Origin of the sequence: Sedimenticola selenatireducens, from assembly GCF_007625115.1 — a bacterium.
GTDB classification, from domain to species: domain Bacteria; phylum Pseudomonadota; class Gammaproteobacteria; order Chromatiales; family Chromatiaceae; genus Sedimenticola; species Sedimenticola selenatireducens_A.
In genome coordinates this window covers 115343-173013 of the sequence record NZ_VMNH01000016.1, presented here as the reverse complement: position 1 = coordinate 173013, position 57671 = coordinate 115343, and the positions used below count along the sequence as shown (strand labels likewise).

The window sequence follows — 57671 nt, the reverse complement described above, 5'->3', positions numbered from 1 at the left end:
AAGAAATGCGGTCACATGGGTGGCAAGGTACTGGTCCCGACGGCTGAAGCCGTTCAGAAACTGATTGCAGCCCGACTGGCCGCCGACGTTTGCGGTGTTCCTACTCTCTTGTTGGCGCGTACCGATGCTGAAGCCGCCAACCTGCTGACCTCAGATTTCGATGAGAACGACAAGCCATTCGTAACCGGCAACCGTACCCCTGAAGGTTTCTACAACGTAAAGAATGGTCTGGAGCAGGCCATCTCCCGCGGTGTGGCGTATGCCCCTTATGCTGATCTGGTCTGGTGTGAAACCGGTACGCCGGACCTGGGCTTTGCCCGTGAATTCGCCCAGGCTGTTCTGGCTGCTAACCCCAACAAACTGTTAGCTTACAACTGCTCACCTTCCTTCAACTGGAAGAAGAACCTCGACGATGCCACCATCGCCAAGTTCCAGGATGAGCTCTCTGACATGGGTTACAAGTACCAGTTCATCACTTTGGCCGGTATCCACAACATGTGGTACAACATGTTCGATCTCGCCTATGACTACGCACGCGGCGAAGGCATGAAGCACTATGTCGAAAAGGTCCAGGAGCCCGAGTTTGCTGCACGCGGCAAGGGTTACACCTTCGTTTCTCATCAGCAGGAAGTGGGCGTGGGTTACTTCGATGATGTCACCACCACCATCCAGGGCGGCGCCTCTTCAGTGACCGCTCTGACCGGTTCTACCGAAGAAGAGCAGTTCGAGGGCTAATCCTGATTGGTCTAAGACTGTAGTAAAAAACCTGGCCGCACTCATCACTGAGTGCGGCCAGTTCAATTCAGCATACAACACCGCCGGGAGCAGAATCATGCCCACACCCCCTACTTCCCTTGCTAAAACCGCGGACATCTATGATGAGTTTGAGACGCAGATCCAGGTCTGCGAGCCCATTTTTCGTGACTTTGGCGGTCACATACGCTTTAGCGGTCCAATCGCAACCATCAAGTGCCATGAAGACAACTCTTTAGTCCGGGAACTGCTCGGGCAACCTGGAGAAGGCAGGGTTCTTGTGGTGGATGCCGGAGGCTCCCTGCGCTGTGCCATGCTGGGCGATATTCTCGCGCAGAAAGGTGTTGATAATGGTTGGGCAGGTGTACTGATGTACGGCTGCATTCGGGATGCCAAAGAGATATCCGGGATGCCCCTGGGTGTCAAAGCACTGGCAACCATCCCCAAGAAAAGCGTAAAAAAGGGAGTCGGTGAGTCAGGAAGTCCAGTCACTTTTGCCCAGGTAGAGTTCCGACCTGGAGACTGGCTCTATGCCGATGAGGACGGTGTCGTAACGCTTCCTGCTAATCGGTAAATTGCCCAGAAGTTGGGTCAGCTTTTTTTCAGCTCGAGCATAGTATCTTTAATTCCGACAAACTACACTTCAGGAGTCTTATCACTCCATCGCATCAGTAGAGATAGGGCATGGATCCTACCCACAAACGAGTAACCACCAGCAATACAATCTTCCGGGTTGTTGGACTACTCATTCTACTTAGCGGTTCCAGCCTGAATGACTCAGCCGCCGCCAGTGACGCAGAAGTCGGCCCTATCAAACTGGTTACCGCCCACCTCGTCCCTTACAGTATCCAGGAGGGTAGAGAGCAAGGCTTCATGGTCGATCTGATACGAGAAATCGAAAGGAGGCTGGGAACCAATCGCCCGGTACTTTTCATGCCTTGGCCCAGAGCCATTCGTAATACCCGCATCGGTCCGAATCATATTGTCTTTCCGCTCACGCGTACGATTGAGCGTGAGCCCCATTTTGACTGGGCAATCAATGTGGCACCCATTGAACTGGTATTTGTCACCCTTAGCGGTAAAAAATTAACCTTGCAGCAGGCACGCTCACTCAGCGCGATTGCGGTCCAGCAAAATACCCCTTTTGAACAATATTTACGCCAGCAGGGTTTTACCAATCTGGTGATCACCACCAGCGCCGCACCTATCCCTATACGCATGCTCCGGGCGGGTCGAGTAAATGCCTGGTTCACCGCAAAAGATCTAGCCAGCTACTCGATGAGAGAGCAGTTCGTCACTGAAACCATCACCTACAGTGACTCGATCACCTCCGGAAATGTCTATTTTGCCCTGTCGAAACAGTTTCCAGTCAACCTGAAACAGGCCTACCAAGAGACCTTTTCTGCCATGCAATCGGATGGCACCTATCAAAAAATCATGGATCGTTACGTTCGTAACTGATCTTCACCTAGCACATTCCGTCGCTCATTTTTTACTCCCTGAACGTTTTTTTTACATACTCCAGCAATCCGTGCTCAATCTGCTAGCTTTACCTCAATATGACCACAGTTTTTTTATCCCCTATAAACAACAGGTTAATTAGGGAATTTCCTGGCCCTCAGGAATAACGCATTGATTGGCACAACCCTTGTAGAGGTATTCAGATAATCCTATGACTGCCACCACTGTGTGGCACCCAAAATGGCACAACAAAACGACTGGCAAAATACACGCTAGCGACGGAGACTGAACATGCCCTTTGAACTCGAGTTACCCGAGATCTTTAACGCAGCAGACTACTTTGTAGACCGAAATGTTCGAGAGGGCCGCGGTGCTAAAACCGCCATTCGCTGTGGTACGAACCAATTCAGTTACAGCGACGTTCAGGCCGGAGTAAACCGCTTCGGTAATTCGCTGAAAAGTCTGGGTGTTCGGATGGAAGAGCGTATCGCCCTATTAATGCTGGACACTGAACTCTTTCCGCAGGCTTTCTTTGGCAGCATCAAGATGGGTGCTATCCCCATCTGCCTGAACACCCTGATGCGCCCCAAGGATTATGAGTATTTCCTTAACGACAGTCGTGCTCGCGTACTCGTTATTGATGCCCACTTGCTTCCAAGCATTGAACCCATTCGAAAAAAACTGAAATTCTTACACCATGTCATCGTCGTAAATGGCGATGCGCCTGCGGGCGACCTCCAGATCAACACCCTCTGGGCAGGCCAATCTGAGCAGTTGGATTGTGCCGAAACAAAGCCCGATGATGCCTGTTTCTGGCTCTACAGTTCAGGATCGACAGGATTACCGAAAGGCACCGTGCATCTACATCGCGACATGGTCTATTCCTGTGAAACGTATGGCAAACAGGTACTGGGCGTCAAAGAAGGTGATATCTGTTTTTCTGCCGCCAAGCTGTTTTTTGCCTATGGCCTCGGAAACGGCCTCTATTTTCCCTTCAGCGTCGGAGCAACTGCCGTCTATATGCCTGACCGGCCGACACCGGAAGCCGTCTTCCAAACCATTAAGGAAAATAAGCCCACGCTCTTTTTTGGTGTCCCGACACTCTACGCCTCAATGCTCGAAGCTGAAGGTTCACTGACTGGCGTGCGACTCTGTGTATCAGCTGGCGAAGCTCTGCCAGCCGATATACTCAAACGCTGGAAAGAGCGTTTTTCCGTGGACATTCTTGATGGCATCGGCTCAACCGAACTCGTGCACATCTTCATCTCCAACTATCCCAATGAGATTCATCCAGGCAGTACCGGACGCCTGGTACCGGGCCATGAAGCAAAGATTGTCGATGAGCAGATGGAAGAAGTGCCACAAGGTGAAGTAGGTACTTTATTGGTAAAAAGCGGCAGTGCCGCTGCCTACTACTGGAACAAGCGGGAAAAAACCCAGCAGACCATGCTTGGACCCTGGCTAAATACCGGGGATAAGTTTTTCATGGATGAGCAGGGTTTGTTCTTCTATGCAGGCCGCACCGATGACATGCTCAAAGTAGGGGGTATCTGGCTCTCTCCTATCGAAGTGGAGGCCTGCATCATTGCACATCCAGCGGTACTTGAGTGTGCCGTCGTAGCCGCTACCGATCCTGAAAATCTTGTAAAACCGAAGGCCTACATCGTACTCAAGAGCGGCCATCAACCCTCTGATGATCTGGCCAACGACATCAAACAGCATGTCAAAAGCACCTTGGCACCCTATAAGTACCCACGCTGGATTGAGTTCATTGACGAGCTACCTAAAACAGCTACCGGTAAGATCAAGCGATTCAAACTCCGTATCCCGGGAGATGACGAAGAATAGCTTTAAAAAGCTGTACGCAGTATGCAAAAAGGCGCTTCCGACCCATTAAAGAATCGCCAACAAACAGCACAAAATTTTTTGCGCTGATGATAATCAAGAGAGAGGAGAAGCAGATGAGTGATCAAAAGAAGCCAGGCATCAGCCGGCGTGACGTTCTCAAAGGTGGTGCAGCGGCAGCCGGCCTGGTAACCGCATCCAGCCTCATACCCACCCGATTTGCCATTGGTGGCACGGCCAAAGTAAAGGTCGGCATTCTGCTGCCCTATACCGGCACTTATGCCAAGCTTGGCACTAATATCAAGGATGCTTTGCAACTGCGCATCCATGAAGCGGGAGGCAAGCTGGGGGGCCGTGAAGTGGAGTATGTCAACATTGACAGCGAGGCGGCTCCCCCAAAAGCATCCGAGTTGACAAACAAGCTGATCAAAAAAGAGCAAGTTGATTTTCTGGTTGGCCCTGTTCATTCCGTGGTCGGCATGGCGATGGTCAAGATTGCCCGCCAAGCTGATGTCATTACTGTCATTCCGAATGCTGGCGCCAATGGCCTGACCGGTGCATTGTGTGCACCAAATATTTTCCGCACCTCATTCTCCAGCTACCAACCTGGTTTTCCTGCAGGTCAGGCGATGCTGGAGGATGGCCATAAAAATGTCGTGGTCATGTATTGGAACTACGGCTTTGGTAAAGAGACCGCGGCGGCATTCAAGGCCTCTTTCCTGGCCGGTGGTGGTAACATTGTAAAAGAGATTCCCACCCCGTTCCCGAAAGTTGAATTTCAGGCCTATCTGACCGAAGTCGCGGCACTCAAACCCGATGCCGTATTCACCTTCTACGCAGGCGGTGGCGCGGTAAAATTCGTCAAGGATTATGCCGCAGCAGGTCTTCATAAAACCATTCCCCTCTATGGTGCTGGCTTCCTCACCGAAGGTGTCACGGGCGCCCAGGGTGAAGCGGCGGAAGGCGTACGGACAACCCTGCACTATGCCGACTCGCTTGATCTTCCAGCCAACCATAGATTCCGTGAAGCGTTCATGAAGGCGACTGGAAATCAGGCTGATGTGTATGCCGTGCAGGGTTATGACGCGGGCGACCTGTTGGTTCAGGGTATGGCTGCGGTTGATGGTGACGTCAAGGCCAAGGCCGATATGATCAAGGCGATGGAGAGCGCCACCATCGACAGTCCACGTGGGAAATTTACCTTCTCCAAGGCCCATAACCCGATCCAGGACATCTACCTGCGTGAAGTGGTCAATGGACAGAACCAAGTCGTACGAACCGTTCAGAAGGCCGTTGAAGACCCAGCCGAAGGCTGTGTGATCAGCTGATATTCACCCAGGTCTTGATGTCCCGCCTGACGGCCCTGTGCCGTCAGGCACCCCTGAAGAAACACCCGTTTTAAGAGGCCCTATGGAGAGTTCTTTTTATCTAATCCAGCTGCTCAACGGCATTCAGTATGGTTTCCTGCTGTTTCTGCTGGCCAGTGGGCTGACCCTGATATTCGGTATCATGGGCATTATCAATCTGGCACATGGCGCGTTCTATATGATTGGCGCCTATCTCTGTTATTGGTTAACCGGCATTACAGGCAACCTGTTTACAGGCATTCTGCTCGCCATTCCGTTGAGTATTCTGTTTGGTTATGCCGTTGAACGACTGGCCATCTCCCATTTGTACAATCGGGATCATCTCTATCAAGTTTTGCTGACCTACGCACTGATACTCATTGCAAATGAGTTGCAGAGCATCTTCTGGGGCAATGATGTACATAGCGTGGCCATACCTGAGGTATTAAAAGGCTCGATTCAACTTACCGATAATCAAGCCTATCCGATTTACCGCTTGTTCATCTCCTCGGCCTGTATTGTATTGGCCATCCTGATGTATTGGGTCATCCAAAAGACAAAACTCGGCATGACCATCCGCGCCGGCGCCAGCAACCGTGAAATGGTTCAGGCCCTGGGCATTAACATCAACTGGTTGTTTGCGATTGTCTTCAGCATGGGGGCTACCCTGGCGGCACTTGCAGGCATGCTCTCTGCACCAGTCAACAGCGTCTATCCAGGGATAGGCGACAACATCTTGATCATCTCATTCGTGGTGGTGGTCATCGGTGGTATTGGTTCCATCAAGGGGGCCTTTATTGGCGCGCTGCTTATCGGTCTGGCAGACACCTTCGGTAAGGTTCTGTTACCCGAGATGGCCAGCATGGTGGCTTATGCCTTGATGGCGGCCGTACTTTTTTGGCGCCCTCAAGGGCTATTCGGCAAGGTATAGAGGATAGCCAATATGCATACTGTCACCCGCCCTATCATTATTTTTCTTTGCATCTGTCTGGTGCTGTTGCTGCTGTTCCCGGCCGTCGGAGGCCCGTTCTATACCGAGCTGGTCACCAAGATCATGATCCTCTCAATCTTTACCATCAGTCTTGACCTGCTGATTGGTTTCACTGGCTTAGTCAGCTTTGGACATGCCGCCTTTTTTGGTATCGGCGCCTATCTGTTGGCCATACTGTTTAACGAGGTAGAACACATCAATTACTGGTGGTCCCTTACCCTAACGCTATCACTTACAGGTCTGGCGGCACTGGTCATCGGCTGGCTCAGCATTCGCACCTCTGGCATCTATTTCATCATGTTGACGCTGGCATTCGCCCAGATGTGTTTCTATTTCTTCTTTGAGTCGCCCCATTTTGGTGGGGATGACGGCATCTTCCTGGCCAACAAGCCAGAGATCAAATTCGGCACGCATCAATTGATCGACCTGGAAAACGAGCATCACTATTACTACTTTGTACTGGCCTGGCTGGTCGGTGTTTACCTGTTTCTGAGCATGATTCTGCGCGCCCCTTTTGGTCATGTGCTGATTGCCATCAAGGCCAATGAGCAACGCGTCCGCGCACTCGGTTATTCAACCCCTCACTACAAACTCGTGAGCTTCGTCATTGCAGGAACCATAGCCGGACTCGCCGGCTTTCTGGAGGCCGCCCATACCAGCTTTGTCACGCCAGCTTACCTTGGCTGGCATGAATCCGGGATGGCAATCATGATGGTCATCCTGGGTGGTATGGGCACACTGTTTGGCCCTGTCATCGGCACCTTCATTGTGGTTTTGCTGCAGGACTTCTTACCCAACTTCACAGAACACTGGAAACTGATTATGGGTGGCATCATTATCGGCGTTGTACTGTTCCTGCCCAATGGGATTGCAGGATTGATCTACAGCATCAGCAACCGTTTCACATCCAGTCAAAAAGAGCATGGGAGGGAGCATGTCTGAAATCATTCTCCGCACCGAGCATCTGTGTAAAAACTTTGGTGGGTTAAAGGCTACTGATAATGTCTCGCTCGAATTTGAACGAGGCAAGGTACACGCCATACTGGGACCCAATGGCGCGGGAAAGACCACGCTGATTAATCTGCTGTCCGGTGAACTTCTGCCCAGTAGCGGCCGCATCTTGTTCAAAGGGTATGACATTACTGATGCCCGTCCAGAGAAGGTCTCACGTATTGGCATTGGCCGTAGCTTCCAGAAAACCAACATCCTTCCGGGCTTTAGTTGTCTGCAAAATTGTTGGATTGGCGCCCAGTCCTGCCTCCTGACTTCAATGCGTTTTTTTCGACCAGCCAAGCATCTTCGCGAGGTGCATCGACGCGCCGACCGTGCACTGCAAATTTGTGGCCTCTCCAGCAAACGTAATCAGATTGCTTCCACCATGAGTTACGGCGAGCAACGACAGCTGGAGATTGCCATGATGCTGGCGACCGAACCCGAACTGCTATTACTCGATGAACCGCTTGCCGGCATGGGCAGTGAGGAGTCACAACAGGTCACCGCACTACTGAAAGAGCTGGCTAAAGAGCAGACGCTCATATTGATTGAACATGATATGGATGCCGTATTTTCACTCGCCGATCGGATTACTGTGATGGTCGACGGCGCCGAGCTTGAGACCGGTGATGTTGAACAGATACGCAACAGCAAGGCGGTACAGGATGCCTACCTTGGCCATCAGGAGGATGCCGCATGACAAAGGCCACACAATCACTGCTCGAAGCGGAGGGACTGCACACCTACTATGGGGACAGTCATATCCTGCATGGCATCGATATCCATATCGAACCGGGTGAAACGGTTAGTCTGATGGGCCGAAACGGCATGGGCAAGACCACTACACTGCGCTCCATAATTGGCCTGACACCCGCACGCCAGGGCACCATCACCCTCCGCGGCAAAGACGTCAGCAAGCTCAGTGCGCACCAGATCATCCGCCAGGGAATTGCCTTTGTACCTGAGGACCGGGGTATCTTTCCTAATCTCACTGTCCTGGAAAATCTCACCATGGCCGCTCGCGTGGGTCCTTACGGTCGCGACGAGTGGAATCTGCAACGGGTACTGGATCTGTTCCCAAGACTGGGAGAACGACTCAGCAACATGGGCAATCAACTGTCGGGCGGTGAACAGCAGATGTTGACCATTGCCCGGGGCCTGATGACGAACCCTGACCTGATCATTCTTGATGAGGCAACTGAAGGGTTGGCTCCCTTGATTCGACTGGAGATCTGGGTGGTCATCCGGCATATCAAAGCAACCGGTATAGCGTCCATCATCGTCGACAAAGACATCAATGCCTTGTTACCAATTTGTGATCGCAACTACATTCTAAACAAGGGCGAGGTGGTCTATCACGGAAGATCCCGTGAGCTGATGGAAAACCCCGAACTTCACAAGCAGTTCTTAGGCGTTTGATCAACGACGTGCCATACGGTGCGGGTAAGCCGCGTATCGCATGACACACGGAAATTGATTCTGTGTAGAATGACGGGACTACTATGCACCCGATCAACCGACTATTCAGCGCAATCAGTATCAGTAAGCCATTCTGGCTATGGGTAGCCATCTGTCTGTTGGTCGGCGTCAGCACGGCGGCATTGATTGGTATTCTCCAGACGACCGACGCGGTAAGAATGGAGGCGCAAAAGCGTTTCTTTGAGCAGTACAATCAACAGCAACTCACCCTGGCTGAACAAGCCGCCCATTCCATCGAAGAGACCTTCGCCACCTTCCGCCGTAATCTCAGCCTGGTCGCCAGTCTGTTTGAGGAACAGGGCGTTACACTGGAACGAGCACAGCGTTTAAGTAACAGCCTGCAACGCATGTACGAAAGCCTGATGGAGACCGACATTATCGATCTGGTGGTGTTCGATAAAGAGGGGACCGTGGTTGCAATCAACCCCTCGGACGAATATACCCTCGGGCGAAACTATGCCTGGAGAGATTACTATCAGTGGGCTCGGGACAAGGGGAAACCCGGACAGATGTACCTCTCCCCGTTCATGCGATTGGAAGGCGGTCAGAACAGAGGTGACAAGGCCTTGATTGTGGCCCAGGGCATCTACAGTAAACAGGGTGATTTCAATGGCGTGGCCATGTTCACCCTTAACTTCGACAAGTTGGCCAAACGGCAGGTACTCTCGGTCAGGATCGGCGAATACGGTTATGCCTGGCTGATAGACAACAATGAGCAGTCTGTCCTGGTTGATCCGCTTGGCCGGGTGACTGACAAGGAATTTGAAGAGACCTTTCTCCCGCGTTGGCCCAAGCTCTATGATCTGCTTATATCAATGCAGGATGGGAAACCGGGAACAGGGACTTATGAATTTGTCGATCCTGCGGACCCCGATAAATCGGTCAGTAAGCTGGTCGGCTATCAACCGGTACGTATAGAAAATCGACTCTGGACCCTCGGCGTTGCAACCCCAACGCGCGAAGTGGATGCCTTGCTGAGTTCCTTTATGCAGCAACAGGAGCGTTACTCAGGTACGTTGGTCGTCGTGATATTCACTGGCACCTTCATTCTTCTCAGCGCGCTGCTCTCCTGGAATCACACGCTTTCGCTACAGGTAGCACATCGCACCAGTGACCTGGCCGAGGCTCGATCTCGGCTCGAATCCACATTTGATGAACTACTCGCATCAAAAAAACTGGCGGCCATAGGTCATCTGGCCCTCGGGCTGGCACACGAGATACGCAATCCACTCTCGGCGATACGAATGAATATTCAGATGATCCGAAAGCGATCAAAAATGGAAGGCAATCTGGAGGAACACTTTACCATTGTTGAAGAAGAGATCCTGAGATTGAACCGGCTAGTCAATGATGTGATGGACTTTGCCAGGGCACGCCCACTCAGATTGGAACGGACCAGTCTCAGTCCGATCATTCTTCGTGTAATGCAGCTCTTTTCCCAACGTTTTAGCAATGCTCAGATCACGACCGAACTTCAGCTGAATGACGAACTCAACTTGATCTGTGACCCGGAACAGATCGAGCAGGTCATCCTGAATCTGGTCTCCAATGCCATTGAATCCCTGGAAGAGAGTAATCTTCCGCGCGATTTGACATTAATTGTACGCCGACACCGCCCCTATCTCTCCCTGCGTGTCATTGACAATGGCCAGGGTATACCGACCGAGGATGTTGAGAAGATATTCGATCCGTTCTATACGACCAAGGTATCGGGTGGCGGACTGGGATTGCCTACACTGCAGGGAATTGTATTGCGGCATCAAGGTACTATCACGGTGGATAGCGGTCCTAATGAGCGAACCTGTTTTAGTGTATTGTTACCGCTGGATGGCCCAACGAATACCAGTGAGACCGAGCAATGAAAAAAGCCTTGATAGTAGACGATGACCGCGCCATTCGCCGCACCCTGGAACTGCATCTGATTGACGAGGGTTTCGAGGTCCTGACAGCAGGCGATGGCCAGGAAGGGGTTGATATTGCGCTTGCAGAAAGGGTTGATATGGTCTTGCTGGATCTGCGCCTTCCTAAATTGGATGGCTTTGAGGTACTCAAACAGATCAAACTGCACAAGCCCGCCCTACCCGTGGTTATGATCACCGCCTATGACGATATGCATACCGCCATTGAGGCCATTCGACTTGGGGCGATCGATCACCTCGGCAAACCGCTCGACCTGGACCAACTCGACGAAGTGATTACTAAGATAAGTGAGATGGCGACCCTCTCTGAGAAGGGCATATCCTTCTGTGAAACCAGCGAGTGCACCTATCAACCCAATGTCATCGTTGGCCGTAGCAAGGCCATGAAGGCGGTCTATAAAACGATTGGTGCAGTCGCCGATACGCGTGCCTCCGTACTCCTCTACGGTGAAAGCGGTACAGGCAAGGAGATGGTTGCCCGCGCCATCCACTTCAATGGCCAATACCGCAATCATCCGTTCATCCCGCTGGTCTGCTCTGCACTTGCACCCGCGGTGCTGGAGAGCGAACTGTTCGGCCATGAAAAAGGGTCATTCACTGGCGCGGTAAAACAGAAACTGGGGAAGTTTGAACTGGCTCATGGGGGCACCCTCTTTCTGGATGAGATCTCTGAGATCTCACCAGACATCCAGCTCAAACTGCTGCGTTTTTTGCAAGAGAGAGAATTTGAACGTGTCGGCGGCAATGAGACGATCAAAAGTGATGTTCGCATTATCACCGCCACAAACAAGGATCTTGCCGCCCTCGTAAGCGAGGGAGAGTTCCGCCAGGATCTCTACTATCGGCTGAAGGTAGTCACCATCGAACTCCCTACCCTACGGGAACGCCAAGAGGACATCCCCTTATTGGTCCAGTACTTCCTGGAAAAAATTCGGCGAGAGATGGGACGCTCTGTCGATATGATACCCGAGGAGACCATGGCCCAGTTGAAAAGCTATCCCTGGCCAGGCAATGTCCGAGAACTGGAAAATGCGCTTCGCCGAGCGGTCCTGCTCTCGCCCAATGACGTCCTGCTACCTGAGACGTTACAACTGGAGAGCACGACACCGCAAAAAAGATTGCCGTTGTTTATCAAGAGTATTCAGGAACTGGAGAAAGAGCATATCGAAAATATCCTGCAGTTTACGGGGTATGAGAAGAAACGTGCGGCCCAGATTCTGGATATCTCCCGCCCCACATTAAACACACGCATTCGGAGTTATGGCATTGAGGTGCCGGAGAAGTAACCGACTCTCATTTCCATAAGAAACCTTCTTTAAAAAATTCCATTGGATAAATAAGGCATTAACAGTTATTGTTCGAGCAAGCAAATTCAGGGAATGAAGGAGAGTTACCCTGAGTATTTGTAAGTGAGTAAACAATCGAAAGCAGTCCAAGCGGTAAAAAAATTACACTCTGACATTCTATCCCCAACCTGCAAAACGTCAGGAAGTACCTCGTCATTTTGTGATACCGGTTTAATTGTCACGCTCGGCTTTCTATCCATCCTGGTCCTAGCGCTTGCCACAGTCAGCATCACCATCACCCAGATGGGCAATGCCAACCAGGCGATCACCAACCAGGTCGATCTGTGCAGTCAGAAGCTGGAGCTGGTCTACAGCATGCGGGATGTATTGCAGCATCATGCAGGCAACCTCTACAACGCGATGCACGAACCCGACTTGCACCTCAGAACAGCGGAGCACCGTGCCTTTAATCAACACATGAATACCTTCCGCAGTCTCAGTAACAATTTTAGCGCCCTGACCAAGATTCAACCTGAACGCGAACTACTGCACCAGATTGAGACTGCCATTCAACAAGGACACCCTTTCGCCGAACGCACAATGTCGCTGTTGCTGGAAGGTAGTACAAAGGAACGCGCTCAACCGCTGGCCGAACAGATAAAGATCGAACAGACTGCAATATTCAACCTCTTAAGCCAGCTGATAGAGCGGGTCAAGCTGAATGCAGACAACGCCATTCAACAGAGCCGCGACGAATATCAACAGACGGAAAGTTTTCTTATCTGGTTGACTGCACTACTGCTACTCACGAGCCTAGGAATTGCCTATCTGGTGGTACGACAAACAACAGAACGCAACCGCCAAATATTCCATCAGGCCACGCACGACTCATTAACGCATCTGATTAATCGTCAATCTTTCGAGCATCAAGTCAGCGAATCAGTCATCAGTGCCCAGAAAGAAAAGCAGTTGCACACGCTGTTTTATCTGGACTTGGATCAGTTCAAGGTTATCAACGACACCTGCGGCCACACAGCGGGTGATGCCATGCTGCAGGACATCACCGCAGTAATCAATTACTGTCTGCGCAAAGGAGATACACTCGCCAGGTTAGGCGGTGATGAATTTGGCATTCTACTGAGAAACTGCGCACTCGAGGCCTCAACCCATGTGGCCGATCAACTTCTGGAGGCCATCCGAAATTTCCGTTTTATCTGGGGAAGCAAGACCTTCACAGTGAGTGCCTGCATTGGCATCTACCCTATCGACAGGACAACCGCAAACAGCACCACCGCGCTCAGTGCCGCCGATGCCGCCTGCTATACCGCCAAAGACACCGGCCGTAATCGCTATCATATTGTCGATGCCGGCAATCACGAGCTGGAACAGCGTTTTAGTGAAATGGGCTGGGTTAACCGGCTGACCGATGCGCTGGAGCAGGAGCAGATGTGTCTCTATTTCCAACCTATTACTGCCCTCTCCAAGAATACGGGCGAGACAAGGCATATTGAAGTATTGCTCAGACTAAAAAACCAGGATTCCGGTGTTATATCTCCACACGCATTCTTACCCGCCGCCGAGCGCTTCGGCCTAATCAATGCGATTGATCGCTGGGTGATAGTGAACACATTTGAGTGGATGAATCATCACATACGCTTTGATGATCAATTTGGCATCATATCGATTAATCTCTCAGGTTACTCTATTGGTGATAAAGGCTTACTCGACCTGATTACCCAACGACTCAGCGACGCCCTGTTCCCCGCCAGCTCAATCTGTTTCGAAATCACTGAAACGGCGGCGATCTCAAATATCGAACGTGCCGGAGAATTCATTGCATCGCTTCGATCACTCGGCTGTCGTTTTGCCCTGGATGATTTTGGTAGTGGGCTCTCCTCATTCGCCTACCTCAAACAGCTTCCAGTTGATTATCTGAAGATTGACGGCTCTTTTGTAAGGGATATGATCTCCGACCCTCAAGATTTTGCGATGGTGAAAGCGATGATTCGGGTAGGCCAGATTATGGGGAAACAGACTATTGCAGAATTTGTGGAGTGTAAAAATACGGTCGATCAGCTCGAATCAATTGGCGTCAACTACATACAGGGTTACTACCTTGGTGAACCGCAACCCTTAACCATCCGCAATCTGATCCGCAGTAATCGGCATGCTGAGAAACTGTTTCGACACGCGCCTGCACCTCATCTGAAGTGTGCAATGAAAGAGGTCATGGCATAACTGAAACCGCCCGTAGCTCGTCGGCAAGTTGCAGCTCAGTCAGCCGTGAGAAATATTGTTCGCCCTGAGGCACACAGCCACCGGCCATCTCATACCAACCATAACCTCCACTCCAGGGCGCTATCGATCGCTCACCCTGCCGCAGACGAGGCAAGACATAAAGCACCCCAGGGTACATGACCAGATTATAAGGTATCTTGCGCCCATGTAGATCCTGTAGATACTCCCAGGCTGCGCCTGATGATGTAAAGCGAGTGCAACTCGCCGGATAAGGCTCTCCACCGCCATTGTGCTGCCAAAGATCAGCCGCTATGGGCAGCAGGGCATCCCGTATAAACAGATGAAAATGGAGATGATTGACAGAGGCAAAGGCGGCAAAACTATTGTAACCCAATCCCACACCGGGCAGCGTCCTGCCCAACTGATCCAACAAGCGCCAGCTGTAATCATGATCCGCCCGCTGAAGAAACTGTGGACGCCCCTCGCGCGGCTCGAGGACGAGCAGACCCAGTCGTTGCACAAACGGAAACTTATTATAGAGCAGAGAAACATCACGACCGACCAGCTTACCTCGCCAGAAGATCTCTTTGCGTAAAAACGGTTTGGCAAAATGAAATTCATCGGGATTGAATGGAGCGGAAATCCCTTGCACCTGCTGTTGTATCAGGCGTGCAGGCCGAAGTGCCCGCAAAGGATTGAACTGAACCTCCCAAGGACCGGCTTCTCGCAAGCGAATAGGGCCGAGCTTATCAAACCCAAACGCTATCAATTGCTGAAAGACCATCCGATCATCTTTTGCGTCATCCAACGAGCCAGCATGAAATGAAGATAACCGAGCAAATTTCGTTTGTAACGGTCCCGATAGTGCGTCCCACGTCTCAGGATCAATCATGGCATTGGCCAACACCAGGATAAAAACACCCAGCTCATCATAGCCCTGCAGCATCACCCGCAACCCCGAAACAAAGGCCTCCTGATAGGCATCCACAGAATCAAAATGCGCTATTTCAGTCATCACATCCGCAACAAAAACCGCGCTGTTGAAGCAGCGCTAAAAATAAAATAGCCCTGTCAGCCACAGCAACTACCGTCCGCTTTGACCTTGCCGCGTAACAGGTACCGTCGCACTGGCCGGATTGACATCGCCAACAGAATCAGCAGACACAGCATGGAGAAAACAACTGGCAGTTCATAGGCATCCTCTCCGACAAGTGCCAGCCCGGCCAACAGATCAAACTGGGAATAGGCCAGCACAGCATCCAACATAAGACCGAGCAGGATGCTAACACCGCCTACACCAAACAGATAGGCCCACAACGCACGCATACCCAATTCTCGTTTTACCAACATGAGACCGGCCAGATTACTGGCAGGGCCAGCCAACAAAAATACCAGGACAGTGCCTGGTGAAACCCCGGCAAACAGCATCGCATGTGCCAACGGCGTACTGGCGGTAGCACAGACATACATGGGGACCGAGATCAACATGATGAGCAGCATGGGGAGCAGACCACTCCCCCATTCACTCAACAGGTTGGGCGGCACCAGGGTCACCACCAGCCCAGCGGCCAAGAGCCCAAGCAACAACCAAAGTGCCAGATCATCAAGAAGATCACTAAAGGCATATTGAAGGCCCGCGCCAGTTCTTTCCCAAAACCCTGGTTTTACCGGCGCACAGGATGGCGCCTGGGTAACCGAGCAACCACACGCCACATCTTGCTTTGTGGCCAGATCCGGCATCGATGCGGAGGGTGCATCTTCACGCGTTGCCTCAAGATCCTCTATGTGCCCCACCAGCAGACCGGCTGCAACGGCAGATATAATCGCCGACAGCGGTCTTAACAACGCCATGACCGGTCCCAGCAATACCCAGGAGAGCGCCACAGAATCAACCCCTGTCTCGGGGGTAGCAATGAGAAAGGCAGTGGTCGAGGCCTTTGATGCACCGGCACGCCGCAATGAGATTGCTGCGGGTAACGTACTACAAGAGCAGAGCGGCAGAGGCGCCCCAACAAGCGCGGCCCGTATAACGGGAACTGCACCGCGCCCACCCAGTGATCGCCCTACCAGTTCAACAGGCAACCAAGCCCGAATGATACCGGCCGCCACCAGACCAAACAGCAACCAGGGTGCCGAATCCAAGGCTAATGCAAGGCTATTATTCAAAAAGTCATTCATCGCATTCAAGTATATTCCAGTTCGCTATTGGCCACACACCCTTCCCCTAGCCAGTCCAATATCCACAGAATCTGTTACCTTTGGTAACGACAAGTAACACACTCCGCCCACAATTGCGCTACCGGGGGTAACAAACGAATCCTCGAAGCCTATCGCAAAAAATACCCTACATTTATTAACCTTTGTTAAAACAACTAATTGTATTTCCTGGCCTAAATAATGCAGAATGAAGCGCGGTCGCTAGGGGAGGATTCCCAAATCTGTGTTTCAGATGGAATTCAACTTCACGTCCCAGCTATGATGCATCTGTAGTTGGCTGGGCCACGGAGTAGAAACGAACGCGTACTACTAATAATCCGGAGGACTTAAACGATGAGTACACAAGATACGTCTGGAATGGCCTATTGGAAGGCCAATGTCAGACTCATTACGATTTGCCTGGTGATCTGGGCCGTATGTTCATACGGTTTCGGCATCATACTTCGCCCTATGTTGTCGGGCATCGCCGTCGGTGGAACTGACCTTGGATTCTGGTTTGCACAACAGGGCTCCATGATCGTATTCCTGGTGTTGATCTTTTTCTACGCCTACAAAATGAACCAATTGGATCGTCAATTTGACGTCCACGAAGATTAATAAGGGGTTCGATTAATGGAACTACAAACATTAACATTTATCGTCGTTGGTCTGACCTTCGCGCTCTATATGGGTATCGCCGTATGGGCACGGGCCAGCAGCACCGGTGAGTTCTATGCCGCAGGCCGGGGTATTCACCCAGTCGCAAACGGTATGGCAACAGCAGCAGACTGGATGTCTGCAGCCTCTTTCATCTCCATGGCGGGCCTGATTGCCTTCCAAGGTTATGACGCTTCTCTGTTCCTGATGGGCTGGACCGGCGGTTATGTACTGCTCGCCATGCTACTTGCCCCTTACCTGCGTAAGTTCGGTAAGTTCACCGTGCCAGAGTTCATTGGTGATCGTTACTACTCACAAACCGCACGTATCGTAGCCGTTATCTGTCTGATCGTAGCCTCTATCACCTACGTAATCGGCCAGATGAAGGGTATCGGTGTGGCCTTCTCCCGCTTCCTGGAAGTGGACTTCACCACCGGTCTGTTCATTGGTATGGCAATCGTGTTCTTCTACGCCGTACTCGGTGGCATGAAGGGTATTACCTACACCCAGATCGCCCAGTACTGTGTCCTGATCATGGCCTACACCATCCCGGCCATCTTCATCTCACTGCAGCTGACCGGCAACCCAATCCCACAGTTGGGTCTGTTTGGTAGCGTAGCCGATGGTACTCCTCTGCTGACCAAGCTGGACCAGACAGTAGTGGATCTTGGGTTCTCGCAGTACACGGCTCAGAAAGGTGGCACCCTGAATATGGTGCTCTACACCTTCTCCCTGATGATCGGTACCGCAGGTCTGCCACACGTTATCATCCGCTTCTTCACCGTACCTAAGGTGAAAGATGCTCGTTCATCTGCTGGTTGGGCACTGGTCTTCATCAGTATCCTCTACACCACCGCACCTGCTGTTGCTGCCATGGCCATGCTGAACCTGGCGAACACCGTTCAGCCTGGTCCGATCGCGGCGGCTGACGGGGCGCTGGAGTATGAGGCACGTCCACAGTGGTTCAAGAACTGGGAAAAAACCGGTCTGCTTACGTTCGAAGACAAAAACGGCAACGGCCGCGTTGAGTACCGTAAAGGTGATACCAACGAGCTGAAGGTTGACCGTGACATCATGGTACTGGCCAACCCAGAGATCGCTAAACTGCCTAACTGGGTTATCGCCCTGGTGGCGGCCGGTGGTCTGGCAGCGGCGCTCTCAACGGCTGCGGGTCTGCTCCTGGCTATCGCCTCGTCAATCTCGCATGATCTGTTGAAGGGCATCTTCAAGCCTGACATCTCGGAGAAAGGCGAGTTGCTGGCTGCCCGTATCTCTATGGCAGGCGCCATCGCTGTTGCCGGTTACCTAGGTCTCCATCCTCCCGGCTTCGCCGCGCAGACGGTAGCCCTGGCCTTCGGTCTGGCAGCCTCATCCATCTTCCCAGCATTGATGATGGGTATCTTCAACAAGCGTGTGAATAACACTGGCGCAGTTGTCGGTATGTTGACGGGTATTACCTCTACCCTGGTTTACATCTTCTGGTTCAAGGGCTGGTTCTTCATCCCTGGTACCGCGATGGCAGCCAATAACGCATCCAACTGGTTCCTGGGCATCTCTCCAGAGGCGTTCGGTGCAGTGGGCGCTCTGCTCAACTTCACTGCCGCTATACTGGTATCTAAGGTGACTGCAGAGCCACCCGAGCATATCCAGCACATGGTCGAGGACATCCGTATACCGAAAGGATCGGGTGGTGCCACTGGCCACTAATCACATACGTTAATGTGATGTAAGATAGGGCCTGCCATGTGCAGGCCCTTTTTTATGTCCAGGGATGGACGTATACCGCGGAGGCCATGGATGGCCGGGAGCGGTATCCTGAGGCGATGGACGTATACCGCGGAGGCCATGGATGGCCGGGAGCGGTATCCTGAGGCGATGGACGTATACCGCGGAGGCCATGAATGGCCGAGAGCGGTATGCTTGAGACGATGCGTATACCGCGAAGCATATGAATAGACGTAGCGGCGACCGACCTGATCAGGCCCGACCAACTAACCAACACCGCCAATCAACAGCGCGGAACGGAAGTAAATATGGAAATCGAACTGCTTGAGATCCGGGATTTTCTCTCTGCCCATCACCCCTTTGATCAACTCCCGCAACAGGCGCTCAACCAGATGCCTGAAAAATTGCAGATCAGGTATTTCAGACGCGGTGCGACCATTCCAGATGTGGGCAGTATTGATGATTACCTCTACCTCGTTCGATCGGGTGCCGTCGAAATTCATGGCTTGCAAGATGAATTACTCGCCCGCCTCGGTGAAGGAGATCTGTTTGGCTATCGGGCCTCACACATGGAAGGACACGAAAAATTCACCGGCATCGCCCTGGAAGACAGCCTGGTCTACCAGCTCCCAGCCACTGATGTGGATGTTTTTTGTCGGGAGCACCCCCAGTTTTCCTATTTTTTTGAACCCGCAGGCGGTGATCGACTACGTGATGCCATCAGCAACACAGGTGAAGATGGCAGCACCCAGCTGGGATTGATGGCCACACAGATTGGGGAGATGATCAGCCGGTTACCTATTACCATGCCCCCTTTTGCGACCATCCAGCAAACAGCCGCCGTGATGTCGGATGAACGTGTCTCGTCCATCCTGATCACCGAGGCAGACGAAACCCTTACCGGCATCGTCACCGACAGGGATTTGCGCCGACGTGTAGTCGCCAAAGGTCTGGACACCAGCCTGCCGATCAGTGAAATCATGACACCCGCCCCCTATACACTGGACGCGGGTGATTATGCCTTTGATGCCATGCTGCAAATGGCACGCTCCAACATCCATCATTTACCTATATTACGTAATGGCAAGATTGCAGGAATGCTCACGGCAACCGATTTTGCCCAGCGTCATACGACCTCTGCGGTCTACCTGGTCAGCTCAATATACAAGCAGAGTGAGATCAGTGGCCTGGCCAGCATCAGTGCCAAACTGCCCCAACTGTTATTGAACCTGGCTGCGGCCGATGCCACGGCCAACAGTATTGGCCATGTCATTACCGCCGTGGTGGATGCCATCACCACCCGCTTGCTACAGCTCGCTGAGGAGCAATTCGGCCCACCGCCTGTCCCCTATGCCTGGATCGCTGCTGGCTCCCAAGCACGTAGTGAACAGACGGCAAAATCCGATCAGGACAACTGCCTGGTACTGGACGACACCTATGACCCAAGTGAACACGGAGAGTACTTCAAGCAACTGTCCCAGTTAGTTTGTGACGGCCTGAATGCGTGCGGCTATGTCTATTGCCCTGGCGAGATGATGGCAACTACGGACAAATGGCGCCAACCCCTAAAAACCTGGAAACGTTACTTTGACGGATGGGTGGATCAACCTGAGCCAAAGGCATTGATGCTTACCTGTGTCTTTTTTGATCTACGCTGTATTGCCGGAGAAAAAAGCCTGTTCCAGGACTTACGTGAGTACCTGCTGGATAAGACACGGGGCAATCAGATCTTCCTGGCTTATATGGCTGGCAATGCGCTCAGCCACAAACCACCCCTGGGCTTCTTCCGCAATTTTGTCCTGATCAGTGGGGGCGATCATGACCACACTTTTGATCTGAAACATACGGGGATTGTGCCTATTGTGGACCTGGCGCGTGTCTACGCGCTTGCAGCGGGTAGCCACGCCATTAATACGCAGGACCGACTCAAAGAGGTTGCCTCAGGCGGAGAGGTCTCACAAGGCGGCGCACATGACCTACGCGACGCACTGGAGTTTGTCAGCTCACTACGTATCAAGCACCAGGCCACGCAGATCAGGGCAGGTGAAGCCCCGGATAACTACATGTCACCGGATGATCTTTCACACTTTGAACGCAGTCACTTGAAGGATGCTTTCTCCGTGGTTCGCACTATGCAAAATGTGTTGAGCCAGCGCTACCTGAGGTAGAGATGTCGATCTGGAAGCACCTTTTCAATCTGGAGGAGCGGCGTAACTGGTGGACCAGAAAGATGCCTGATAGTCCTTTACGGGATTACTACGACACGCCATTCCCCAGCCGCGATCTTGACTGGCGGCAGGTCGACTATCTGGCGCTGGATTTTGAAACCACCGGACTGGAAGCCAAGCAGGATCAAATTCTGAGCGTCGGTTACGCCACCGTCAGGGGCGACCGCATGCTACTCAGTGATGCGACCCATATCCTGACCCGACCCACCATGGCGATACCCGAATCATCGGCTGTAGTGCATGGCATACTGGATGACGAAGCAGCAGAAGCCCAGACACTGGAAGCGGTTATGCCAATTCTGCTCAACGCACTCAAGGGCAAAGCACTCCTGGCACATCATGCCGCTATTGAGTACGAGTTTCTCAATAACGCATGTAAAAATCTCTATGGTTATCCCTTTCTCGCGCCGGTTGTGGATACCCTCGCCCTCGAGGTTCGACATTTCAGAATGCGGGATCAAGCGATACGTTCAGGTGATCTTCGACTTGCCAAAGCGCGCGCCCGATATGGGTTGCCCCGCTACCCTGCACACAACGCACTGACCGATGCTCTGGCCGCAGGAGAGCTGTTCCTGGCCCAGGTGGCCTATCGACAATCACGTCGGGCATTACGCCTCAAAGACCTGATCGTCGTCAGCTAAGCCGACCGAACCAAGCACTCTTTATTTGCGTTTCTTGCCCAGCGAGGCGTTGTCTTCCTCAAATCCTAGCGCCAATGCCAGGACATTATCCACCATGCGGAAGCCCGTTCGGCGTGCAGCAAACAACAGAAAAAGCGTCTGGGTTCCAAACAAGAACATATAGATGCCCACAATCTGAAAGGGCACACCCATGTTAATCAGCCAACCTATGAGGAAAAAAGTGAGGAAATAGAGACTCAGCACATAGACATCGCGCAACATATTCCAATGAATCTGCGTATTCAGCACAACCCGCTTTGTACGACTCGCGTTATAGGCATCTTGCCAAACCTCCGTTTGCACCCTTCGACTGAACCCTGAATCTTTGATCATGGGAAACTTTGCCAACAGGTCACGACTCTCGAAAGGCTGCTTGCGGGTTGTCAGGAAGGCATCGCTGGAAGGGTGAGAAAAGTCCCAGCGGGCATAGAGCAGGCGATTCTTCCACACTTCAGGCAACCACTGAACCAGTACCGCACCAGACACAGCCAGCACGCCTGAAATACCTGCCACATAGCCGATTTGCGGACTCATCCGGTCCCAAGAAGCCAGACTAAACAGAAAAGGATCCAGCCCATAGGGAAGCTGAAGCATGAACAGATAGAGCATCACGCCATTCAAGGCAGCAAACACAATGACCAACGCAATATGGAAGAAGGCTAAAAATTTCATTAATGCAGATCCGGCAGGGTTACAGGCAAGACATGACCAAACGGCCTATTTCACGTGATTTACCTGCAAATGGCAACTATTTGATAGAAGACGATATATTAGAACCCACTGCTATTTTGATTCTCATTCACATCTGTTTTTTTTTCGGTACTATGGTAGCCAGTCCTGTTAGAAAAAGTATGACCTTTATAAACGTCACAAGGACCCCACAAAAAGGAAGGCATACCAGAATAACATTGACCTAGCGTCAATGTAATGATGTCCGTGGACACTTTGTAAGCTGTCTTCTCGAGACAATCTCTGACTGGACCAGTGATGCCAGGCAAGCCTCGGCATCCCACTATCCAAAAGTAATGAAGGAGTAGATCTTATGGGGCGAGTAGCACTAGTAACAGGCGGCACCAGAGGTATCGGCGAAGCCATCTGCACCACACTCAAAGAAAATGGTTATGAGGTCATCGCAAATTATGGCGGAAACGACGAGGCCGCAGCCGAATTCACCAAACGAACCGGTATCAAGACAGTAAAATTCGATGTCAGTAACTTCTCCGATGTCGAAGCCGGCATCAAATCAATAGAGGCCAGCGTCGGCCCCATTGACGTACTGGTCAATAATGCCGGTATTACCCGGGATGGCACCATGCACCGCATGGACTTTGAGCGCTGGAATCAGGTCATTCAAACCAATCTCTCATCCTGTTTCAACACCTCTCGCTCGGTGATTGATGGCATGCGAGAGCGCGGATTTGGACGCATTGTCAATATCGGTTCGGTTAACGGCCAAGCAGGTCAATACGGACAAGTGAACTACGCTGCTGCCAAATCAGGTATCCATGGCTTCACTAAAGCATTAGCGCAAGAAGGTGCTGCGAAAGGCATTACAGTAAACGCCATTGCTCCGGGCTATGTAGAAACCGACATGGTCAGGGCCGTGCCTAAAGAGGTGCTGGAAAAGATTGTCCGGACCATTCCGGTGGGTCGACTGGGGCAGCCTGAAGACATTGCCCGTGCCGTGCTGTTTCTGGTATCGGATGACGCGGGTTTTGTAACCGGCTCCACACTCTCCATCAACGGTGGACAGCATATGTACTAATTCCGGGGTTATGACGGCGGCCTTACACCGCCGTCATAACCGGGATTTCAGCGCCCTACTTAGTGTGACTTATAATTTCGTGCACTTCCTGCTCAAGCTTCATTGAGGGCGTGATGGTAATCTTTCGATTCCCCACTGTTGCACTGTATCGGGGGGCGTCCAATGCGTGCTGGTAGGCACCCCGAAGCTCATCAAGCAATTGCTCACTCTTCGCAGCGGACAAATGGCGCTCTTCAACCAAACTCTGAAAACTACTCACCTTACCATCGTGTATCCAGGCCAGACCAAAACGTTTAGGCGGTTTTCCGATAAAAACAAAGGCTTCATGATCGGAAGGCACCACTTCCAGTGGATCCTTTACATCACCCACCAATCCTTCCAACGCTGGACTGATTTCATCGAGGTAATGTTTAGCCTGACTGTCTGCCGCCAATGGCGGATAATGTTTCATCCCACCGAACCATCTATCTAACATACCCATAATCATCGCTCCCATGAGGGATCGGCACCTGAACCCGCTCCCTCTAGTAAATAGTCAGCATGCACAGGTTTAAAAAGCATAGACCATGCGCAAAAAAAATGTCCACAAGTGATAAAAACAGAAAAAACCACCCTCAAACGGAAAGGAATATATTAATTAGTACGAACGTCCAGTAATATTCTGGATTTTTTCGGTTTTGCGCCGCACAAGGCCATCATAATCTGCTATTATCCGCGCACGCCGCAGGTGTTTATACATCAATAAACCCTTCTTATTATCTGACCAACATCTAGCTAGGGGCAGGATTGAGATATGAGCTTAAATGCAAGTGAGCAGTACCTAAACGAGTGGAAAGATCGCCAGAACCTGGCTGAAAAAATGATCCCACTGGTTGGCCAACTCTATCGGGACCGGGGGCTGGTAATCCTCATGTATGGTCGTCGATTGATGAATGCCACCACCATCGACATCCTGAAAGCTCACCGCTACGTTCGCCAGATGGCCGGCATTGAACTGGATGTCAACAAATCTTTCGAGATGTTGGAAGCGATTGCCAACATGGACCTCTCACCAGCCCGCCTTGACCTAGGCAAACTCTGCAGCGCCTACCTGGACCCTGCAAACGATCTGGATATGGCTGCATTCCTGACCCAGGAACTCGCCTCCATCAACACGGGCAAGAAAAACCCTTTGGCAGAACCACAGGATGTTGTGCTGTATGGCTTTGGCCGTATTGGTCGTTTGCTGGCTCGCCTACTGATTGAGAGAACCGGCGCAGGAAACAAGATGCGCCTACGGGCAATCGTAGTCCGCGGTGGTCGTGAAGGTGATCTGAAAAAGCGCGCCAGCCTGCTACGTCGCGACTCGGTGCATGGCCCCTTTAACGGCTCTATCATTATCGATGAAGAGACCAATGCAATCATTGCCAACGGTAACTACATCAAGGTGATCTACGCTGATTCACCCGACTCCATCGACTACACCCAGTACGGCATCCATAATGCCCTGATTGTCGACAATACCGGCATTTGGAAGGATGAGGCTGGCTTGGGCCTGCATCTTAAATCGAAGGGCACCTCCAAGGTACTCCTGACCGCCCCTGCCAAAGGTGACATCAAGAATATCGTTTATGGTGTCAACCACAGTGAGATCAGCGCTGATGACAAGATTCTTTGCGCGGCTTCCTGCACCACCAATGCGATTGTGCCGGTGCTCAAGGTATTGAATGACACCCTAGGGATCAACAGCGGACACCTGGAAACCATTCACGCCTACACCAACGATCAAAACCTGATCGATAACTACCACAAGGCTGAACGTCGCGGCCGTAGTGCACCACTTAACATGGTGATCACATCCACTGGCGCCGCCAAGGCTGTGGCCAAGGCGTTGCCCGAATTGGCAGGAAAACTGACAGGTAACGCCATCCGCGTACCAACGCCGAATGTATCCATGGCGTTAATGAATCTGAATTTGGGGCGTGAAACCACGGTTGAAGAGCTGAATGGACTGCTACGTGAAGCGTCGTTGAATTCACAACTACGCGAACAGATCGGTTTCACCACCTCTACAGAGCTCGTTTCCAGCGATCTGGTGGGTTCGACAGAAGCCGGTATTGTCGACTCTGCGGCGACCATTGTTGAGGAAAACCGGGCCGTCCTCTATGTCTGGTATGACAACGAAGCCGGCTACAGCAATCAGGTGATTCGTGTTATGCAGGATATGACGGGACTGAAATTGCCTAACCTTCCCGCTTAAATCTGGAAAGAATACTCGGAGCCGATTCACAACGGATCGACTCCGAGCCTGTTCTCAACCGCCGCTCAGTGTTTATGTCGGCACTTCGATTCAGACACGGGGGGTTCAGGCACAGGGTCAACCCCACCTTCATGAAACGGATGGCAGCGTAACACACGCCGCAGACCCAGCCAGAGCCCTCTCGCCACCCCATGCAGCTCGACCGCCTCGCGAGCATAGGCCGAACAACTGGGATAGTACCGGCAATTGTTGCCCAATAACGGACTGATCACATACCCGTAACCTTTTAGCAGCCACAAGACCAGTCGCTTCATAGCTCTTCCTGCCCAACGCAGCGCAGGCAGCGACCGGTCACCTCGATCACCTGGGATTCTGCTTTAAATCCACAGGCCTTGAGTTCGCTGTCCAGCGTTCGATCCACATTTCGACTCTCCAGCTCTCTCACCTCACCACAGTCACGACAGATGAGGAACTGGCTAGCATGGGGATGCTCTGGGTGGATACAACCGACATAGGCATTCAGCGACTCAAGACGATGCACTAAACCCTGCTCCAGAAGGAAATCCAGCGCACGATAAACCGTCGGTGGTTTTGCGGAAGGTAACTGCACCTTCAACAGATCAAGGATGTCATAGGCGCCCATAGGCTTGTGATGATCACATAGAATCTCAAGCACTTGGCGACGCTGAGACGTCAGTCGCACCCCCCGCCCAAGACAAATCTCATCCGCCACACGTAGCGCATGCTGACAATTTATTGGGCATTCTGTCTGCTTCATTTCATGGCCTGCAACAGTTGTCTGCGCATCACTTTACGCTTTTGCAATGTTGTGGCAAACAGTGAGATCAGGTAGGTCACACCCGCCACCAAAATGATCGTCGCACCCGCCGGTAGATCAGGCCCATAAGAAAGCGCCAAACCCACGAGCGTGAACAACATACCCAGGAGCGTTGCCAACAACATCATTTTTCCCAGGCTATGCACATAATGAGCCGCGATAGCCGCTGGCAAAGTCAGGAGTGCAATCACCAGGATCAAACCCACAACCTGAATCAACAACACCACCGTCACAGCAACCATGCAGAGCAACAGAAGATAGAAAAAAGTGACGGGAATCCCGCGTAACCGGGCAAACTCCTCGTCGAATGACACCGCAAGAAACTGCTGATAACAAAAATAGACCGTTAACAAAATAATCAGATCAATCCCGGCCATCATCCACAGATCCCCTGGACTGACCATAAGGATATTGCCAAATAGATAGCTCATTAAATTGACACCATAGCCCGGCGTCTTGGATATGAAGAGAATACCGATTGCCATACCAACGGCCCAGAGTGTGCCGATCAGCGTGTCCTCTTGTTCGCGCCACGTGATACGAACCCAGCCGATCAAGAGCGCCGAAGCCACAGCGGCCACCAGTGCGCCACCGAGTGGACTCAGACCAAAAAAGAAGGCGATGCCCATACCACCCAACACACTATGGGATATGCCACCCGCCAAAAAACCGATGCGTTTAACAACCACATAACTGCCGACAATACCGCAACCGATGCTGGCCAACAGCCCCCCTGCCAGGGCATATTGGAGAAAGGCATGACCCCAGAGTGCATTAAAAAATTCCATCATAAACGTTCACTCCACTCAGTGGTGGTGATGCTCCACCATTTTGACATCTGCCTCGTAGAGCGAGCGGATCGTATCGCCGTCAATAGCCGCCGTGGGATGGCAAACCAAAGTTCGATTAAGACAAGCGACTCGGCCAACATAACCGGAAATGAAGCCCACATCATGGGAAACCACAATAATGGTCATACGGCTACTGAGTTTCTTCAACAAGTCAAATATCTCCGTCTCAATGCGCATATCGATATTAGCCGTTGGCTCATCCAGCATCAGAATACGAGGCTCACAGGCTAACGCTCTGGCCATCAAGACACGCTGCAGCTGACCACCAGAGAGAGTACAAAGCTGGCGGGAGGAGAGGTCGGCCACCTCGGTCTCAAGCATGACCCTACGAGCGACCTCACGATCACTGCGCCTATAACCGCCAAACATACCGGAGACACCTAGCCGCCCCATCAGGACAGTCTGTTCAACAGTGATCGGGAACTCCCGACTGAAGAGCGGATATTGCGGCACATAGCCCACCTGAGTACAACTGCGCTCCGGCTTATCACCCAGCACACGCACTTTACCGGCCAAAGGCTTGAGCAGGCCCAGCATCATCTTTAACAGGGTACTCTTGCCACCGGCATTTGGGCCTACCAGTCCGATGAATTCATGCTCGCTGATCTCCAAGTTGATCCTGTCCAGAACCTTGGGGCCACTGTAGGAGAAGGTCACATCCTCCAGGGAGACCACTGCGGTCATTGATAGGCCTCACTGATCGCTGAAGCCACCTTTCTCATGTTATCAAAGTAGGATTCGGCCAAAGGATCGAGTGTAACCAATTGCCCATTAATCGCATTCGCCAGCGCCTCCGCCTGTCGGGTAGAAAACTGCTGCTGCACAAAGATCACCCTGATTGATTCATGTCGAGCCTGATCAATCAGGCGCATCAGTGTGCGCGCTCCAGACTCCTTCCCTTCATTTTCAATCGGTAGCTGTTTCAGTTGAAAGGCATCCGCGAAATAGCCCCAGGAAGGATGAAACACCATGAACTTACGCCCTTTCATCGGACCTAACTGGACCCGAATTGACTGCTCCAATTGAGCCAATTCGTTAGAAAAACGGGTATGATTTTCACGGTAATCGGCGGCGTGCTGTGGATCGAGAGTGATCAGTTGATCACGCAGATGATCAATCATAATGCGCACATTGGCAGGATCCAGCCAGATATGGGGATCAGCACCGGCATGCGCATGATGTGCGTCATCGTCATGATGATGACCACCCGCAGCTTCCATCTCACGCAAGCTTACACCCTCTCTGGCGTCCAAAAAAACCAATTCTGGATAGGTGCTGCGCAGGCCTTCCATCCATACATCCTCGAATGGAACGCCTATACGATGAAACAGTGATGAGCCGGATAATACCGCCATCTGCCGTGGCAATGGCTCAAAGGTCTCGGGGCTCTGACCTGGTCCTACCAAAACAGAGACCTGCACGTGTTCTCCTCCAATCCGCTCAACAAAAAACTTTTGCGGTAGAATGGTTACCGTCACGGAAAGGGGAGCGGCTTCAGCAAGCACACCAAAAAAGAGGGCGAGCAAGCCTAGTAAGTGCATGTTAAAACTGTATTTTATGGACATGAGACGGAAGAAATAGGATTAAGATAATTGTTATGTTATCACATAACATTAAAAACAGTGAAAGATCGACTTGCAAGTTCGTACTTATCGCCTTTCATTACACACTTCTCTCACACGAAAACTAAAGCTACCAACATGAATCCTGGATACCTTATCCTCCACCCCTCGCCACCAAGCCCGCTACATACACATGTAGAGCTGATTGCACGCCTGACAGAGGTTCAATTCCTGGATAAACCTGTCATTCATGGTAAGCAACAATTCTATCCTGGTGACCGCTTCCTGCAATGGATAACCTATCTGGGATGCTCTCCAGCCATCCCGCTGGAACAGAACGATCCTCAGCAAAACTGTACGATTCAACTATTCGGTCCCTATCAAGCACCCCAGCTGATTTCAGGCAGTAACACTCGCCCACCGCGATGCCCTCACTGTCGCCATGACTTCATAAACTGGCAGACACAATTCAACAAAGAAAACCCCTACCCGATCATCTGCCCAGCATGCGGAAAACCGCTGTTAGCACATCAGCTCAATTGGCGTCAGCAGGGAGGGATAAGCAGACAGTTCCTCACCATTTCACATGTCTTTCCTGGTGAGGCTGTGCCTGTGAGTGATCTCTTACGGGTCTTGGAGATAGAAGGGGGAAAGTGGGAATACTGCTATGCGCAAGACCCGATACGACTGGAAGTTCTGAACGAGACTGACAAATAGAACGACTAGAGGTGTGGAATAACTGCTGTGATTTTTATGCAGATTTTACGCAGTTTTTACCGGTTTTCTTGGCCTCATACAGTGCGCGATCTGCCCGGCTAAACACATCCGCCGGAGTATCGCCTTCCTCAAAGCAACTAAACCCACAACAGATGGTCACTTCTACCCGATTACCTAAAGAGTGAATACCACTCTCCTGCACCTCCTTTCGGATGTCATCAGCGAGGGTCAACACGTCCTCTTTTGCGGAGCCGGTCAGTAGCATGACGAACTCCTCCCCACCAAAGCGACCCACGAAGTCGGTCTCCCTCAACCCAAGCTGCAGATTCTGTCCGATGATACGTAGCGCCTTATCACCCGCATTGTGTCCAAACCGGTCATTAATGATCTTGAAATTATCAATATCCCAGACCAGCAGAGCGAGTGGTTCACCAAATCGCTTCCAACGGGCAAACTCCTGTTCAAGCCGCTCTTCATAGGCCAGACGATTGGGCAAGCCCGTCAAGGTATCGGTGGCCGCCTGTCGATGCGCCTCAATCATTTTGCTGCGCAGATCTCGACTCTCATTCTGCACCTCGATAAGCCGTTGGCGTAGATGCTCTTCCAACTGAGCCGCTTCAGTATGGCGTCGGCCCTCTTTATCCATGAAGGTCTGAACATGCAACTCAATGGCATCCAGTTTCAGGCCGATCTCCTGGCGCAACTGAGTCAGCGTGGTTGCTGTATCCATATGGCCACGCATACCTTCTACCTGGTGCTTCATCACCTGATCCAACACTTTGCCATCAACCCTGGACTGCTCTCGCAGCGCTTTACTCCCAGTCACATGCTTGTCAATATCGACCAGACGCCGGGTCAACTCTTCCAGAAAGCCCTGGGTGTCACGAATCTCTGTTTGCACATCACCCAGCGATGAAGCAAGCAGCGTCACCAGCGAAGTCATCACCTCTGCCCAGACATCAACATCGTTACGCACGGAAAGCTCTAACTCCAGCCGCTTGATGTCCTGACTCAACTGACCAGGCCAATCCAGACTGCCCAGTAATGTCAATAGCTGCTGATTGGGTGTAACCCCGGACGTTTCACTCCCTGAAGGCTCCGCCGAAGAGGAGGAGAAGAGTCGACCTAATAACCCCCTGGAGTGAGACCCATTTTCTGGTCGAGTGAGCAGACGCAAAAAGCTGTCAATCTGATCATCCGAAACCCGGTCACCTTCGGCTATAAGTTGCTCACCCAATTTACGCAACTTCCCCGCATTGCGCCCGGTCAAACCAGAGCGCGCAATCAACCGGGGTAGCAGGCCAACTTCAACGACATCCTCTGATTGCGGCTCATCCTTGGCACGAATCAAAGCCTCTGAAATTGCCGAAAGGCGATCACTGAGATCGCCTTTGACCCCTTTACGAACAGCATTGCGCAAAGCGATAAGATGGGGATCAAGCGTGGGATCAAGTCCGCCCGTAGCAAGCGTTAACCGAATAATGATTCGGCACAACAGCTTCTCGGTTTCAACGGCTGCTTCAGACTCAGTCGACTGCTGACGCACCAGATCGAGATAGCGGGTTTTCCAATCCGGAGCCAAGGGTGTTTCAGTGCTAGTCATTTGACTAAGCCGCCAATCTCACACCAGAAGGAATAATGACATCGATCCCGATAGGGAGATGATCCGAGAGCGGATACTCAACCACCTTGGCATTTTCTACCTGAAGGGTGTCCGATACGAGAATGTGATCAATCTTACGTATTGGCCGCCAACTGGGGAATGTATTCATCTGACAGGATGGCTGCCAGAGTGCTCCACCCTGGGTCAATAAACGCATCTCCTGTGAGTCACAGCCGAAATTGAGATCCCCCATCACCACCACATGCGGCAGATCAGTCACCAGCTCGCGTATAAAGGCCACTTGACGCAACCGTGCCCGCCGCCCGAGGGCCAGATGCATGATGCACACGGTGATGCCGTCATCACCGCCAAAACTACTCACAATCACACCCCGCCCCGGTAGTCCGGGTAGTTTGTGCTCGGTAATCTGTGAAGGCCGTAAGCGGCTCAACAAGCCATTACTGTTCTGGGCAATCTTACCAAGACTGCGATTGACCTGTTTATACCAGAAGGGAAATGCGGCTTGGTGAGCCAGATACTCCGTCTGATCGACAAAACCACTGCGCAGGCTGCCAGAGTCGACCTCCTGAAGCCCAACCACATCATAACCATGAACTACCGAGGCAATACGATTGAGATTACTCAAGCGATCCCGATGTGGAAGCACCTGCTTCCAACTCTGGGTGACATACTGGCGATAGCGTTGAGTATCGATACCTGCCTGTATGTTGTAACTGAGCAGCCTCAAGCGCTGCAAATGGCCATTGCTATCCATTGGGATTCCCCCGGTAATACATACAGTCTACTGCTTTCCGGCCTGTTTTTCAGTGACAACCTTATCAATCAGATAATCTATTGCCCGCATCTGTGCATCCCCCTCCAAACCACTGGTACGGAACTTACCATCCACAACAAAGGCCGGCACACCTCTAATATCAAACCGATTGGCCAGCACCTCTGCTCGACGTGATTGTGTCTGCACCGCAAATGACTTCATCGCCTTTCGGTAGGCATCCAATTCAACGCCCTTTTCAGCGAGAAATGACTCCATCGCCTCCGGGGTGGCCAGTCGATCACCCTTTTCATGAATGGCCTCAAAAATACTGGCATTCAACTCCTCTTCGACACCCATCAGCATCAGGGCATAGAAAGTCTTGGCATGCAGCACCACATCAGCTCGCTTGAACATAGCAGGAATCCTGACAAACTCCACATTTTCCGGCTTCTTTTTAGCCCAACTATTCAGGTGCGGCTCCAGCTTATAGCAGTGAGGACAGGCGTACCAAAAGAACTCTATTACCTGAACCCTATTACCTTCGGCACCGGGTTGTTCAGGAATGATGGGGAAATAGTGAACATCCTCTTCAAAAGCAGTCTGAGCATGCACACTGCCTGCCAGAAAGAGCCATGCCAGCAGCGACAGCATCCATAAAAGCGGTTGTTTCTTCATATTATCTCCTCAGTAGGGGTTTAAGCGGCCATTTGACAAAAAAATTAAGCCCAGAGACTGTGATATCACACAGACCCTTGCCTCTTTCCGACCCAACAATGCGGATTGGGTTCAACGGATTGCCGTATGATCCGGCAAAGAGGACAACTCGGTCCACATTTCATCAACGAGGATGCCGGATAAAAACGATTGAATAATCGATACCAGAAAGACAAAAAAACCCGCAAGCCTTCACTGGCTGCGGGTTATTGATCGTTCAGTCCTGGATAAAAGCCGAACTGTTGTCACTTAAACGATATTGTTCAGTTGCAGATCAACGTAATCCCTGCAGATACTGAGCTACAGCGGCGATCTCTTTATCCGTCATCCGATTGACGACATTCTGCATCATCTTCGCATTATCGTTAGCACGGTCACCTGAACGGAAATCTTTCAGGGTCTTTTCAAGATAGGCCGCATGCTGACCTGAGATACGAGGGAATTTCGCACCGGGGTTACCGTTACCAGAGGGACCGTGGCAGGCCATACAAGCCGCAACATTGGTGGCTACATTACCCGCACGATAGATTTTTGTACCCAACTCAACCTGATCGGCAGCTGCCACTCCAGGTGACTGAGCCTGCCCACTGAAATAGGCGGCCAGATCATCCATATCCTGATCACTCAATGGCATAGCCATTGGAGACATCAAGTCATTCTTGCGGGCGCCCGCTTTGAATTCCTGCAGCTGTTTTTTAATATAGCTGGGATGCTGACCCGCCAGTTTCGGCCAGACGGCGTTGGCACTGTTACCATCCGCCCCGTGGCAAGCAAGACAGGTGCCGGACTTGGCCTTACCCGCTGCCGCATCACCGGCCGCTTGGGCATTACTGACAACCATTGCCAAAACGATAGAAACTGAAACTAGCCATTTATTCATGGTAAAACCTGCTATGTCGACTGAGTCGCGTCAGCCGTTAATGAACCCCCCAGGCCGGCAATATTCGATTACCCCCCGGAAATCAAACACCCCGGGGGAACGATCAAAAATCGCCCGGGGACCGAAAAAAGCCGTGCATGTATAACAGATGCCGGCTCTCCTGGTCAAATTCAGCCCCCTTATACCCGCCCCCAAACCACACCGCAGTGCGTTCAATTCCCCGCCTTGAGAATTATCATGTCCAGATAAATTATCAGCTGATGAAATGCGCCATCCCACTGGAATACAGTATCATCTGCACAGTAACCCATACGAAAGCAGGCAAAGGCTCATGGCCAACAGACAATCTCTGATCAAGGCAACCATCGCCAGACTAAAGCAGGCATTGACCCATTTGCCGCATGAAGAGGTAGGGCCTTTCAGCATCACCTTGTCTACACCGGAACTACAACTACACCACCTGCCTCATCTGGATAACAACTGGTTTTATTGGGGTGAACCGAGTCACCGGCATTATCGCCTGGGGCTGGGCGAAGCACTGCGTCTTAGCTCGATAGGCCCTCTCAGGCTACAGCAGCTTTCCGACCAGTTTGAGCGGGTACGTTCCAACTGGATTCAGATTGATCCCGACTGCACCGGATTACAGGCATCCGCCTTCACCGGTTTTGCCTTTGACCCGGAAGATCCCATGCTCCAATCTTGGGAAGGACTGCCCAATGCCGCCATCTTCTTGCCCGAGCTGTTACTGCATCAAACAGCAGAGATGTGTGCAATTACGTTCAGCTTTGCGCATAAGGATCTCACCCGGGCGACCCTGCGCAGCCAACATCTGTTGCAGAAACTGATTGATGCCTTGGGTGCCAACCCAGATCCTAACCCGGTACCAACACGATTCTCAAGAACCGCCACAACACCCTCAGATGATGAGTGGATTACTCAGGTAAACAAGGCCACTCACTCCATTCGCGAAGGGACCATGGATAAGGTAGTCCCCTTTAGACGCATCAGTGTGCAGGCGTCTCAGCCGTTTAATCCAGCCCGTCTAATGGCCTCGTTAGACGATCTTCACCCCAGCAGCATTCTCTTCTCGATCCGCGTGGACGGCAGTACCTTTGCGGCCGCTACGCCCGAACACCTACTCTCTCGACAGGGTCATTTGATCAGCTGCGATGCCATCGGCGGCACCATAAAGCGCTCACCTAATCCCGTGGACGATACGAACCTGGGCAAGACGCTTATCAACGACCCAAAATCGCGCCACGAGCACGCATTGGTCGTTAAAGGAATTTTAGGCAGTTTAAAAAAGCACTGCTGCAAACTCACCTCCCCGACTGGACCTTCACTGAAACGCCTGCGAAACCTTCAGCATCTATGGACGGGCATCAAGGGTGAACTATGGGAAGACACCACACTGCTTCGGGTAGCGGATGACCTTCACCCCACCGCCGCCGTCAGTGGCTTCCCAAGCGCTAACGCGCAACGCTGGCTTGATGACCACAAAAATACCACTCGAGGCTGGTATACCGGTGCCGCAGGCTGGATAGATATTCAGGGGGATGGTGAACTGGCGGTATTGCTGCGCTGTGCCCTACTCAATGGGGAACATGCCGAGCTATTTGCCGGTGCGGGTGTAACCAGTGAATCCTGCCCCATTGCAGAACTTCAAGAGACAGAGCTGAAATTCGGTACCATGCTCGAGGCCCTGGAGCATGCCTGAAAAATTGTCGCTGGGAGATAGCAATCTCCTCTGGGCATATGCATTAATTGATGGCCTGGCCAGCCGCGGCGTAACCCAGGCGGTCATCTCTCCAGGTTCGCGCTCAACCCCCCTGGTGATCGCCTGCGACCACCATCCTGCGATCCAAATCAGGGTCCAGGTGGACGAACGTTGTGCCGCCTTTTTTGCATTAGGCCTTGCCAAGCAGAGCCAGCAGCCAGTAATCCTCATCGCCACCTCCGGCAGCGCGCCCGCCCACTGGTTTCCGGCGGTTATAGAAGCCAATCACAGCACCATTCCACTGATCTTACTGACTGCTGATCGGCCACCCGAACTACATGGATGGGGCGCCAATCAAACCACCGATCAACAACGACTGTTCGGCAGCCACTTGCGGGCTTTTTATGACCCAGGCCCCGCAGAAAACGAGACCCTACCCCGCGACCAGCTGCACAAACTGGGAAGAGAGATTGCAACCCAGGCGATGCAGCCACACCCTGGCCCCATTCAGGTCAATATGCCTTTTAGGGAACCCTTGCTACCTTCAAGCAACATCTGCCTCCCGGAGTCCGCCACAGCGCAACGGAATACGGCAGCACCTGCCACTCCGGACGCTACGCTCATTGAGGCCATTATCAGGCAAATAGCCGGGAAACCAGGCATCATCCTCTGCGGGGCAAGTGATCTGGGAGCAACGTTTGCGCAGGCCGTGGGACGTCTTGCTGAGAGTCTGGATTGCCCCATATTAGCGGACCCTCTAAGCAACATGCGTAATGGCGGCCACGACAAACGGCGCGTGATCGCACATTACGATGCGTTTCTTGAGCCGGCTGCAGAAGCCATCAGGCCCCACTGGGTGCTGCGTTTTGGCGCGCTTCCCGTGTCCAAGGCACTCCTGCAGTACCTGGAGAAGACCCAGGCACCACAACTTATCTGCGACCCCTATCAACAGTGGCCTTCACTACCGCCGCATGGGAAGCTATCCATAGCGACAGACCCCATCCTTTTGTGTGAAGCGATCATCGCAAAGCAACCGACCCCGGCACCTAAGGCTTGGTGTGCTGCGTTCGGCCGATTGGAACAACGCGCGGCGACCATCATGACTCCTGAGACAGTCGAGGATCATCCATTTGAAGGGGAGATCGTTGATACACTCCTGGATTGCCTGCCAGACAGGAGCCTTCTGTTCAGTGGAAACTCCATGCCCATACGTCAACTGGATAGCTGGAGTGGCGTGCGTGACAAGCAGATCCAGATCGCCGCCAACAGGGGGGTCAGCGGTATCGACGGCACCATTTCCACTTTTCTGGGCATGGCACAGGGCGACTATAGCGTTGCCGTTGCACTGATGGGTGATCTCACTTTTTATCATGACCTGAACGGACTGCTGGCGGCGGCAGGCGAGGATCTGGTCATTGTACTGATCAACAACAACGGTGGCGGCATTTTCGGCTATCTGCCGCAATCATCGCTTAATAGCTACGAGCACTACTGGAACACCGCAACCGATCTGAATTTCCAACACGCGGCCACGCTCTACGGACTCGGCTACAAGCAGGTAACACAACAATCAACCTTCCGCGCAACACTGGAGCAATCCATTGCCTCTGGTGGCCCACAACTGATCGAAGTGATGATCGACAGAGACTACAGTATCGAACGACATCGCCACTATCGCGCCGCTGTAGCACAACAACTGACCAAATAACCCAACCGAAAACTCCGGTCACCTGCCTAGAAAGGTTTCACACGCATTTTTTAGCTACAGACCGTCCCAATTTGTTTAAAATGCAACTTTCCGACAGACGAAAAAACCATTGAGGTGATTATGGGCAGCAGTATCGAATGGCAAATACCTGAGGGGACTGAATACAGCGACATCCTCTATCACACGGCCGAGGGGATCGCCAAGATCACCATCAACCGACCCCAGGTACGCAATGCCTTCAGGCCCGAAACCGTCATGGAGATGATTCTGGCATTTAGAAAGGCCCATCTGGATCCAAACATCGGCGCCATTATTCTGACTGGCGCGGGAGACAAGGCCTTCTGTTCTGGCGGCGACCAAACCATTCGGGGTGACGGTGGCTACCGCGACAGCAGCGGCGTTGAACACCTGAATGTCTTGGAACTGCAGCGGCAGATCCGTACCCTGCCCAAGCCGGTCGTGGCCATGGTGGCGGGTTATGCCATTGGTGGCGGTCATGTGCTGCACCTGATCTGTGATCTGACAATCGCCGCCGATAATGCACGTTTCGGACAGACCGGCCCCAAAGTGGGCAGTTTCGACGGGGGTCTCGGGGCGGGATTACTGGCCCGCACGGTCGGCATGAAAAAGGCCAAGGAGATCTGGTTCCTGTGCCGTCAATACGACGCCCAGCAGGCCCTGGATATGGGGCTGGTAAACACGGTCGTTCCACTGGATCAACTGGAAGCCGAAACTGTCCAGTGGTGCCGTGAGATGTTACAACTTTCACCCACTGCACTGCGTATGTTGAAGGCCTCCTTTAATGCCGAGACCGACGGTCTGGCCGGGATTCAGGAACTGGCGGGGAATGCCACCGGGCTGTTCTACCTGACCGCAGAGGCACAGGAGGGCCGCGATGCCTTCGTGGAAAAACGGCCTGCCGATTTCAATAAATTCCCACGCAGACCCTGAGACGCTATACCCTGTCATGCAGACTCATCCCTGGATACTCGCCATTCGCCCCAAGACGCTTGGCATTTCAGTCGTACCGGTCCTGGTAGGAACCTCGCTGGCTTGGGCAGAGACAGATATCATTCTGTTGCTACCTGCCATTGCAGCACTGGCTGCAGCCATACTGATCCAGATTGGCACTAATCTGTATAACGATGCCGCTGATTTTGAGCGCGGTGCCGACACACCCGATCGACTTGGGCCCGAGCGCGCCACTGCCCAAGGCTGGTTCAGTCCAGCACAGGTAAAACGCGCCGCCTTGATCAGCTTCAGCGGGGCCTTTGTAATTGGCATCTATCTCGCCGTGGTGGGAGGCTGGCCCATCATCATCATCGGCCTGCTCTCTTTGCTGGCAGGTTATGCCTACACCGGCGGCCCCAAACCCATCGCCTACAGCGCCAGTGGGGAACTGTTTGTCTTCATCTTCTTTGGCTTAACAGCGGTAGGTGGCAGCTACTACCTGCAGACCAGCCGCTTGTCCGCCGAAGCACTCCTCTGCGCCGGGGCTATCGGTCTGCTGGCCGCCGCCGTACTACTGGTCAATAACTATCGGGACCTGGAAACCGATGAGCGGGCGGCAAAGCTGACACTGACACATTACCTTGGCCGGGAGCGGGCTCGTCAGCTCTACATCCTGATGTTGATGTTGCCATTTGCCCTGCCGGTCGCCTTTAATCATCACTACAACGGCAGTTGGCTGATAGTGCTCTGCCTGCCCTTTGCCCTCTGGTTACTACAGCGTTTTTCCACCGAACCCCTGGGTAAGGGATTCAATGGCATACTCGCCAATACAGCCAAGCTGCAATTAATCTATGGGGCACTCCTCAGCCTTGGCCTGCTCATCTGATGCAGATCACCCGGGCGAAACTGAAAGCCTATCAGCTCCCTTTCTCTACACCCTGGAAGAGCAGTAAAGGCATCTTGCGCGACCGCCACGGGTGGCTAATAAGCCTGACAGACACAACTGGCCTTACCGGTTATGGTGATGCCGCCCCCTTACCGGAAATGGGCACTGAGACCCTACAGCAAGCCGAAGAGTGGCTTAACCCCCAGCTATCGGCACTCATGGGCGGTGAGCCAGAACAGTGCCTCCACGCACTCCCCTGCGCTGAAACAAGACCGGCCGGTCGATTTGGATTGGAGACGGCACTACTTGATCTGCATGCTAAACAATGTGGAATCCCACTCTATCGACTGTTAACAGACAGAAAACCGGGCAGTATCAGAGTCAATGCCACGATAGGCAGTCTGGAGCCTGGCATTGAGGCTCGCACCCAAGCCGCCCTGAGTGCAGGCTTCACCACCCTGAAACTTAAACTAGGCCGCTATCCCCTGGACGAAGAGCTGGCGGCTCTGCAAAAACTCTGTAAACGACTCCCTGCCGGGTGCCAGTTGCGACTGGATGCCAACCAAGCCTGGCATGAGGAGAGTACCGATGTACTGATTCAGGGCCTTGGGGGTTTACCGATCGAATCACTTGAGGAGCCTTTCAGTGATCTCGACCTGAGCCGCCTCGACAAACTGCAGGCAGCAGTCCCGTTTGATCTGGCCCTGGATGAATCACTGCGGGGATTCTTGCGTGACCACCCCCTATCCGACCTGCCAGTAAAACGCATTATCATCAAGCCCACCCTTCTAGGCGGTATACTTTCGAGCCTGAAACTGATCCAGGAAGCGGATCAACGGGGTATCCACTGCGTAATAACCAGTAGCCTTGAGAGTAGCGCGGGGATCTGGCCACTGCTTCACCTGGCAGCCGCCGCAGACAGAATCACTCTGCCTGCCATTCACGGATTGGCCACTGTCAACTGGTTTAGCCGGGACCTGGGAAACGCCCCATTCATCTCAAGCGGGTTAATTCGGCTTGAGGCTGGCCCAGGAAGCGGGTTTATACTGGGTGCTGAAAAGACCGATTAAGAGCGATGTCCATGCCAATACCACTGAATCAACAACCCAGGGCATCACTGGGCTACTTTCCGACCCCACTCATTGAACTCACGCGTTTATCCCGACACCTGGGTGGACCGCGCATTCTCATGAAACGCGATGACCAGACCGGTCTCGCACTGGGCGGCAACAAGACCCGCAAGCTGGAGTATCTGGTCGGCGCGGCACTGGCTCAAGGCTGTGACACGCTCATTACTGGGGGCGCGGCACAATCCAACCACTGCCGGCAGACAGCCGCGGCAGCGGCCGCCTCGGGTCTTGAATGCCATCTGGTGTTAGGCGGGGAGGCGCCCGACATGCCGGGCGGCAATCTGCTGTTGGATCAACTGCTTGGCGCACAAATTCACTGGAGTGGCGAACTCCGAAAAGGTGAACGTATCCCGGAGATTGCAGCGCAACTGAAAGCGGCGGGACGCAAGCCCTACATCGTGCCATACGGTGGATCCAACGCCGTCGGCGCGCTCGGGTATGTCAATGCCGCAGCCGAATTAAAGAGCCAGCTCGCTGAACAGAATCTTTCGATCAGCCATATGGTTTTTGCCTCCAGCTCAGGTGGCACCCATGCCGGACTGATAGTCGGCACTCACCAATTCGGTCTGGATTGTGAGGTAATGGGCATTACGATTGACAAAGATGAGGCAGGTGACGGTCCTTATCCAGAGCATCTCTGCCAACTCGCCAATGAAACGTCAGCGCTTCTAGGTTCAGAATATCGATATGACCAGACTGCCATCACCCTTCAGGATCAGTTCACTGGCGACGGTTATGGCGTCGTCGGTGAACTGGAACGACACGCCATCCAGTTGCTGGCCACCCAGGAGGGAATTCTGCTTGATCCGGTCTACACAGGTCGGGCAATGGGCGGGCTGTTACAACTGATTGATCAGGGAATCTTCGCAAAAGATGAGACCCTGCTATTTTGGCACACAGGCGGCTCCCCCGCCCTGTTTCCTTATGCCGCTTCCCTTACCCGCAGAGACCGTTAAAAGTACTATGCCTATCGTCACCATCACACTCCAGGCCGGTCGTCCGGCCGACGAAATCAAGGCCATCATGGATGCCGTACACAGCGCCGCCGTCACGGCTTTCGATGTCCCTGAAACGAGCCGCAATCAACGCTTGATCGAGATTGCCCCCGATTACTACTTCTATCCCGTTGGCCGCTCCAGTGCCTTTATGACCATCGAGATTGCCTCTTTTCCAGGAAGATCTGATGATGCCAAGACACTTCTGTATCAGCAGATTACAGATAACCTGAACCGGGCAGCAGCGATTGATGCAAAGGACGTGATGATCTTGATACAGGAACAAGCGTTCGAAAACTGGGGTATCAATGGACAGTCCGCCACCCGCTTCAAAAAGGGATGACGCAGCTTTTAGAGATTAGGCTACCCTCTATGCCAGAGTGCTGGGAGAGCTGTGGTGCCTGTGGAGACGAAGAGGTACTGGTCGCTGAGATCCTGATATCACCCGGCGATCAAGTGCAATTCGATGACCCGCTGATTACGCTGGAGACCGATAAGACAACCCTGGATATCCCTTCACCCTATTCAGGGGTAGTGGTTGATCTGCATATCGCCGTTGGTGATCCCATAGGGGAAGGCGACCTGATCCTCAGATTACGCCGAGGATGATCCCTCTGCTGATCGATTCACTTCACTGAGCATCTCCCTGAGTGCCAAGCGCGACAATTTGCCCATCTGATTGAGTGGCAATTTATCCGTCTTTATACACACCCTGGGACGTAAATGGCTGGGCAGATGCTCACCCACCCAGGCGATCAATCCATCTTCCGTTATAGCACCACAATAGAAGGCAATCAGCTTGTCGCCCCAGACCGCATCTTTCTGCCCGGTAACACCCACACCAGTCACACCCGGACAGCGTAACAGTCGCTCCTCAACCTCTGAAGGATGGATATTTTTTCCACCACAGATCAACAGATCATCCGCACGACCAGTGATGCTTAAACACCCCTGTTCATCCAGACTGCCGAGATCCCCTGTTTCAAACCAGCCCTGATCCAATCCCACACCCAGACGACCCGCAGGATTAGCATAACCCGCCATAACAGCCGGACCGCGCACTCGGATACGGCCATCCTCGGTAAGCCTTACCTCATACCCATCCAGAGGAAGTCCTACCAGGCCAGGAGTCAGGCCAGCATCCGGCCCAGCATCTGTGGCAAACTGTGAAGCCGTCTCACTCATGCCATAACTGACACAAATCGGCCAGCCGGCGGCATGGGCCTTCTCAGCCAAAGAACCAGAGAGTGGCCCACCCCCGATCAACACCACCCGTAACGCCTCTGGGGGGCGCAGCGAACCCGCGTGGTTCAAGAGCTTATCCAGCATCGCAGGAACCAAAGAGACATGAGTCACTTCCCCGGATGCAATCTGATCCCAGACCGATTCGACCCAAAACCCCTCATGCAGCAGCACTCGTGCACCGACCGCGAGACAGCGCAACAGGATCGACAATCCGCCAATATGAAATAGGGGGAGGCAAGCCAGCCAACTGTCTCCAGCAGCCAACCCCAAACGTTGCTCGGATGCTGTGGCACTGGCCGTGAGATTGCCGGCGCTCAGCATCACCCCTTTGGGATCTCCAGTGGTGCCACTGGTCGCGATGATGAGTTGTATATCATCCGCATACTGCCCCTCAGCACCGAAGTGAACGCTCACATCCAGTTTTTCGCCAAACAAATCAGCTGAAGAGATCCATATCGCCCCAGGTGCTGCTGTCGGTTCATCAGAAATCAGGCAATCACAACTAACCTGCTGTAGTAGACGATTGCGCCGCTGAGAATCCAGGCTGGGGTCCAGCGGCAGCAAAGTGATGCCCAGCTGAAGTGAGGCGTAGAGCAACTGGGCTAATTGCCAGGGAGATCTGACCTGTACGGCCACAACCTGTCTTGACCGGATACCCCTTCCATGGAGACAGGCGGCCAAACCCATGCTCTCTTCTGCCAACTGCATATAAGTGAAACGCTCGCGGCCAAACAGCGCCTCACTGCCCGGTTGTTGATGCCTTCTGAGCGAAAGCCACTGGCCTGGAAATGGTTTAAAGGTCAAGAAAGAGCCCTGTCTTTGAAATCAGTCATTTAATGCGGGGCATCGAGTAAAAAATAATGCGCTCGATTGATCAAAGTAAAGTAACAGGGTCGTCTTTTCTGTTCCAATACTGCAAAATTTGCGCAGACTCTACCTACTGCATCTGTTTCGAGATTTTAATACCCATGTCACACCCCAAAAAGCTATTACTTTCCATGGTACTGATCACCCTGTGCCTGAGCACCACACTTCAAGCCAAGGAGTATGACTACGACCCGGATAATGGCAAGGAGATTAATGAACTCTGTTCTGGCTGCCATGGTGAATTCGGCCAGGGAGGAAAGGATGGTGAATATCCACGCCTGGCAGCACAACCCATCGAATTCACCATGAATCAGTTGCGCCTGTTCCGTGATCGCAAGCGGAAAAATTTCGCTATGGTGGAATACATCGATGATCGGCAAATGCCGGAAAACGATATCTATGATATCTCCCGCTATCTATACGAGATCAAGCTCAAGACCCAGCTGCCCCCCATCGATGAGAATGCCCCGGATTTCGATGCCTATGCCCGACTACTGGAATCCAAGATGACCATGCAGATCCCCAAGGCCCCGGGCGATATTGAGCGTGGAAAAAAACTCTACAACAAAGAGTGCGACTCCTGCCATGGCAAAGAGGGATTAGGCGACCACAAGAAGGCGGTCCCTATGCTGTCCGGACAGTACACCAATTATCTCTGGAAGCAGGTAGAACAACTCCGCACCTTAGAGCGCATACACGATGAAGATTCACCGAAAGAAGAGTTATTGAATGAATTCAGCGATGAGGATCTGACGGACATCTTCGCCTATTTATCCATTGTGGATGATTGATCGCGTTTCCTGCAAAAAACCTAAACATCACGGAACCTGGCTTTTGCCAGGTTCCGTCATTTTAGACTAACGCATCCTGTTAGGGTTTCCAGGAACAAACTCATCAGGCGTCAGCTGACCATCACCGTTTCCATCGAAGGACTCGAATGAAGGAGATGAAGCCGCATTACGCATCGGATAACCCTGCGATGCCTTAGTAGCCTGTCGTTCAGCCCGCACCTGACTAAACTCTTCCTGAGTCACCACCCCATCACTATTGGCGTCAAAATCACTGAAGGTCGCAACCGCTCTTGCTCCGCCTCTGGGGGCGGCTCCAGGCCCACCTCCCATACGACCTTGAGGTCTATGCTGCTGCATATGCGTTAGCTGTCCTCTCACCACCTCAAGCTCACTTAAATAACCGTCACCATCGCTATCAAACTGCTCAAATGACGGCGCATTACCCAGATTACGCATCATGCGTCCCTCTTTTGCTCGCTCCGCAATCCGTGCATTTCTGGCCGCATAATACTCATCTGCACTGACCTTGTTATCTCCGTTGGTATCATAGGAGGCAAAAGGAATCGGTGCCGGCGATGCCATTTGCGCCATCAAGCCACTCGTACCCAAAAGGGCAGCAACGGCCAAGACCAGTGTCATTTTGCGTCTGTTGGTTTTCATGTCATTTCTCCTTTAAGTCGGCTTCCCTTTCTTGACTAAAAGCGTATCAGCGGCAGATTAAACCAAACTGAAAAAATGTGCGGACAGTGAAAAAACTGTTATTTTTCGGCTAAATGATCTACAAAAGGGCCTCTGAACCCATTACACAACTTACGGACAACCGGACCCGACCAAAAAGTCAGGCACATTTAACGACCATGCGCATCTACATGCAGACACTGCACTCCGCAGAGCAGCCACTTCGCTATTATCATCTCCACCTGCAACCTGACCTGTTGAGTGGCTGGAACCTGGTGCGAGAATCAGGCATACAGGGTTCCCGCGGGCAGGTCACAAAAGAGCACTTTGAAGAGCGCGATGAAGCAGAGCGCACTTTGATCAAAAGACGGGACATGCAGCTTAAACGCGGCTATCGGGTGGTATTCCGTGAAGGCGCTCCGCGCGATCTCAACAACTAGGCATTCAGGGTGTGAGTCCTATGTGGAGCCAAGAACAAACTATCGCGGCCTGGAACTTCTCAACAGAATCCCACAACGGCCAACTCCTTCCAGGCTCTGAACTCCCCTATATTAATCACATCGCCAGTGTCACCATGGAGGTGATGAGCGCGATTGTTCAACAGCCAAACCTGGAGAAGCCCAACCTTTCCATTCAATGCGCCCTGCTCCACGACACCCTGGAAGATACCCCAGTCACCTATGACGAATTGTTACGACGTTTTGGTGAAGAGGTTTCAAACGGCGTGCTGGCACTTACCAAGAATAAACAGCTACCCACCAAGGCCGAACAGATGGCTGATAGCCTCACGCGCATCAAGGAACAACCACATGAGATATGGATTGTAAAACTGGCAGACCGGATTACTAACCTGCAGGCACCCCCCAGTCACTGGAACAAGAAAAAAATTCGAGCCTATCGAGAAGAGGCCATTACCATTCTCGATGCGCTGGGCTCCAGTCATAACGCTCTCGCCAAGCGACTGGAAAAAAAGATCGAGGACTACCAGGCGCACTGCTGACATCATAATTCACAACGGCAGTTGCACTCGCACACACAACCCACCCAACTCGGCCGAATGGGTGAATATAATCTCACCGCCATAGAGTTTGATCATATCCTTGGTGATCGCCAAACCCAAACCGTGTCCATCAATCGTTTCATCCAACCGGACACCGCGTTCTGCCAGCTGCACCAAGGCCTCTTCAGAAACACCCGGCCCATCATCTTCTACGAGAATATCCAACGAGTCACTTTGGGAAATCTGACAATTTACTTTCCCTTCTGACCACTTGCAGGCGTTATCCAGAAGATTACCTAAAAGTTCCAGCATATCTTCCCTATCCACAGGCAAAACAGCTTTTTCAGGTATCTGATAATTTATACTCAGCGACTTATCGCGATAGATCTGCTGCAATACACCCACTAAGGCGGGCATCTCCTTGGCCGCATCAAAATGGCCTCCGGATATCCCTGTCCCAGCAATACGAGCGCGGCGCATCTCGCGCTCCATCAACTGCTCCACCCGGTCAACCTGCTGCTGCATGGATGCCTTAAGATCGAGGTGATTTTGAAGCGCTTCAGATTCCAGTTGTTGTTGCAGCAGACTCAGCGGCCCCTTTAAGGCATGCGATAGATTACCCAGTCCCTTTCGTGAATGTTCCAAGCGCTGCTGAAACAAGCCTAAAAGATGATTAAAGCTCTCCACCAATGGCCCAACCTCTAACGGCACATCAGTTGTTAATGCCTGCACCTCACCCCGCGCCAAGCGCTGCATATCCTGTCTAACCCAATCGAGACGTTGTAACGCACTCCCCACGATCCACTGTTGACTGACAAACAGCAACAGCGTGATCGCCAACATAATGATTACAAACAGCCATTCAAACTTTTCCACCTGCTGATTTAATGGCGTCATATCTTCCGCCACAGCCAGAGTAAAAACTTTCCCCTGCTTGTTATAACCCGCCACCCAGACGAGCAACTCTTGACCTGCTGGTCCAGGCATTCGCCACTGTCCCTGACTCCCCGGAGCAAACGGTGCAATCTCCAGCTGTTGGTCCCAGAGTGAGCGGGAACTTACGCGCTTTCCATCGGAAAAGTTGATCTGATAATAGTGTCCGGATAGGGGCTGGTCATAGATGGCGCCAATACGTCGCCACCGAACGGCGGGGCGTTCTGATTCATCCAACCGCATAGCGGCCAAGACCGTTTCAGCATCGTGCGCCAATCTGGAAGCAACAAAGTGATCGGTAAGTGAATGAATGGACTTAACGCCACCCCACCAGAGAAGACCGAACAGTAGCACCAGCCCTGAGGCCAAACCAAAACGTAACTGTCGTTTTAGCGAGGTCACTGCACATCGCCTCTAAAGAGATAACCCTGACCGCGACGCGTCTCTATGTGTGACTTGCCAATACGTTCACGTAACCGGCGGATATAGACCTCTATCAAATTACTATCACGATCAAAATCCTGATCGTAGACATGCTCAGTTAATCGGGTCTTGGAGAGGATCTGTCCGGGATGCAACATGAAATAGCGTAATAGTCGAAACTCCGTACCCGTCAGATCAATCGCTTGTCCATCCTGCAAAACAACTTGTTGATGCGTCTCATCAAGACGCAATCCACCCTGAACAACTTCGCTTGCAGGTTGACCTGCACTACGACGCACCAGGGCAACTAAGCGGGCGACAAGCTCCTCGACATGAAAAGGCTTACCCAGATAATCATCAGCGCCTGCATTGAATCCATCCACACGTTCGTGCCAGGCATCTCTTGCCGTCAAAACCAGCACAGGGAGCGGGTTCTTTCTTGATCGCCAATTTTGCAGCACCTCAAGGCCTGAACGCTTGGGTAATCCCAGATCAAGCACCACGACGTCATAGGGCTCCTCATCGCCCATGAACTCCGCATCAATACCATTACTGGCCAGATCAACAGCAAACCCTGCACGCTTCAGCGCCGGCCTTAACCGTGTAACCAGTTCGGCATCATCCTCAACCAGCAACAATCGCATTTCAATTGTCCTGTTTACGGTCGAGTAGTTTTCCCGTTACTGCATCCAATTCCAATTCCCAGACCTTGCCCTCTGAATCCAGCAGTTCGACTTCGTAAATCACCCTGTCATCCTCCTGTTCCAGTTTAACTTCCAGCAAACGACCTGGATACTCATCACGAATATTTTCCAGTATCTGCTCCAGCGCCATGATTTTGCCTGACTCATGCAATGCTTTGGCGCGTTCGTGATCATTATCGGCCACAACTAACATGGGCAATAGCAGTATCATCAGAACAATCAATCCAGTTTTCATATCTTTCTCCAAGCTATCTAATCACTGGGTAATCTACTGTCACTTCAGGCAACCGGCCCTCATTAGCCGGTCCTATGGCTAAAACTATAAACAGAAGAAATGAAATGAAGCTGAAAATAGATCATGAACGCCTCCAAACATCATTCGCTTCCCAGTATGACAATTACTATACAGTGTATATATCTTGTACAGATGAATTCTGTAGCCTACGCTTAATACAACAGTTAGGCAGTAATCGTTTGAGCACATCCCCTACGATGTAACACGCTGATGTGGCTCATCTCATCCCGAGAAGGAGCTAAACCATGACAACCACAATTACTGGCGCATTCGCTTCTATGGACACCATTCGTAATACAATGGATGATCTCCTAGCCTGCGGCATTGATCGCGAAAAGATCTTCGCTGATAGTGAAAATAACGAACTCAAGGTCATGATTCCTGATGATATTGAAATCGAAGTCACTAAAATCATTCAACGCCACAAGCCCTTTGACATGATCACCCATCATCGATAAAACGTAATTAGATAACATCATTAAAAAGCCGAAGAGAAAATATCTTCGGCTTTTTAATGGCAAGTCACAAGTGATCTATACTTACACACCCTGGTTACACTTCTTCCGTTAACTGTTGAAAAACCCATGTACGCAGTTTATCGGCAGCCTTACTCTGTAAACCTGAATCACTCAGTTGTCGAAACTGTTTCAACAGCCTCACCTGGGTTTTAAGCGCCAGCGATTGCATAACATTCAATTTGCTTTGATCAATAACCAGTTTGTTTTGGTCGGCATGACTCCGAATCAACATGGCGCTTGCATGACTTAATGCCCGCCCCAGAATAACGAAAGCAAAATTCGGATCCCTCACTGGGCCCAGTAGATGTTTCTCGCTGTTATAGGATAACCAGGCCGGTAGCTTATCTTTTAACCAATCCAGCCCCAGCCAACCCGACAGCCCACCTACGACACCCCCACTCACTGCACCCGTCATTAATGAGGCGCCACCCAATCCAGCATCTGCCAACAAGCCGATAGCCGCACCAGCCCCAGCGCTTACCATGATCAATTGTCCCTTTTCCAAGCCCCACAGCGACCAATGGGACGCATCCATTAATTCGCTTTGATGAACTTGCAGCCGGACAATATCTGCTTCAAGCTGATGATAGAGGAATAGCGCTTCTAGCTGCTGTTGTCCTTCCCGCTCCATGTGGTTCAGCTTTTCATTAAACTGGCTAATCTCATCGGGCATCACCGCTGCCAATTTTTCTTTTGCCATCGTCTCCAAGCGGCTGCTTGATTGTTGAAACGTGATCAAGCGATAGAGGCTCTCTACAATGATGCGTGCAGCCTGCTGTAGTTTCAGTTGTCGGTAACGTTCAAGCTCTTCAATAGCAAAATCAAAGGCTGCAGTCTTGTGTGTATCAAGTTGACCAAACGTGCGTAGCAGTTGTAAATGTTGATCAAAGCTTGCGTGCAGTGGATCAAAGACCCGTACTAAGCTGAAGTACTGATTAAGTGCCTGCTGCCACTGCGCGACATAGGTATCACCTCCGATGGGATTAATCAATGCCAGACGCGCACTGCCGGTCCAGCGCAAGATCTCCATCTCCGTTTCATATTCTGGACTGTAAGGCAATGAACCATCGATCACATAAATAATTCCCGCTCCCTGCATAATCGGTGTCAACAGCTCTACTTCATCAATAAACTCTTTACGTCCACTGAAGTGTGCAATAAAGGCATCGACTCGCTGGGGACGTTGATCGGCTGTCACATTCTCCTGACTCAGCCAGGCAAGGCATTTATTGGCACGTTGAAAACCGGGCGTATCCACCAATTCAAAAACGATTTTATTGTCCAGTTTCAAGGCAAAGTGCTGCGAAACACGGGTGGTCCCAGAAACGGGCGATATTTTAACCTGATCATTCTGTGTAAGTGCGGCAACCACCGAAGACTTGCCTTTATTCGGGTGACCAACGACCGCAAATACCGGATGATCACGCATCACGTTTCTCCGCTGCCAGCGGATTTATGATCAGATGAAAACACTCCGGCAGTTGCCCCATGAATGACCGCCAGGATTCAATCAACAGCTTTTGTCGTCTTTCATCCATTCCTGTTAAAGGTACTGGCCAGAGAAACAGATGGGCGCGCAATTCACCCAACATATTACAGTAATCTTCCAACTCACCAGTGGGTGGCTCCCAACCTTTACAGAGCAGCAGTAGCGGCGCATCAACTAACGATTTCAGTTCAGCAGCTGTTGACGCTGCTGCCTTGGGTGAATCAATATTGACCCAATAGACACCAGAACCGTCAGCTCCAAGTTTTAGGCGAAGTGTACGCATCACATCATCGGGCCAGACGCCCCAGGCAAGGATTTGTCGGCATGTCACACCTATCTCTTCCGTTATGGGCATTACAGATGAAGGCTCCCGCTGCTCAACGGGTTGTGCCTCATGATCAATCAACTCCGTAGCAAGACGCTGCCATAGCCCACCAATCAATGCATCACTCTTTCGTACACTCCCCTGCATCCGATTTAGTCTATACCGAAAAAATGCTGAGGTGATAACTCTGGGCAGGACTACATAGAGCAACAGTGACATCAGCAAAAAACGCCACCACTGTCCAAACAGCTCCGGCTGTACTACCGAAATAGGTGCCGCCCGAAAATAGTGTGTCTGCTCAACCAACTCTATTGATGGCACTGCGGCTGGCCATAAGTTTTGCCAGGGCCAAGACATGATATGAGTAAGCTGATAAATCAGCTCACTCGAAAGATTGAGGGTAGACGACCACCCAAAAGCCAAATCTGTTACCAACAGATAGAGTAAAAAAGCCATCAACATGCCCAAAGAAAACAGCATGGATAACTGCTGCCCAAGTGCAACAACTGTCAACTTCAACAAAGGGGTAAGCGGTTTTGACAAAGCACCCGAAGGCAATCGATGTTGAAACAGTGTACGCAGAGGAATGGGAACCTGTGCTGAGCTAAAAAATAGCGCACCTACCCACCAGGCAAAGGGAAGCAGTATGGCAATTAGCATAAACCAGAGTAGATTGATTCGCTCGAAAGTCAGAAATTCCACCAAACCGGCAACCAGAACAAATCCCAATACTAAGACCGCAAAGCCTAGGCCATAGACAAAAAGACCTACACTGCCTTGCCGGGCATCATCCCATTGGGCCAGCCAATCGCGTAAAACAAGCCACGGATTTGACTCGGGTTGCGCCAGAAACCATCGGCGATCCCGTTTGTGTAAAACCTGCCAATCCGTTGTGCGCTCGGTTTCCAAACGACGACGCAATAAAATCAGTAATATGCTTCTTTCCCAGATACTCATAAAAATATTATCTACTTTGTTGATCTCTTATACAAAAACAATAACAACGCAGCAAAAAAAATCATAATCCGCATAATCAAGGAGATGGACGCTCAAATGAACAGTGCGTATTCTCTTGTCTGATCTGACCTATTTAGCCCACATATCCTTTTTCCATCTTCACATGAAACAGAGTGACACGCTTCAATCATGACCGCCAAAGGAACAAAAATTCATCATTGCACCGACGACTGGGGTGACCTAACTATCCACCAGGATGCTAATCGGCGCATGCTCTGTTTTGGCAACGATATCCAGCAGAGTTGTATCGACATTCACACCCCGCAGAGACTCTGTCACAACTACACCCAAGTGATGATGCTGGGTTTTCTGTTAACAGGTGACCCGCGACACTGCATACTGCTCGGCCTGGGTGCTGGCTCTCTGGCCCATGCCATCTTCGCCCATTTCCCCAATTGCATAATCAATGCGGTAGAACAGCGCGCCCAGGTAGTGGCGCTTGCCAGGACCTGGTTTGCCTTACCACACGACAGACGCCTGCGCCTGCACATCGACGATGCCGACAGTTATCTGATGAAATCACCTATGCCAGCAGACTTGATATTCACGGACCTCTATCTCAGTGAAGGGATGAATGAACTGCAAGCTCAAGAGGCGTTTCTGGCACGTTGCCGAAGTGCATTAAAGCCCGGTGGTATCTTAATCTGTAACTACTGGTTGCGCAGCAGTCTGACTGCCCATGCACTCAATCAGACACTACAGGCGGCATTTGATCAGCAGGTGGTCACTCTCAGCATCCCGGACGGAAACTGCATTGCCTTTGCCTTTGATGGGGGTATACCTCAACTTAATCCAAAACTGTTTATCAAGACAGCCGAGGCACTCGGCGAAAGACTCGATATTCCTCTACAAAGACATGCCCGTGTATTAATGCACGAAAACCGGCAACTGTTCCGCTTCGCGCGTTCCACGCAATAATGGGATATACAGCAAACATCGGACACTGTGTTGACGAATAGCTATCCGGCATGCAGACTGCGCCCACTGAGTAAAAAGAGAGAAGCGATTATGCTGTGGAATTTGATGATGCATACCCTGATGGGTTGGTTGGGCGCCTACTTTTTCATCCTGACACCGGAGCGCATCGGCATTGCCATTCTCGCCGTCTGCATGACCCAAGCCGTGGATCAGGTGCGTCTTCGCAAGATGAAATGGGCCGAGATAGAATCATTACCCGAAAAAGAGCGGAAAAGCGCCACTGCCGAGCTGGAGAAAACCATCAATCGAGACCTTGCGCTGACGTTTGCTCAGAACGTGGTGATCTATAGTTCGGTCGTGCTGTTTGCCGCCCATGCCGTCAGACTGAACGGCTGGCTTTAATTATCGAGCTCGGGGGTAAATTCACGCCCCCTCAAAATACCAGTAACCGGCATTCAACAGTTCGATAAGAAAATCTAAAAACGGATTGTGGTCAATCCAAGGTAGCAGCTGCTCTGCAGATATTGAGCGCTGGTCACACAACAGCTGAATCACAGCCTTCATCTCGCTCGGCAAGCGCTTCTCCTCACCATCGACATAAAAAACACCTTGATCCAGAGTCGCCTCAAAATAGAAACAGCGCAGCCCACCCAGTCGATGCAATGGCTTGCCTTGTTGCAATAGTGCAATCACCTCCTGTTTGCTATAGCCCTCGTCATCCATTACGGCAATATCCAAATCATGTTTCGCCTGACTGACAAACTCACCAATAAAACGGGAAAACAGCTCGTCATCAGCCACTACCTTCATCAGGTGCTGTTTGATCAGGGCAACATCCTGTTGACTGATTGCGCCAGGCCGTTCGGTCGCTTCACGATCTGGATCACACATCAGTTCTTTAGCCAGCGCATGCTCTGCAAGAAAGTCTGCCAATCCTTCCGTCAACTCATAGCCTGAATTTGTCCTGAACCCGACTGAATAACTCAGTGATGGCTCAACGGCTGAACCATCGTGTGGAAATCCCGGCGGGATATAGAGAATATCGCCGGGCAAAAGTTCAACCTCAATAATCGGCTCAAAGTCATCCACGTGCAGTAACGCCTCATGGGCCGCAAACTCGTTATGCGCTCCACGATCACCGACACGCCAGTGACGCTTGCCAGAACCCTGAATAATAAACACATCATAGAGATCAATATGCGGGCCCACACCACCACCCGGCGTAGCAAAGCTCATCATCAGATCATCTTTTCGCCAGTTCGGTATAAACTGAAAGGGCTCTGCCAACGCGGCCACTTGCGGTAACCAGTGATCAACCGCCTGCACCACCAACGTCCACTCTCGCTCGCCCAAGTGTCCATAACTTTCAAAGGGACCAAACTCGGCCTGCCATGCACCGGCCTTTTTATACACCAGACGCGATTCCACCTGCTCATCACAGGCCAGACCGGCCAGCTCATCCGCCGTAATAGGATCAATAAAATCTTTAAATCCCTGACGAATGACTGTTGGCTTTTTTTGCCAGTAGGTATCTAAAAACTGCTGAGGGGTTAGGCCGGACAAGTCCAGAGAAAACATAGCGCTGCTCGCTGCAAAAAGTGTAGAGAGGCTTGTAGCATGAAGGAGATTGCGGAGCAAACATAGCGGCAGACTTCATAGGGGGTCGGAGTCAAATTTGACTGCGACCCCTGTTCTGATACCACGATCTTTCAAGTCATTATGCGCGAGCCGAGCTAAACCGCAGAGCGGTTGATAGCCCAACAAAGAGTAACGTCTGCCAGACCGTAAAAAGAACGATGGTCCAGACATCGCCACTCCTCACACTACTGATATCGGTCAGCAGTTCGATCATGTGAAATACAAAGCCACCCAGCGCGCCGGCAAACATGGTGACCAAAACAAACAGCAATACACCTGAACGTATTCGCCATGCATAGAGCAGGCCCAGCGCTACAGAGCCTGCACCTACAGCACCACACACAGCAAACAGATAGAGGTCATCCAATCCTGAATCTCCGCCAACCTTCAATGCCAGTCGCCAACCGATGATACTCGCCGACACAATGACCAGCAGCGCCGGCAGCATTTTTTGCGCATTGCGGTTAGCCACGTACCATCCCGCAAAAAAGAGGAACAGACCCAACACCACACCGGGATAGATGTTTGTCAGCCACTCGATATCCGGCAGCAACGGACCACCAAAACCACAAATAAGACCCGACACCAGACCGAGCAGGATAAAGGCTTGGAGTTGTTTTGCCATAAGTACAAATACCCTTCTAGATCCCGTTGACTTGCCAACTCAATGACAAGCATCCCTTTAATTCATAAAGCATGCTATAAACTATCGCAGAATTGAGCCAGGACAAGGCATCGTCTGATACTACCACATACCCTACCCGGGACTATTACCACCCTAGAGAAGGACAACCGCAACATGAGCGAAGAGACAAAGAACGCATCTGCTGAAGCAGTCAGCAGTGAAGAGACCCAAGAGCAAGCCACTTCAATCAACGTGGAAATCAAGACCCAGGCTGAAACCGCTGAAGAGAAGAAAGAGGCGGATCGCCCCGGCGTCTGCTGTGGTTCCTGCTCTTAATAGCTGAATGGCGGGAGGCCTCGGCTTCCCGCAACACCCACCTTATCGGTTCACATTTCACGGCATTTCATAATTAAAATGTTTGTGGCGCCGCCCCTTTCCAAGCCTTAATATAGCCCGGCACTCTAGGCGTCAGCCCAACTCGCGCCCCATCCTGAGTAGCAAGCACATTCCCTCGAAATCTCAGAGCCTACACCTACTTGATACTCAATATTTCTGACTACAGTGCCGACACCTCACCACAAGACGACAGCCTGTTTGAACGCATTGCCTGCGGCATTGAATCCCAGGGCTACATAATACTCCCCGCCGCGCTACCCAATCAGATCGCTGACAGTCTGTTGCACTATCTCAGCATTCTAAAAGAAGAGCGTTTTCACCAGGCGCGAATCGGCCGTGGTCTTGACCAGACTAAAAACCCATTCATTCGACGTGATAAAATAGCCTGGATGGATGATGCCCATCCCAACGCCAACCTCTGGTTCGACTGGACTGCACAACTCAAGCAATACCTGAATCGCCGGCTGTTCCTCGGCCTGTTCTCATTTGAAAGTCACTTTGCACAATACAACCCAGGCGATTTTTACAAAAAACATCTGGACGCCTTTCGCGGCGAATCCAATCGTGTTCTGACGCTGGTCACTTATTTGAATAAAGGATGGGAACCTGATCAGGGTGGCGAACTGGTACTCTATGCGCCAGATGAAGGGGAAGAGATCACCAAGGTCGTACCCACATTCGGCACGCTCGTTATCTTTCTCAGCGAAGAGTTTCCCCATGAAGTGCTTGCGGCTGATCGAGACCGCTACAGTGTTGCGGGTTGGTTCCGGCTTAACTGTTCGATCAATCAGCAGATTGATCCGCCGCGTTAGTTAGCACACCTTTCAGGACAAATTCTGGCATTCAAATTATTTTGATTATTCAGATTCAATTTGCGAACTATCAGTAAACAAACTACTGCCCATCCTGATACTCCATGTCCTGATCTATCACGATCTCTTCCCGTTTAGGCGGTTCGCTTTTCCAGTCGTCAAACGGGAACGGTTTGTGTTCGGTGTTAAAGACCAGGTACTGGTTGATATCGTAGAGGTAGGTACTGAGTCCCTGACCGAATTTACGTAGGGGGTCATTCGGGGCTTTGTTGACCGCCACCAGGATGAACTGAACCACCGCCACTACAAACACGATGCCTTTGGCGATTCCGATAATCAACAGGAACAGCAGCATATAGAGGCCGCGATACCAGATGGGGTTGTTTTCTGTTTTTGCTTCCGGGTTTACTTCTGCGTTCATGAGGCTTCCCTTTCTATCCTTTATTTACGTTGTCTAACCCCTATGTGGGGATGATTAGGAAAAATGACAAGATATCGATCGCAAGGGAGGTGTCGGAGTCAAATGCATGTTGTCTTTGACTCCGACACCTCGGCACAGCAGTCAGCACCTTCATATAAAAACGCGGTAGACTACCACTATTGATTAAGGCTGTTGACGGTTACTGAATGACGGAGCTTTTGCAACAGATCCTGGCCTGGGTATCACTCCACCCCGGTTGGTCTTATAGCGTGATCTTTCTGGTAGCGATGGCAGAGTCACTCGCCATTGTCGGACTGATTGTGCCCGGCGTGGTGATCATGTTCGGTATCGGCGCACTGATTGCCAGCGGGGCGATTGCCTTCTGGCCGGCGATGGGCTGGGCCGTTGTGGGCGCGGTTGCTGGCGACGGCCTCAGTTTTTGGCTGGGACGGCATTACCAGGAGCGACTTTCCGCCATCTGGCCCTTTTCCCGCTATCCGGAATCCATCCATCAGGGTAAACGCTTCTTCGAGAAGTACGGTGGCAAGAGTGTCGCCCTGGGTCGTTTTTTCGGGCCGATTCGCGCGGTGATTCCGCTGGTCGCAGGCATGATGGGGATGACGCCGCTGCGTTTCCTCTTCGCCAATGTGCTCTCGGCATTGGCCTGGGCACCGCTCTATCTCCTGCCCGGCATGGTGTTTGGGGCCTCAATGGAGTTGGCCTCAGAAGTCGCGATGCGTCTGGTGATACTCCTGCTGCTCCTGCTGCTTATTCTCTGGCTAGCCTATCACATCACACGCGGACTCTTCAGGAGACTCCACCCCCACACCAGCCAGTGGGTTCAGTGGTTACTCAACTGGGGTAAAGCCCATCCTATAATGGGTGAGATAGCTAATGCGCTGGCGGACCCGAATCACCCCGAGACACGCGGATTGTCGATCCTTGCCACCTTGCTATTGATCACTTCTGGTCTGTTTATATTGCTACTGGGCCTTGTACCCAATGGCACCCACCAGGGAATCGACATGACGGTATTGCAGGCCCTGCAGAGTCTGCGCTCACCCTGGGCTGATCAACTGATGGTCTACTTCACTCGGCTCGCCGACATCGGTGTCATCTACCCTCTGACTGCGGGTGTCCTACTTTTGCTGCTAGCAACAGGGCAACGTCGTACCGCCGGTTATTGGTTTGCTGCGGGGTTGTTCTGTCTGATCGCCTCACCCTTGCTGAAGTTCGGCTTGCAGATTGCCCGACCCGAGATTGTTCACCATTCAACATACTCATTTTCTTTCCCTAGCGGCCACACGCTTTGGGCCACAGTGCTATATGGTTTTCTCTCGGTACTGATCGCTCGACCACTCTCTGATCGCTGGCGATGGCTTCCCTATACCCTGGCCGGGTTAGTCATTATGGCCGTGGCCCTGTCGCGACTCTATCTAGGTGTTCAC

Annotated in this window: 59 protein-coding genes (2 of these 59 running past the window's edge); 36 read left to right on the top strand and 23 right to left on the bottom strand. The window is 51.9% G+C overall.

The features are described 5' to 3' along the window. The 12 genes from aceA to FHP88_RS13150 all read left to right on the top strand — a co-directional run. Positions 1-735 carry the 3' portion of an isocitrate lyase gene (gene aceA, locus FHP88_RS13205; protein ID WP_144359544.1) on the top strand. 576 nt of this gene lie to the left of the window's left edge, so 735 of the gene's 1311 nt are visible here — the last part of the coding sequence; its start codon lies beyond the left edge, outside the window; its stop codon occupies positions 733-735. 97 nt (positions 736-832) lie between these two features. Beyond that, a complete protein-coding gene (rraA, locus tag FHP88_RS13200) occupies positions 833-1327 on the top strand; it encodes a ribonuclease E activity regulator RraA (protein WP_144359543.1) in 495 nt (164 codons plus the stop codon). A 110-nt stretch (positions 1328-1437) separates the two neighbouring features. After that, complete coding sequence (locus FHP88_RS13195; RefSeq protein WP_144359542.1) at positions 1438-2214, top strand: substrate-binding periplasmic protein; 777 nt, start codon at positions 1438-1440, stop codon at positions 2212-2214. A gap of 291 nt (positions 2215-2505) precedes the next feature. Continuing rightward, entirely contained in the window at positions 2506-4062 is a 1557-nt protein-coding gene (locus tag FHP88_RS13190; protein WP_144359541.1) for a benzoate-CoA ligase family protein, read from the top strand. A 113-nt stretch (positions 4063-4175) separates the two neighbouring features. Next, positions 4176-5387, top strand: coding sequence for an ABC transporter substrate-binding protein (locus tag FHP88_RS13185; RefSeq protein WP_144359540.1), 1212 nt, complete (start codon positions 4176-4178; stop codon positions 5385-5387). A gap of 82 nt (positions 5388-5469) precedes the next feature. After that, positions 5470-6336 (top strand): branched-chain amino acid ABC transporter permease, encoded by an 867-nt coding sequence (locus tag FHP88_RS13180; protein ID WP_144359539.1) that lies wholly within the window; start codon positions 5470-5472, stop codon positions 6334-6336. A gap of 12 nt (positions 6337-6348) precedes the next feature. Further along, positions 6349-7338 (top strand): branched-chain amino acid ABC transporter permease, encoded by a 990-nt coding sequence (locus tag FHP88_RS13175; protein WP_144359538.1) that lies wholly within the window; start codon positions 6349-6351, stop codon positions 7336-7338. Next, positions 7331-8089 (top strand): ABC transporter ATP-binding protein, encoded by a 759-nt coding sequence (locus FHP88_RS13170; protein ID WP_144359537.1) that lies wholly within the window; start codon positions 7331-7333, stop codon positions 8087-8089. Before FHP88_RS13175 ends, FHP88_RS13170 begins: the two co-directional genes overlap by 8 nt. Beyond that, positions 8086-8808, top strand: a complete 723-nt coding sequence (locus FHP88_RS13165) for an ABC transporter ATP-binding protein (RefSeq protein ID WP_144359536.1) — start codon at positions 8086-8088, stop codon at positions 8806-8808. Before FHP88_RS13170 ends, FHP88_RS13165 begins: the two co-directional genes overlap by 4 nt. Before the next feature lie 83 nt (positions 8809-8891). After that, entirely contained in the window at positions 8892-10730 is a 1839-nt protein-coding gene (locus FHP88_RS13160) for a cache domain-containing protein (protein WP_144359535.1), read from the top strand. Next, on the top strand, positions 10727-12073 hold the full coding sequence (locus FHP88_RS13155) for a sigma-54-dependent transcriptional regulator (protein WP_144359534.1): 1347 nt from the start codon (positions 10727-10729) through the stop codon (positions 12071-12073). The genes FHP88_RS13160 and FHP88_RS13155 overlap by 4 nt, the downstream gene beginning before the upstream one ends. A gap of 123 nt (positions 12074-12196) precedes the next feature. After that, entirely contained in the window at positions 12197-14311 is a 2115-nt protein-coding gene (locus FHP88_RS13150) for a putative bifunctional diguanylate cyclase/phosphodiesterase (RefSeq protein WP_144359533.1), read from the top strand. On the opposite strand, the gene FHP88_RS13145 is transcribed toward FHP88_RS13150, so the two are convergent. Continuing rightward, entirely contained in the window at positions 14301-15326 is a 1026-nt protein-coding gene (locus FHP88_RS13145) for a hypothetical protein (RefSeq protein WP_144359532.1), read from the bottom strand. The two genes, FHP88_RS13150 and FHP88_RS13145, sit on opposite strands and share 11 nt — an antisense overlap. A 56-nt stretch (positions 15327-15382) precedes the next feature. Beyond that, positions 15383-16489: an SO_0444 family Cu/Zn efflux transporter gene (locus FHP88_RS13140; RefSeq protein WP_144359569.1), complete on the bottom strand. Its 1107-nt coding sequence runs from the start codon at positions 16487-16489 to the stop codon at positions 15383-15385. Between the two features lie 372 nt (positions 16490-16861). Here FHP88_RS13140 and FHP88_RS13135 point away from each other — a divergent pair, with 372 nt between their 5' ends. From FHP88_RS13135 to FHP88_RS13120, 4 genes are all read left to right on the top strand, one after another. After that, the gene (locus tag FHP88_RS13135; RefSeq protein ID WP_144359531.1) at positions 16862-17125 is read left to right on the top strand and encodes a DUF4212 domain-containing protein; all 264 of its coding nucleotides are present in this window, start codon (positions 16862-16864) and stop codon (positions 17123-17125) included. A gap of 15 nt (positions 17126-17140) precedes the next feature. Continuing rightward, positions 17141-18871, top strand: coding sequence for a sodium:solute symporter family protein (locus FHP88_RS13130; RefSeq protein ID WP_144359530.1), 1731 nt, complete (start codon positions 17141-17143; stop codon positions 18869-18871). A 326-nt stretch (positions 18872-19197) separates the two neighbouring features. Beyond that, the gene (locus FHP88_RS13125; RefSeq protein WP_144359529.1) at positions 19198-21057 is read left to right on the top strand and encodes a putative nucleotidyltransferase substrate binding domain-containing protein; all 1860 of its coding nucleotides are present in this window, start codon (positions 19198-19200) and stop codon (positions 21055-21057) included. Positions 21058-21059: 2 nt separating this feature from the next. Further along, positions 21060-21758: an exonuclease domain-containing protein gene (locus FHP88_RS13120; protein WP_144359528.1), complete on the top strand. Its 699-nt coding sequence runs from the start codon at positions 21060-21062 to the stop codon at positions 21756-21758. 21 nt (positions 21759-21779) lie between these two features. Here the strand turns inward: FHP88_RS13120 and FHP88_RS13115 are convergent, their stop codons facing one another. Beyond that, positions 21780-22469 (bottom strand): hypothetical protein, encoded by a 690-nt coding sequence (locus FHP88_RS13115; RefSeq protein ID WP_144359527.1) that lies wholly within the window; start codon positions 22467-22469, stop codon positions 21780-21782. A 370-nt stretch (positions 22470-22839) separates the two neighbouring features. Here FHP88_RS13115 and phbB point away from each other — a divergent pair, with 370 nt between their 5' ends. After that, the gene (gene phbB, locus FHP88_RS13110; RefSeq protein ID WP_144359526.1) at positions 22840-23562 is read left to right on the top strand and encodes an acetoacetyl-CoA reductase; all 723 of its coding nucleotides are present in this window, start codon (positions 22840-22842) and stop codon (positions 23560-23562) included. 55 nt (positions 23563-23617) lie between these two features. Here phbB and FHP88_RS13105 read toward each other — a convergent pair whose 3' ends face one another. Beyond that, positions 23618-24043: a hypothetical protein gene (locus FHP88_RS13105; protein WP_144359525.1), complete on the bottom strand. Its 426-nt coding sequence runs from the start codon at positions 24041-24043 to the stop codon at positions 23618-23620. A gap of 312 nt (positions 24044-24355) precedes the next feature. On the opposite strand from FHP88_RS13105, the gene FHP88_RS13100 reads away from it, so the two are divergent. Then, positions 24356-25801, top strand: a complete 1446-nt coding sequence (locus FHP88_RS13100; protein WP_144359524.1) for a glyceraldehyde-3-phosphate dehydrogenase — start codon at positions 24356-24358, stop codon at positions 25799-25801. 65 nt (positions 25802-25866) lie between these two features. Here the strand turns inward: FHP88_RS13100 and yidD are convergent, their stop codons facing one another. The 5 genes from yidD to FHP88_RS13075 are packed head-to-tail and all read right to left on the bottom strand — an operon-like array spanning position 25867 to position 29031. Next, positions 25867-26115, bottom strand: coding sequence for a membrane protein insertion efficiency factor YidD (yidD, locus tag FHP88_RS13095; RefSeq protein WP_144359523.1), 249 nt, complete (start codon positions 26113-26115; stop codon positions 25867-25869). After that, the gene (locus tag FHP88_RS13090; RefSeq protein ID WP_144359522.1) at positions 26112-26579 is read right to left on the bottom strand and encodes a transcriptional repressor; all 468 of its coding nucleotides are present in this window, start codon (positions 26577-26579) and stop codon (positions 26112-26114) included. Before FHP88_RS13090 ends, yidD begins: the two co-directional genes overlap by 4 nt. Continuing rightward, positions 26576-27430, bottom strand: a complete 855-nt coding sequence (locus FHP88_RS13085; RefSeq protein ID WP_186297716.1) for a metal ABC transporter permease — start codon at positions 27428-27430, stop codon at positions 26576-26578. Before FHP88_RS13085 ends, FHP88_RS13090 begins: the two co-directional genes overlap by 4 nt. Positions 27431-27445: 15 nt before the next feature. Beyond that, entirely contained in the window at positions 27446-28174 is a 729-nt protein-coding gene (locus FHP88_RS13080; protein WP_144359521.1) for a metal ABC transporter ATP-binding protein, read from the bottom strand. Next, positions 28171-29031: a metal ABC transporter solute-binding protein, Zn/Mn family gene (locus tag FHP88_RS13075; RefSeq protein ID WP_144359520.1), complete on the bottom strand. Its 861-nt coding sequence runs from the start codon at positions 29029-29031 to the stop codon at positions 28171-28173. Before FHP88_RS13075 ends, FHP88_RS13080 begins: the two co-directional genes overlap by 4 nt. A gap of 159 nt (positions 29032-29190) precedes the next feature. On the opposite strand from FHP88_RS13075, the gene FHP88_RS13070 reads away from it, so the two are divergent. Next, positions 29191-29769, top strand: a complete 579-nt coding sequence (locus tag FHP88_RS13070) for a hypothetical protein (protein ID WP_144359519.1) — start codon at positions 29191-29193, stop codon at positions 29767-29769. A gap of 34 nt (positions 29770-29803) precedes the next feature. Here the strand turns inward: FHP88_RS13070 and FHP88_RS13065 are convergent, their stop codons facing one another. From FHP88_RS13065 to FHP88_RS13050, 4 genes are all read right to left on the bottom strand, one after another. Continuing rightward, positions 29804-31372 carry a GGDEF domain-containing protein gene (locus FHP88_RS13065; RefSeq protein ID WP_144359518.1) on the bottom strand — a complete coding sequence of 523 codons (1569 nt, stop codon included), beginning with the start codon at positions 31370-31372 and terminating at the stop codon, positions 29804-29806. Between the two features lie 4 nt (positions 31373-31376). Beyond that, positions 31377-32147, bottom strand: coding sequence for an endonuclease/exonuclease/phosphatase family protein (locus FHP88_RS13060; RefSeq protein ID WP_260843301.1), 771 nt, complete (start codon positions 32145-32147; stop codon positions 31377-31379). A 27-nt stretch (positions 32148-32174) separates the two neighbouring features. After that, positions 32175-32822 carry a thiol:disulfide interchange protein DsbA/DsbL gene (locus FHP88_RS13055; RefSeq protein WP_144359517.1) on the bottom strand — a complete coding sequence of 216 codons (648 nt, stop codon included), beginning with the start codon at positions 32820-32822 and terminating at the stop codon, positions 32175-32177. Between the two features lie 313 nt (positions 32823-33135). Then, positions 33136-33741: a c-type cytochrome gene (locus FHP88_RS13050; RefSeq protein ID WP_144359516.1), complete on the bottom strand. Its 606-nt coding sequence runs from the start codon at positions 33739-33741 to the stop codon at positions 33136-33138. 331 nt (positions 33742-34072) lie between these two features. On the opposite strand from FHP88_RS13050, the gene FHP88_RS13045 reads away from it, so the two are divergent. From FHP88_RS13045 to FHP88_RS13010, 8 genes are all read left to right on the top strand, one after another. Continuing rightward, on the top strand, positions 34073-35458 hold the full coding sequence (locus tag FHP88_RS13045; RefSeq protein WP_186297715.1) for an isochorismate synthase: 1386 nt from the start codon (positions 34073-34075) through the stop codon (positions 35456-35458). Next, complete coding sequence (gene menD / locus FHP88_RS13040; RefSeq protein ID WP_144359514.1) at positions 35451-37166, top strand: 2-succinyl-5-enolpyruvyl-6-hydroxy-3-cyclohexene-1-carboxylic-acid synthase; 1716 nt, start codon at positions 35451-35453, stop codon at positions 37164-37166. Before FHP88_RS13045 ends, menD begins: the two co-directional genes overlap by 8 nt. Before the next feature lie 120 nt (positions 37167-37286). Beyond that, complete coding sequence (gene menB, locus FHP88_RS13035; RefSeq protein ID WP_144359513.1) at positions 37287-38117, top strand: 1,4-dihydroxy-2-naphthoyl-CoA synthase; 831 nt, start codon at positions 37287-37289, stop codon at positions 38115-38117. After that, entirely contained in the window at positions 38062-39003 is a 942-nt protein-coding gene (locus tag FHP88_RS13030) for a 1,4-dihydroxy-2-naphthoate polyprenyltransferase (protein ID WP_260843300.1), read from the top strand. The genes menB and FHP88_RS13030 overlap by 56 nt, the downstream gene beginning before the upstream one ends. Then, entirely contained in the window at positions 39003-40073 is a 1071-nt protein-coding gene (gene menC / locus FHP88_RS13025; RefSeq protein ID WP_144359512.1) for an o-succinylbenzoate synthase, read from the top strand. The genes FHP88_RS13030 and menC overlap by 1 nt, the downstream gene beginning before the upstream one ends. A gap of 11 nt (positions 40074-40084) precedes the next feature. Further along, a complete protein-coding gene (locus tag FHP88_RS13020; RefSeq protein ID WP_144359511.1) occupies positions 40085-41089 on the top strand; it encodes a D-cysteine desulfhydrase family protein in 1005 nt (334 codons plus the stop codon). Positions 41090-41096: 7 nt separating this feature from the next. Then, positions 41097-41471 carry a tautomerase family protein gene (locus FHP88_RS13015; RefSeq protein WP_186297714.1) on the top strand — a complete coding sequence of 125 codons (375 nt, stop codon included), beginning with the start codon at positions 41097-41099 and terminating at the stop codon, positions 41469-41471. 29 nt (positions 41472-41500) lie between these two features. Continuing rightward, entirely contained in the window at positions 41501-41737 is a 237-nt protein-coding gene (locus FHP88_RS13010) for a biotin/lipoyl-containing protein (protein ID WP_260843298.1), read from the top strand. Here the strand turns inward: FHP88_RS13010 and FHP88_RS13005 are convergent. Further along, entirely contained in the window at positions 41723-43177 is a 1455-nt protein-coding gene (locus FHP88_RS13005; RefSeq protein WP_144359508.1) for a class I adenylate-forming enzyme family protein, read from the bottom strand. The two genes, FHP88_RS13010 and FHP88_RS13005, sit on opposite strands and share 15 nt — an antisense overlap. Positions 43178-43341: 164 nt before the next feature. Here FHP88_RS13005 and FHP88_RS13000 point away from each other — a divergent pair, with 164 nt between their 5' ends. Next, positions 43342-44031: a c-type cytochrome gene (locus tag FHP88_RS13000; RefSeq protein WP_260843297.1), complete on the top strand. Its 690-nt coding sequence runs from the start codon at positions 43342-43344 to the stop codon at positions 44029-44031. Between the two features lie 66 nt (positions 44032-44097). On the opposite strand, the gene FHP88_RS12995 is transcribed toward FHP88_RS13000, so the two are convergent. Then, positions 44098-44691 carry an EF-hand domain-containing protein gene (locus FHP88_RS12995; RefSeq protein ID WP_144359507.1) on the bottom strand — a complete coding sequence of 198 codons (594 nt, stop codon included), beginning with the start codon at positions 44689-44691 and terminating at the stop codon, positions 44098-44100. Positions 44692-44804: 113 nt separating this feature from the next. Between FHP88_RS12995 and FHP88_RS12990 the strand changes: the two genes are divergently transcribed. Beyond that, positions 44805-45149 carry a WGR domain-containing protein gene (locus FHP88_RS12990; protein ID WP_260843296.1) on the top strand — a complete coding sequence of 115 codons (345 nt, stop codon included), beginning with the start codon at positions 44805-44807 and terminating at the stop codon, positions 45147-45149. Positions 45150-45169: 20 nt separating this feature from the next. Then, entirely contained in the window at positions 45170-45709 is a 540-nt protein-coding gene (locus FHP88_RS12985) for an HD domain-containing protein (RefSeq protein WP_144359506.1), read from the top strand. 9 nt (positions 45710-45718) lie between these two features. Here the strand turns inward: FHP88_RS12985 and FHP88_RS12980 are convergent, their stop codons facing one another. From FHP88_RS12980 to FHP88_RS12970, 3 genes are read right to left on the bottom strand one after another with little or no spacing between them, the layout of a single operon-like run. Continuing rightward, a complete protein-coding gene (locus FHP88_RS12980) occupies positions 45719-47044 on the bottom strand; it encodes a sensor histidine kinase (protein ID WP_144359505.1) in 1326 nt (441 codons plus the stop codon). Next, entirely contained in the window at positions 47041-47709 is a 669-nt protein-coding gene (locus FHP88_RS12975) for a response regulator transcription factor (protein ID WP_144359504.1), read from the bottom strand. Before FHP88_RS12975 ends, FHP88_RS12980 begins: the two co-directional genes overlap by 4 nt. Before the next feature lies 1 nt (position 47710). Then, the gene (locus FHP88_RS12970; RefSeq protein WP_144359503.1) at positions 47711-48004 is read right to left on the bottom strand and encodes a PepSY domain-containing protein; all 294 of its coding nucleotides are present in this window, start codon (positions 48002-48004) and stop codon (positions 47711-47713) included. A gap of 305 nt (positions 48005-48309) precedes the next feature. Here FHP88_RS12970 and FHP88_RS12965 point away from each other — a divergent pair, with 305 nt between their 5' ends. Next, complete coding sequence (locus FHP88_RS12965) at positions 48310-48522, top strand: hypothetical protein (RefSeq protein WP_144359502.1); 213 nt, start codon at positions 48310-48312, stop codon at positions 48520-48522. A gap of 94 nt (positions 48523-48616) precedes the next feature. Here FHP88_RS12965 and FHP88_RS12960 read toward each other — a convergent pair whose 3' ends face one another. Both FHP88_RS12960 and FHP88_RS12955 read right to left on the bottom strand, forming a co-directional pair. Next, on the bottom strand, positions 48617-50011 hold the full coding sequence (locus FHP88_RS12960) for a DUF3482 domain-containing protein (protein WP_144359501.1): 1395 nt from the start codon (positions 50009-50011) through the stop codon (positions 48617-48619). Then, a complete protein-coding gene (locus tag FHP88_RS12955) occupies positions 50004-51353 on the bottom strand; it encodes a DUF2868 domain-containing protein (protein ID WP_144359500.1) in 1350 nt (449 codons plus the stop codon). Before FHP88_RS12955 ends, FHP88_RS12960 begins: the two co-directional genes overlap by 8 nt. A 189-nt stretch (positions 51354-51542) precedes the next feature. Between FHP88_RS12955 and FHP88_RS12950 the strand changes: the two genes are divergently transcribed. Next, positions 51543-52331 carry a spermidine synthase gene (locus tag FHP88_RS12950; RefSeq protein ID WP_144359499.1) on the top strand — a complete coding sequence of 263 codons (789 nt, stop codon included), beginning with the start codon at positions 51543-51545 and terminating at the stop codon, positions 52329-52331. A 90-nt stretch (positions 52332-52421) separates the two neighbouring features. Further along, positions 52422-52733 (top strand): hypothetical protein, encoded by a 312-nt coding sequence (locus tag FHP88_RS12945; protein ID WP_144359498.1) that lies wholly within the window; start codon positions 52422-52424, stop codon positions 52731-52733. A 21-nt stretch (positions 52734-52754) separates the two neighbouring features. On the opposite strand, the gene FHP88_RS12940 is transcribed toward FHP88_RS12945, so the two are convergent. Next, a complete protein-coding gene (locus FHP88_RS12940) occupies positions 52755-53909 on the bottom strand; it encodes a cupin domain-containing protein (protein WP_144359497.1) in 1155 nt (384 codons plus the stop codon). A 139-nt stretch (positions 53910-54048) separates the two neighbouring features. Continuing rightward, the gene (locus FHP88_RS12935; protein WP_144359496.1) at positions 54049-54594 is read right to left on the bottom strand and encodes a hypothetical protein; all 546 of its coding nucleotides are present in this window, start codon (positions 54592-54594) and stop codon (positions 54049-54051) included. Positions 54595-54768: 174 nt separating this feature from the next. Here FHP88_RS12935 and FHP88_RS12930 point away from each other — a divergent pair, with 174 nt between their 5' ends. Together FHP88_RS12930 and FHP88_RS12925 are read left to right on the top strand one after the other, a co-directional pair. Further along, positions 54769-54930, top strand: coding sequence for a CCGSCS motif protein (locus FHP88_RS12930; RefSeq protein ID WP_144359495.1), 162 nt, complete (start codon positions 54769-54771; stop codon positions 54928-54930). 200 nt (positions 54931-55130) lie between these two features. Then, complete coding sequence (locus FHP88_RS12925) at positions 55131-55802, top strand: 2OG-Fe(II) oxygenase (RefSeq protein ID WP_144359494.1); 672 nt, start codon at positions 55131-55133, stop codon at positions 55800-55802. Between the two features lie 82 nt (positions 55803-55884). Here FHP88_RS12925 and FHP88_RS12920 read toward each other — a convergent pair whose 3' ends face one another. After that, the gene (locus FHP88_RS12920; RefSeq protein ID WP_144359493.1) at positions 55885-56223 is read right to left on the bottom strand and encodes a DUF4389 domain-containing protein; all 339 of its coding nucleotides are present in this window, start codon (positions 56221-56223) and stop codon (positions 55885-55887) included. Positions 56224-56429: 206 nt separating this feature from the next. Here FHP88_RS12920 and FHP88_RS12915 point away from each other — a divergent pair, with 206 nt between their 5' ends. Further along, a protein-coding gene (locus FHP88_RS12915) for a bifunctional DedA family/phosphatase PAP2 family protein (RefSeq protein WP_144359492.1) crosses the window boundary here: on the top strand, positions 56430-57671 show its 5' portion. Its footprint extends 738 nt past the window's final position; 1242 of the gene's 1980 nt are visible here — the first part of the coding sequence; it begins with the start codon at positions 56430-56432; its stop codon lies beyond the right edge, outside the window.

Bases quoted from the DNA above. Each gene is read 5' to 3' on its own strand.
- rraA (WP_144359543.1), top strand. From the start codon at position 833: ATGCCCACACCCCCTACTTCCCTTGCTAAAACCGCGGACATCTATGAT.
- FHP88_RS13195 (WP_144359542.1), top strand. From the start codon at position 1,438: ATGGATCCTACCCACAAACGAGTAACCACCAGCAATACAATCTTCCGG.
- FHP88_RS13190 (WP_144359541.1), top strand. From the start codon at position 2,506: ATGCCCTTTGAACTCGAGTTACCCGAGATCTTTAACGCAGCAGACTAC.
- FHP88_RS13185 (WP_144359540.1), top strand. From the start codon at position 4,176: ATGAGTGATCAAAAGAAGCCAGGCATCAGCCGGCGTGACGTTCTCAAA.
- FHP88_RS13180 (WP_144359539.1), top strand. From the start codon at position 5,470: ATGGAGAGTTCTTTTTATCTAATCCAGCTGCTCAACGGCATTCAGTAT.
- FHP88_RS13175 (WP_144359538.1), top strand. From the start codon at position 6,349: ATGCATACTGTCACCCGCCCTATCATTATTTTTCTTTGCATCTGTCTG.
- FHP88_RS13170 (WP_144359537.1), top strand. From the start codon at position 7,331: ATGTCTGAAATCATTCTCCGCACCGAGCATCTGTGTAAAAACTTTGGT.
- FHP88_RS13165 (WP_144359536.1), top strand. From the start codon at position 8,086: ATGACAAAGGCCACACAATCACTGCTCGAAGCGGAGGGACTGCACACC.
- FHP88_RS13160 (WP_144359535.1), top strand. From the start codon at position 8,892: ATGCACCCGATCAACCGACTATTCAGCGCAATCAGTATCAGTAAGCCA.
- FHP88_RS13155 (WP_144359534.1), top strand. From the start codon at position 10,727: ATGAAAAAAGCCTTGATAGTAGACGATGACCGCGCCATTCGCCGCACC.
- FHP88_RS13145 (WP_144359532.1), bottom strand. From the start codon at position 15,326: ATGACTGAAATAGCGCATTTTGATTCTGTGGATGCCTATCAGGAGGCC.
- FHP88_RS13140 (WP_144359569.1), bottom strand. From the start codon at position 16,489: ATGAATGACTTTTTGAATAATAGCCTTGCATTAGCCTTGGATTCGGCA.
- FHP88_RS13135 (WP_144359531.1), top strand. From the start codon at position 16,862: ATGAGTACACAAGATACGTCTGGAATGGCCTATTGGAAGGCCAATGTC.
- FHP88_RS13130 (WP_144359530.1), top strand. From the start codon at position 17,141: ATGGAACTACAAACATTAACATTTATCGTCGTTGGTCTGACCTTCGCG.
- FHP88_RS13125 (WP_144359529.1), top strand. From the start codon at position 19,198: ATGGAAATCGAACTGCTTGAGATCCGGGATTTTCTCTCTGCCCATCAC.
- FHP88_RS13120 (WP_144359528.1), top strand. From the start codon at position 21,060: ATGTCGATCTGGAAGCACCTTTTCAATCTGGAGGAGCGGCGTAACTGG.
- FHP88_RS13115 (WP_144359527.1), bottom strand. From the start codon at position 22,469: ATGAAATTTTTAGCCTTCTTCCATATTGCGTTGGTCATTGTGTTTGCT.
- phbB (WP_144359526.1), top strand. From the start codon at position 22,840: ATGGGGCGAGTAGCACTAGTAACAGGCGGCACCAGAGGTATCGGCGAA.
- FHP88_RS13105 (WP_144359525.1), bottom strand. From the start codon at position 24,043: ATGGGTATGTTAGATAGATGGTTCGGTGGGATGAAACATTATCCGCCA.
- FHP88_RS13100 (WP_144359524.1), top strand. From the start codon at position 24,356: ATGAGCTTAAATGCAAGTGAGCAGTACCTAAACGAGTGGAAAGATCGC.
- yidD (WP_144359523.1), bottom strand. From the start codon at position 26,115: ATGAAGCGACTGGTCTTGTGGCTGCTAAAAGGTTACGGGTATGTGATC.
- FHP88_RS13090 (WP_144359522.1), bottom strand. From the start codon at position 26,579: ATGAAGCAGACAGAATGCCCAATAAATTGTCAGCATGCGCTACGTGTG.
- FHP88_RS13085 (WP_186297716.1), bottom strand. From the start codon at position 27,430: ATGATGGAATTTTTTAATGCACTCTGGGGTCATGCCTTTCTCCAATAT.
- FHP88_RS13080 (WP_144359521.1), bottom strand. From the start codon at position 28,174: ATGACCGCAGTGGTCTCCCTGGAGGATGTGACCTTCTCCTACAGTGGC.
- FHP88_RS13075 (WP_144359520.1), bottom strand. From the start codon at position 29,031: ATGCACTTACTAGGCTTGCTCGCCCTCTTTTTTGGTGTGCTTGCTGAA.
- FHP88_RS13070 (WP_144359519.1), top strand. From the start codon at position 29,191: ATGAATCCTGGATACCTTATCCTCCACCCCTCGCCACCAAGCCCGCTA.
- FHP88_RS13065 (WP_144359518.1), bottom strand. From the start codon at position 31,372: ATGACTAGCACTGAAACACCCTTGGCTCCGGATTGGAAAACCCGCTAT.
- FHP88_RS13060 (WP_260843301.1), bottom strand. From the start codon at position 32,147: ATGGATAGCAATGGCCATTTGCAGCGCTTGAGGCTGCTCAGTTACAAC.
- FHP88_RS13055 (WP_144359517.1), bottom strand. From the start codon at position 32,822: ATGAAGAAACAACCGCTTTTATGGATGCTGTCGCTGCTGGCATGGCTC.
- FHP88_RS13050 (WP_144359516.1), bottom strand. From the start codon at position 33,741: ATGAATAAATGGCTAGTTTCAGTTTCTATCGTTTTGGCAATGGTTGTC.
- FHP88_RS13045 (WP_186297715.1), top strand. From the start codon at position 34,073: ATGGCCAACAGACAATCTCTGATCAAGGCAACCATCGCCAGACTAAAG.
- menD (WP_144359514.1), top strand. From the start codon at position 35,451: ATGCCTGAAAAATTGTCGCTGGGAGATAGCAATCTCCTCTGGGCATAT.
- menB (WP_144359513.1), top strand. From the start codon at position 37,287: ATGGGCAGCAGTATCGAATGGCAAATACCTGAGGGGACTGAATACAGC.
- FHP88_RS13030 (WP_260843300.1), top strand. From the start codon at position 38,062: ATGCCTTCGTGGAAAAACGGCCTGCCGATTTCAATAAATTCCCACGCA.
- menC (WP_144359512.1), top strand. From the start codon at position 39,003: ATGCAGATCACCCGGGCGAAACTGAAAGCCTATCAGCTCCCTTTCTCT.
- FHP88_RS13020 (WP_144359511.1), top strand. From the start codon at position 40,085: ATGCCAATACCACTGAATCAACAACCCAGGGCATCACTGGGCTACTTT.
- FHP88_RS13015 (WP_186297714.1), top strand. From the start codon at position 41,097: ATGCCTATCGTCACCATCACACTCCAGGCCGGTCGTCCGGCCGACGAA.
- FHP88_RS13010 (WP_260843298.1), top strand. From the start codon at position 41,501: ATGCCAGAGTGCTGGGAGAGCTGTGGTGCCTGTGGAGACGAAGAGGTA.
- FHP88_RS13000 (WP_260843297.1), top strand. From the start codon at position 43,342: ATGTCACACCCCAAAAAGCTATTACTTTCCATGGTACTGATCACCCTG.
- FHP88_RS12995 (WP_144359507.1), bottom strand. From the start codon at position 44,691: ATGAAAACCAACAGACGCAAAATGACACTGGTCTTGGCCGTTGCTGCC.
- FHP88_RS12990 (WP_260843296.1), top strand. From the start codon at position 44,805: ATGATCTACAAAAGGGCCTCTGAACCCATTACACAACTTACGGACAAC.
- FHP88_RS12985 (WP_144359506.1), top strand. From the start codon at position 45,170: ATGTGGAGCCAAGAACAAACTATCGCGGCCTGGAACTTCTCAACAGAA.
- FHP88_RS12975 (WP_144359504.1), bottom strand. From the start codon at position 47,709: ATGCGATTGTTGCTGGTTGAGGATGATGCCGAACTGGTTACACGGTTA.
- FHP88_RS12970 (WP_144359503.1), bottom strand. From the start codon at position 48,004: ATGAAAACTGGATTGATTGTTCTGATGATACTGCTATTGCCCATGTTA.
- FHP88_RS12965 (WP_144359502.1), top strand. From the start codon at position 48,310: ATGACAACCACAATTACTGGCGCATTCGCTTCTATGGACACCATTCGT.
- FHP88_RS12960 (WP_144359501.1), bottom strand. From the start codon at position 50,011: ATGCGTGATCATCCGGTATTTGCGGTCGTTGGTCACCCGAATAAAGGC.
- FHP88_RS12955 (WP_144359500.1), bottom strand. From the start codon at position 51,353: ATGAGTATCTGGGAAAGAAGCATATTACTGATTTTATTGCGTCGTCGT.
- FHP88_RS12950 (WP_144359499.1), top strand. From the start codon at position 51,543: ATGACCGCCAAAGGAACAAAAATTCATCATTGCACCGACGACTGGGGT.
- FHP88_RS12945 (WP_144359498.1), top strand. From the start codon at position 52,422: ATGCTGTGGAATTTGATGATGCATACCCTGATGGGTTGGTTGGGCGCC.
- FHP88_RS12940 (WP_144359497.1), bottom strand. From the start codon at position 53,909: ATGTTTTCTCTGGACTTGTCCGGCCTAACCCCTCAGCAGTTTTTAGAT.
- FHP88_RS12935 (WP_144359496.1), bottom strand. From the start codon at position 54,594: ATGGCAAAACAACTCCAAGCCTTTATCCTGCTCGGTCTGGTGTCGGGT.
- FHP88_RS12930 (WP_144359495.1), top strand. From the start codon at position 54,769: ATGAGCGAAGAGACAAAGAACGCATCTGCTGAAGCAGTCAGCAGTGAA.
- FHP88_RS12920 (WP_144359493.1), bottom strand. From the start codon at position 56,223: ATGAACGCAGAAGTAAACCCGGAAGCAAAAACAGAAAACAACCCCATC.